Origin of the sequence: Pseudonocardia sp. UM4_GMWB1, from assembly GCF_017312155.1 — a bacterium.
Lineage (GTDB): Bacteria > Actinomycetota > Actinomycetes > Mycobacteriales > Pseudonocardiaceae > Pseudonocardia > Pseudonocardia alni.
Map to the genome: position 1 here is coordinate 5,011,617 of NZ_QJPN01000001.1, position 56,494 is coordinate 5,068,110.

Here is a 56,494-nt window from a genome sequence, read left to right on the forward strand (position 1 = left end):
GGCAGCCTCGCCTCCATCGCCGCACCGGCGATCGGCTACCTCGTCTCGGTCAACATGGTCTCCTACGGGACGACCAGGCTCGGCCTTCCCACCTCGACGATGCTGTGGATCCTCGTCGGCGTCAGCGTGGGCTGGATCCTGATGATGCTCGGCGCAGGCCTGGCGGGCGACCGTTTCGGCCGCAAGGCCACCTTCGCCCTGGGCGCCGGTATCGGAGTCCTCTGGGCGTTCCCGCTGTTCTGGCTCGTCGACACGGCCTCCGTACCGCTGATCGTCCTGGCACTGCTCGTCATCACCGCCGCGAACTCGATCATGGCGGGGCCACAGCCGGCGCTGATCACCGAGATGTTCCCGATCCGCCTGCGCTACAGCGGCGCCTCCATCGCCTACACGATCGCGTCGATCCTCGGGGGTGGGCTCACCCCGCTGGCCGCCACCGCCCTGCTCGCCGAGTTCGACAGCTCGATCGCCGTCTCCGTCCTGCTCGGGGCGGTGTCGCTGATCAGCCTCGTCGCGATCCTGTCCGCGAGCCGGCGCGTGCTGCACGCCGAGGAGCCCGAGCCCGCCTGCCGACTGCCCGACGAGGCCTCCGCCTGAACCGGCCCGGCGATGACGGGCAGCCGGACCGAGGTCGTCGGCAGGCGCGCGCGCTCAGGTCCGCAGCGCGACGATGATCGGCCGCAACTCCTCCACGAAGGACTCGGCGGGCCCCGTCATCGCTCCGCCGCGCCTGCGGAACACCCCGAACCGGCGCGCCCGGGTCCCCCCCGGCACGTGGAGGGACTCGATCGTCCCGGCCCGGCGCTCGGCGGAGAAGAGCGGCCGGGGCATGACGCTGAGGAATCCCGCGTCGGCCACCAGCGCCTTCAGCGCGACCACCGAGCGGGTCGTCACGGTGGTCCGCGGCTCGTCGAGCCCGGCGCGGCGGAAGATCTCGGTGAGGGCGCGGCGGGGCGCCGTCCGCGCCGGTGGCATCGCCCAGCGCTGGTCGAGCAGGTCGGCGAGCTCCACTCCCGGTTCGGCGCGCAGCGGGTGCCCGGTCGCGGCGACCACCGTGACGTGGTCCTGCCAGCGCAGGCTGCCCACGACGGCGATCCGCTCGTCCGCGTCGAGCTCAGCGCCGACGGCGACGTCGATCTCGGCGGCCGCCAGCGCCTCGACCAGCACGTCCTCGACCCCTTCGAGGATGTGGACCTCCAGCCCCGGGTGCCCGACCAGCAGCGCGTCGACGGCCCGCGGAACCAGGTGGGCGATCACCGACCCGACGCTGCCCACCCGCAGCGTGCCCCGGCCCCGGCCCTGCATGGTGTGGATCTCCTCCACTGCACGCTGGGCCTCCTCCTCGATGGCGCGGGCCCGCGGGGCCAGCGCGCGGCCGTACTCGGTCAGGCGCATGCCGGTGCTGTGCCGCTCGAACAGCGGTGCGCCGAGCGCCACCTCCAACCGGCGCAGCGACCGGCTCACCGCGGGCTGGGTCAGGCCGAGGTCGGCGGCCGCCCGCCCGACGCCCCCGTGTTCGGCCACCGCCAGGAAGGCCCGCAGCTGCCCTGCCTCGAAGGTCATGCCCAGAGGTTATGACTCTCGACGGTCCTATGCATTGGTTGCCTGTCCGCGATCCAGGATCCTCGGGCCCGGCCGGCCATCGGACCGGCGCTCTGCACCCGCAACGGAGGGATGGGCATGAGCACGACCGTGCGCGACGTCGTCGTGGCGCAGCTGCGAGCCCGCGGCATGACGACGGTCTTCGGCAACCCGGGCTCGACCGAGCTGCCGATGTTCCGGGACTTCCCCGACGACTTCGACTACGTCCTGGGCCTGCAGGAGTCCGTCGTCGTCGGGATGGCCGACGGCTTCGCCCAGGCCTCGGGCACCGCGGCACTGGTGAACCTGCACTCGGCGGCGGGGGTGGGTCACGCGATGGGCAACCTGTTCACCGCGTGGCGCAACCGCACGCCGCTGGTCGTCACGGCCGGACAGCAGGCGAGGTCGCTGCTGGTCGGCGAGCCGTTCCTGATGAACGAGCGGGCGACCGAGCTGCCGCGCCCCTACGTCAAGTGGAGCTGCGAGCCGGCCCGACCGCAGGACGTCCCCGCGGCGTTCGCCCGCGCCTACCACGTCGCGATGACGCCACCGCGTGGCCCGGTGTTCCTCTCGATCCCGGTCGACGACTGGGAGGTACCCGCCGAGCCCGGGGCGGAGCCCCGGCCGCGCCCCGTCGGCGCGGCGGCGCGACCGGACCCCGACCTCGTGGCGGGACTCGTCACCGCGCTCGACCGGGCGGTCTCCCCCGCGCTGGTCGTGGGCGCCGAGGTCGACCGTGACCACGCCTTCGCCGAGGTGGTCGCGCTGGCCGAACGACACCGGGCCCGCGTGTGGACCGCACCGCTGTCCCCGCGGTGCGGGTTCCCGGAGGACCACCCCCTGTACGCCGGGTTCCTGCCCGCGGCGCGCGAGACGATCCGGGAACGGCTCGCCGGCCACGACCTGGTGGTGGTGCTCGGCGCCCCCGTCTTCACCTTCCACGTGGAGGGGCGCGGTCCCCTGCTGCCGGCCGGCTGCGTCCTCTTCCAGGTCGTCGAGGACCCCGACACCGCGGCGTGGACGCCGGAGGGGACGGCGCTCGTGGGCGGCGTCCGCGCCACGGTCACCGAGGTGCTGGCCGCGAGCGCCCCGCCCGCCCGCTCCGCTCCGCCGGGCAGGCCACGCCCCGCGCGGCTCACCGCGCCCGCGGAGCTCACCGAGGCCTTCCTCCTGCAGACCCTCGCCGACGAGCGACCGGAGTCGGCGATCGTGGTCGAGGAGGCGCCCAGCACCCGCGCGGTGATGCAGGAGCGGCTGCCGTTCACCGGTCCCGAGACCTTCTTCACCTGCGCCAGCGGCGGGCTCGGGCACGGCATGCCCGCCGCGGTCGGTGTCGCGCTCGCCCGGCCCGGACAGCGGGTGATCGCGCTGCTCGGCGACGGGTCGAGCATGTACGCGGTCCAGGCGCTGTGGTCGGCGGCGCACGAGAACACCCCGGTCACCTTCGTCGTGGTGAACAACGGCGGCTACGCCGCCCTCGACGGGTTCGCCGCCCACTTCGGGATCGACAAGCCGGTCGGCACCGCGGTGACCGGCATCGACTACGCCGGACTGGCCCGCGACATGGGGTGCGCCGGCGTGACGGTGCAGCGCCCCGCGGAGCTCGCGGACGCGCTGCGGCGGGCACTGACCTCGTCCGGCCCCGTGCTCCTCGACGTACACGTCCGCTGACCCTGGGAAGGAACGACGACGATGTCCACCTACTCGGAGAACACCGCGGCCGGAGCCGCCGCCGACCCCGCACCGGGAGGCGGGGACGCGAAGGGCTCGCGTCGCATGCTCGCCTCGACGTTCCTCGGCACCACCATCGAGTGGTACGACTTCCTGGTCTACGGCTTCCTGGCCCCCGTCGCGCTCGACGTCCTGTTCTTCCCCCAGTTCAGCCCGCTGGTCGGCACCATCGCCGCCTTCAGCGTGTTCGCGGTCGGTTTCCTCGCCCGTCCGCTCGGCGGCATCGTGTTCGGTCACCTCGGTGACCGGGTGGGCCGTAAACCGATCATGATCTGGACGATGGCCCTGGCCGGCGCCGCGACGACGGCGATGGGGCTGCTGCCGACGTATACGACCATCGGGCTCCTCGCCCCGGTCGTGCTCGTCGTGCTGCGTTTCGTCCAGGGTCTCGCGCTCGGCGGCGAGTCCGCGGCGGGGCCCCTGCTCGCCACCGAGAGCGCCCCGGGTGGCCGCCGCGGGTTGTTCGCCGCGATCGTGCAGAGTGGCGCCGCGGGGGGCACGGTCCTCGGCGCGACCGCGGTGCTGCTCGTGGGACTGATGCCGCGGGAGGACCTGCTCGCGTGGGGCTGGCGCCTGCCCTTCCTGGCCAGCGCGGTGATCTTCTTCGTCGGCCTCTACATGCGGGTGCGGGTGGCGGAGTCGCCACTGTTCACCCGGGCCGTAGGCGCCGCGGGTGCCGAACGGATGCCGCTGCTGGTCGTGCTGCGCAGCCACAAGGCGGCCACGGCCCGGGTGTTGTTCGCCGCGGTGGCCGAGTCCTCGGTCTTCTACTTCACGGCGATCTTCGGCCTGTCCTACGTGACGGGCACCCTCGGGCTGAGCCCGGCACTGCCGTTGCTGGGAATCGTGATCGGCAACGGCCTGGGAATGCTGACCAACCCGCTGTTCGGCTGGCTGAGCGACCGGGTGGGGCGCCGGCCGCTGCTGCTGCTGGCCTACGCGCTCGGCTGCCTCTACGTGGTGGCCGTGTTCTTCCCCCTGCTGCGTACCGCCGATCCCGCCCTCGTCGTGCTCGCGCTCGCGATCCCCGGCGCGGTGCTGCAGCCCATGAGCCTCGCGGTGACCGGCAGCTTCTACCCGGAACAGTTCGACGACGCCCGGGTGCGCCTGTCCGGGATCGCCCTCGGCCGCCAGATCGGCACCGTCCTGGGCGGCGGGCTGCTGCCGGTCGTCTCGGCCGCGCTCGTCGCCGCGACCGGAGGGCTCACCGCCTCCCTCGTCTACTACGCCGCGCTGTGCGCGGCCGGCTTCCTCGCCGTCCTCCTCTCGCGGGAGAGCGCCCGCACCGCGCTCACCTGATCCGCTGTCCGGCCCGATCCCACCCCTCACCGGAGGTACCCCATGACCACGTCCGACGTGGCGGCCCCCGAGGTCACCGCCCTGCTCCACATCGGCGGGCAGGACCTGCCCACCGCGGAGTTCTTCGACGTCCACGACCCGGCCGCCCCGGAGCGCGTCGTCGGGCGCGCCGCGTCCGCCACCCCGCAGGACGCCGAGCACGCCGTCGCCACCGCCCACGCGGCCTTCCCGGCCTGGTCCCGGCGGGACACGGCCGAGCGTGCCGAGATCCTGCTCCGGGCGCTCGCACCGCTCGCCGGGCTGGCCCCGGCCGTCGCGCCCGTGCTGACGGCCGAGAACGGGAAGGTCCTCGGAGAGTCCTTCGCCGACCTGGCCGTGTTCGAGATGCGCTGCAGGCACGCCGCGTCGCTGGCCGCGACCTTCGAACCGTCCCGGACCCTGCCCGCCCCGCCCTTCCACACGGAGGTGTTGCGGCTGCCCGTGGGTGTCGTGACGGTGGTCGTGCCGTTCAACTGGCCGCTCGCCATCCTGGCCGCGAGCCTGCCCTATGCGCTGGTGGCGGGGAACACCGTCGTGGTCAAGCCGCCGCCCACCACCCCGCTGTCGGTGGTGCAGACGGTGCGGGCGCTCGCCGAGGGGCTCCCGCCGGGCGTGCTGAACGTCGTCACCGGCACCAACGACGCCGTCGAGCCGCTGCTCGTCGACCCGCGCGTGCAGCACGTCGTGTTCACCGGCAGCACCGCGGGCGGTCGCGCGGTGATGGCGCTGGCGGCGCGGTCACTGGCCGCGGTGACCCTGGAGCTGGGCGGCAACGACCCGGCCGTCCTGCTCGACGACGTCGAGCTCGACGAACGCACCGTGTCCGCCCTGGTCGGGGCGACGTTCATGACCTCGGGCCAGGTCTGCATGGCCGTCAAGCGGCTCTACGTCCCGCGCCGCCGCCGGGACGAGGTGATCGAGGCCCTGGGCGCGGAGCTGGACCGGCAGCGGACCGGGCCGGGCCTCGACCCGGCCAGCACCTACGGTCCCGTGCACACCGCCGCCGGACGCGACCGTGTGCTCGCCCAGCTCGACGAGGCGCGCGCCCGGGGGGCGGAGGTCCGCGAGTACGGCAGCCTGTCCGACGCGGTGGGTACGGGCCACTTCCTCCGCCCGTCGCTGGTCGTCGACCCCGATCCGGACCTCGCGATCGTCCACGAGGAGCAGTTCGGCCCGACCCTGCCCGTGCTCGCCTACGACGACCTCGAGCCGTTGCTCGCCGGTCTGGACGAGGAGTGGTCCGGGCTGTGCTCCTCGGTCTGGTCCGCCGATCCGGACCGTGCCGCCGCCGTCGCGCGACGGATGCGGACCGGGACCACCTGGGTCAACCAGGCGAACGCCACCGCGGCGGACGACCGCGCCCCGTTCGGAGGGTTCCGGCAGAGCGGGATCGGCCGAGAGCTCGGTCAGGACGGTCTGTACGCCTTCACCGAGCCGCACACGGTCACTCGACCGGCGTCGTGACCCGGGGTCCGTGGGCGGGCGGGCACCGCAGCAGGTGCGGTCCCAGCTCTCCCACGGACGTCACCCCGAGCAGGGCGAGGGCACGCAGGAAGCCCTGCCGGTAGAGGTCGTGGACCCGGCTCACCCCCTGCTCACCCCCGGCCATCAGTCCGTAGAGATAGGGCCGTCCCACCAGGACGGCGTCCGCCCCGTGCGCGAGCGCAGCCGCGAGGTCGGTCCCGGACCGCACCCCGCCGTCCAGGTAGACCTCGGCGTCCGTCCCGACCGCCGCCCGGACCTCGGGCAGCGCCGCGAGCGTCGACGCGGCACGGTCCAGCTGCCTGCCCCCGTGGTTGGAGACCGCGACCGCCTGGACCCCGCAGTCGACGACGGTCCGCGCGTCCCGGGGGTGGAGCACGCCCTTGACCACGATATCGCCGGACCAGTGCTCCCTCATCCACTCGAGGTCCCCGAAGTCCACCCCGGGATCCATGACCCCGTCGACGACCTCCGCGAAGCCGCCCCCCGCCTCCTCCAGAGCGGCGAACCGCAGCGGTTCGTGCGTGACCACGTCGATCCACCACCGCGGCCTGCGGGCGATCCCCGCCAGGGTGCGGAGGGTCAGGGTGGGCGGGATGGTCATGCCGCTGCGCAGGTCGCGGAGCCGTGCTCCGGGGACGGCGACGTCGACCGTCACGACGAGGGTGGTGAAGCCGGCCGCCGCCGCGCGCTCCAGCAGTCGGCGGGACGCGGCACGGTCGCGCCAGACGTAGAGCTGGAACCACCGGTCGGCCCCCGGCGCCGCCGCGGCGAGGTCCTCCGGCGAGATCGTGCCCATGGTCGACAGCGCGTACGGCACGCCCTCCCGCTCGGCCACCCGGGCCACCGCGGCCTCGCCCTCGTGCTGCACCATGCGGGTGAAGCCGGTCGGGGCGAAGACGAACGGCATCGACACGGGGCGGCCCAGGATCGTGGTGCCCGGATCGACCCGGCTCACGTCGCGCAGGACCTGCGGGAGGAACTCGACGTCGTCGAAGGCCGAGGCGTTGCGGCGTCGGGTGCTCTCGGTCTCCGCTCCGCCGTCCACGTAGTCGAACACCGAACGGGGCGTGCGGCGGCGCGCCATCTCCCGCAGGTCCTCGATGTCGTGGGCCCGCGCGAGCCTGCGCCGCACGGGGTCGCGGTCGCGCGGGGCCGAGGCGAGCAGCGGCGCGATCTCGCTCCACCGCGGGAGGCGCCGGGACTCCCGGGGACCCCGCCGGCGGTCACGCGACACGGTGCTCCTCCCAGGTACGGGCGGGCGGACACGCCGCCCACATCTCTCCGCTGCGCTCTGACATCGTTGTCGACTCCCCTCGTTCCGCCGGCGTGGCCACCTACCACGCACCGGCGCTCCCTCGACGAGCTGCCACCGGGTCAGCGGAGCAGGGCGCGCACGCGCAGCTCGACGGCGGCCGCCCGGTCGACGACTTCGGGCACCCGATCGGCGATGCCGACCAGCTCGGTGCGGACCTTCTCGTCCCGGATGCCGCCGAGGTTGATCTCCACGTTGAGCCGGGCCGTGGTGGCGGCGGCCCGGGCCGCCTCGGTGGCCGCGGCGACGTCGGTGACGACGTTGCGGTTCGCCACCGCTAGCAGGGCCTCGGCCAGGGCGACCAGCGCAACGGCGGTGCGGATGACGTCCGCGGGCGGGCCGGCGGCGCCGACCAGCGCGTCGGCGATCGCCTCGCTGCGGCGGGCCTGCTCGTCGTCAGTGCCGCGCGGCAGGGCGTACGCCTCGGTGACCGCGGTGAATGCGTCGGCGTCGGCGTCGGCGAGCGCGAGGGCCACGGCGCGGTCGGCCTCGGCGTCCTCGAGGATCCTGGAGACCAGGTCGGCGTGGTCGGCGTAGGCCGGGCCGCTCGTGTAGCGGGCGACCATGCTGATCAGTGCCGCGGCCTGCGCGGCGTGCAGCGCGGCCGTCGCTCCGCCGCCCGGGGCGGGCGCGCGGGCGGCGAGGGAGTCGAGGAACCCGCCGATCGTGGTGTCTGCCAGGTCCCCGGAGGTCACGAGAACACGACCGTCCTGTTGCCGATCACGGCGATCCGGTTCTCGGTGTGCCACCGCACCGCGCGGGCCAGGGCCCGGCTCTCGGCCTCACGACCGCGGGCGGCGAGCTGGTCGGGGCTCAGCGAGTGGTCGACCCGGATGAGCTCCTGCTCGATGATCGGGCCCTCATCCAGGTCCGCGGTCACGTAGTGCGCGGTGGCGCCGATGAACTTCACGCCGCGGGCGTGCGCCTGGTGGTAGGGCTTGGCGCCCTTGAAGCTCGGCAGCATCGAGTGGTGGATGTTGATGGCCTTGCCGTCGAGCTGCGTGCACAGGTCGTCGGACAGGATCTGCATGTAGCGGGCGAGGACGACGAGATCGACGTCCTCGCTCCGGACGAGCTTGACCAGCTCGGCCTCGGCCTCGGCCTTCGTCTCCCCGGTCACCGGGATGTGGCGGAAGGGCACCCCGAAGCTGTCCGCGATCCGGCCGAGATCGGGGTGGTTGGACACGACCGCGACGACGTCGAGGTTCAGCTCGCCGATGGAGTTGCGGAACAGCAGGTCGTTCAGACAGTGCGCGAACCTGCTGACCATGATGACGACCCGCTGCCGCCGGGCGGCGTCGGCGAGCTGCCAGGTCATGTCGAACCGCTCGGCCAGCGACCCGACGCGGCGGCCCAGGGCGTCGAGGTCCAGCGGGGAGCCGTCGATGCGGGCGAACTCGACCCGCAGGAAGAAGGTGCCGCTCGTCGCGCTGCCGAACTGCGCGCTCTGCACGATGGTGCACCGCTCCTCGGCGAGCAGGCCGGTGACGGCGTGCACGATGCCGGGTGCATCGGGGCAGGACAGCAGCAGAGCGCCGTGCTGGGCGCCCAGGGGCGGGGTCACGATGCCTCCAGGAGTACGCGCGCCGGCGTCGGCAGGGACGGCCGGGCCAGGTCGATCGGCCGGCCCGCGAGCAGGCGGGCCGCGGTGACGGTGTTGCGGAGCAGCCAGACGTCGGTGACCGGGCCGACACCGCCCGGCACCGGGGTGAGGGCGCGGACACGCGGGGCGACGGCGTCGTGGTCCACGTCGCCGACCATGTGCACCCTGCCGTCCGGTCCGGTGGCGGCGTTGATGCCGACGTCGATGACCACGGCGTTCTCGCCGACGTGCTCGGCCCTGATCAGCCCGGCCTTGCCCGCGGCGACGATCAGGACGTCCGCCCACCGGGTGTACCGGCCGATCCCGGTGGTGCGGTCGGCCCACTCGTCGACGGACTGCACGGTGGCCTGGCGCTCGTAGCCGAGCGAGATCGCGGGTTTGCCCACGTTGTTCGAACGGCCCACCACCACGATGTTCGCGCGGTGGTAGAAGTCGGCACGGTCCTCGCCGACGGAGTCGAGCCAGGTGTCGAGCAGGTGGAAGCAGGACGCGGCCGTGGAGGGCACGAACCGTGGGACGCCGAGGGCGAGCAGCCCGGCGTTCTCCGGGTGGACCGCTTCGATGTCCTTCATCGGGTCGATGGCCCGGAAGACGGCGGCCTCGTCGATGTGTGACGGCAGCGGGCGCAGGACCAGGATGCCAGACACCGCGGGGTCGGCGTTGAGCTCGCCGATCCGGGTGAGCAGCGCCTCCTGATCGGTGTCGCCGGGCAGCGTCTGCGGCGAGTAGGTCACGCCCAGCTCGTCCGCCAGCCGGCGCAGGCGCCGCTCGTAGGCGCCGGAGCCGTACTCGTCACCGATCACGACGGTGGCCAGCCCGATACCGAGACCCTCGTGGCGGAGGCGTGCGACGTCCACCTCCAGGCTCTCCTTGAGGGCGCGGGCGCAGGCACGCCCGTCGATCACCTGGGCACTCATCGCTGCAGGACTCCTCGGGTGGCGTGGACGGGTCAGGAGAGCGTGGCCAGCCAGCGCTGCCGCCAGGCCTCGGTGCTGTCCAGGTCGTTGAAGGTGAAGACGTGGAAGCCGGCCAGGTTGTTGTCCGGCCGGGCGAACGCCGGGGTGAGCCGCTCGACGAGCTTGTTCGGGCTGTACCCACCGGGCAGGAAGAACCGCCACAGCATGTTCTGCTGCTTGCTCAGGAACTTGGCGGACTGGCCCAGGCCGAGGCCCGCCGAGACCCGGATCAGCTTCTGCCTGCTGACGGCGCCGGGGATGCCGACGCGGATCGGCAGGCCGATACCGTCGGCGGCGACCGTGCGGGCCCAGTCGACGGTGGTGTCGCCGTCGAAGCACAGCTGGGTGATGACCTGCGTGGCGTGCGGCGCCTTGGCCTTCAGAGCCGCCTCGATCAGCTCGTCGCTGATCTTCCCGTGCCCTTCGGGGTAGCCGCCGATCCCGACGGTGGAGAACGGGTGCCCGATCTCCTTCAGCGCCTGCAACAGGCTCAGCGCGTCGGGGTACTCCCCCGCCTCGGCCGCGTCGCCGCCGATGACGAACACGCTGTCGGTGCCCGCCTCGCGCAGCCGCGCGACGAGGTCCTCGAGGTGCGCCCGGTCCCTGACCTGCCGGGCGGCCAGGTGCGGAGCGGCCCGGTAGCCGGCCTCGCCGAGCCTCACCGCGAGGTCGATCGTCGGGCCGAGCCCCTTGGCCTCGGTGGTGGTGACGGTGAGCGCGACGTCGGTGGGGACGTGGGCGAGCACCTTCTCCTCGGCGCTCCTGAAGGGGAGGATCTCGTAGGTCGCGTCGCGCAGGGCACGGGCGAGGGCCTGTCTGCCCGTCGGACGCCCGGCCGCGGGGGTCCGCTCATTCTGTACCGAGGTCATCACGTGCTCCGGTAGTCGTTGCGTGCGAACCGGACGAACGGCACCGGCGCGACGGTGGCCCGGACCGTCCAGGTCGTGTGCTCCTCGACCTGCGGCTTCGCCGAGTTGGGCTCCTCACCCCAGACGACGGTGACCTCGGTGCCGGGCTCGGCGTGCTCCTTGTCCAGGGTCGCCAGCGAGACCATGGCGCGCTCATTGGCGATGTAGCCGCAGTCCAGCGAGATGCCGACCTGCTTCCCGTCGCGCAGGACCTTGTCCTCCTGGTGCAGCGCGTAGCGGATCTTCGGCAGGTCGAGGTACTTGGCGCCGGGCCCCTTGCCGAGCAGCGAGCCGATCGCGGCGGTGACGTCGTCGTTGTCCCAGACGAGCGTGACCTTGGTGCGCGGCGGGTTCGTCGCCAGCTCCTCGAGGGCTGCGCGACCGACGAACTCGTGGTCGAACTTGACGTTGCGGTCGTAGCCGATGTCGTAGGGCGTCAGGTAGTAGTCGGCGATGTCGTCGGAGTCGACGCTGCCGCCGATGGCACCCACGGCGGACGCAGGCAGCCACTCGCGGTATGCCTGGAGCAGCGGGTCGTCCCCGAAGATCGCCGGGATCGGCGCGGGCACCCAGCCGGACTCCAGGTTGGCCGTCGAGTAGGCCTTCGCCCCGGCCCGGACCAGCGCGTGGTCCTCGCCCGCCTCGAGCAGCGCGGCGAGGACGGCCTCGCCGTCGGCCCACGGTCCGAACAGCTCGAACCCGGGCTGGCCCGCCATGCCGTGACGCAGCCCGCGCACGGCGTGGCCCGCGATGGTGAAGTCGGCCATGTGGAAGAACTTCGTGTCGGGCAGCGCGGCGCCGGTGGCCTGCTCGAGCACCGCCGCCGCCGTGGGGCCCTGCAGCTCGTAGCGGTAGAACCTCGGCGGGCCGTCCGTGCGCACGGCGGAGTTGTCGTCCCGCTCGGCGGTCACCTCGTAGTCACCGCGCTCGAGGTGGAACAGCACCCAGTCGATGACCATCGGGTGGCCGACGAGGTCGAACAACTCCTCCTCCAGGTGGAACAGGATCGCGTCGCCGATCAGCTGCCCGCTCGGGTTCACCGCCACGAACTGCTTGGCCCTGTTCACCCCGAAGTTCGCGAAGGTGTTGACCGCCAGGTCGCTGAGCAGCCGCAGCGCGTCCGGACCCTCGAGGAACAGGTCGGTCATGTGGTGCGACTGGTCGAGCAGCGCGCACGACTCCGCCCAGGCCCGCTGCTCGGAACGCCAGTTGCTGAACTCCGGGGCGACCGGGAACGTGTGCGCGCGGGCCGCGGTGTTGCGCAGCAGCTCGACAGGGTTCCCGACGCGGGCGAGGGCCGCCGCAAGACTCTCGGACGTCATGATCGTGTATGAACCTCTCCTGGGTGGCCTGGTTCGGTGCACCGCCTGCGAGACCACCTCGGGCAGCGCCACCGGTCCGGGTCGTGCGGACCTACTACGACGCTAGGGAACGAGCCCGTCACCAGGGATCACGCGGATGACCGGACCGGGCATCGCCGGCCGTCGCGGATCGACCGGGACAAGTGACGTAGACCCGGCGCGACCACGTCGGATGTCCTGCCCGGGGCGCGACGCACGGCCCGGCGGCGGCCGACCGGGCGCCGATCCCGATGTCCCGTGGGCCGGGCAGGATCGCGGGTGCCCCATCTGGGGAAGGACCCACGATGCCCGAGACACCCGCGCCCCGGGGACGGTTCGACGACCTCGTCGCCGGGACCGGCACCCGGTTCGACGGAGTCCGGCGGGTCGCCCCGGACACCGCCCGGTCAGCGCCGTGAGAGCGTCGCGGACGCGCGGCCGACGACGCGCACCGCATCCGCCGACGCCGCCACGTCGTGGACCCGCACCCCCCAGGCACCCGACCGGGCCGCCAGCACCGTGGTCGCGACCGTCGCGGCGTCCCGGAGCCGCGCCGGGCCCTCGGCGCGCCCACCCGTGAGCACGTCGGCCAGGAAGCGCTTGCGTGAGGAGCCGACCAGGACCGGGAAGCCGAGCTCCTGCAGCTCGTCGAGGCGAGCCAGCAGGGTCCAGTTGTGCTCGGTGAGCTTGGCGAACCCCAGCCCCGGGTCGAGCACGAGCCGGTCCGGGTCGACACCGGCCTCGACGGCGTCGTCGATCCGCATCCGGAGCTCGTCCGCGACCTCGCGCACCACGTCGCGGTAGACCGCCGCCGCGTACATGTCCCGGCTGCCGCCGCGGGAGTGGTTGAGCACCCACGGCACCCCGGCCGCGGCGACGACCCCGGCCATGGCGGGATCGGCGAGGCCTCCGCTGACGTCGTTCACCAGCACCGCCCCCGCGGCCACGGCGGCCTCCGCCACCGCGGCCCGGGTGGTGTCGATGCTGACCGCGACGCCGGCCGCCGCCAGCCGCTCCACGACCGGGACGACCCGACGGAGCTCCTCGGTCACCGGCACACGCTCCGCGCCCGGCCGCGTGGACTCCCCGCCGACGTCGACGTAGTCAGCACCCGACTCCCACATCAGCGAACCGTGGTCGACGGCGGCAGCGGTCCGGTCGTAGCGCCCGCCGTCGGAGAACGAGTCCGGGGTGACGTTGAGGACCCCCATCACCAGGCACCGGTCCGTGCGCGGCAGCGCCGTGCGGGACGCGGGGACACGGTCCGGCAGTTCGATCGACACGGCTCCTCCTGGTGGCCGGCCCCGGACCGGCGGTCAGGCCCGGTTGTCGAACAGCGCCAGTCCCGCGGCGGTGTTCGAGGCCGGGACGTGGTAAGCGGAGTGGACCGTGCGCACCTGCTCGTTCAGCGCGCCGCGCATGACCAGCCACATGATCAGCTCGATGCCCTCCGAACCCGCCTCGCGGATCAGCTCCTCGCGGGTGAGCCGGGCGAGCTTCTCCGGGTCGTTCCCGATCGCCTCGAGGAACATGTGGTCGAACGTCGGGTTGATGAACCCGGCACGCGCGCCCGCCAGCTGGTGGGACATGCCACCGGTGCCGAGGATCCCGACCGTGCCGACGCCGTCGTAGTTCGCGATCGCCCGCCCGAGGGCGCGGCCGAGGGCGTAGCACCGGGCCGCGGTGGGCTGCGGGTAGCGGATCACGTTGACCATGATCGGGATGACCGGGCAGGGCCAGGCGTCACCGGGCTCCGGCGTCCAGACCGACAGCGGCACGGTGAAGCCGTGATCGACGTCCAGCTCCTGGAAGACGGTCATGTCGAAGCCGTCGTCGACCAGGCTCTGCAGGAGATGGAACGACAGGTCCGGATCACCGACGACGTCCGGGACGGCGCGCCTGCCGAAGCCCTCGTCCGCGACCTCGTAGCTCTCGGCGGTACCGATCGCGAAGGTCGGCACGATGTCCAGGTCCACGCCGTTGGCGTGGTCGTTGTAGACGAGGATCGCCACGTCCGGCGTGTGCTGCGCCAGCCACTCGCGGGCGGGCCGGTAGCCCTCGAACAACGGTGCCCACACCGGCTCGCCGGTCATCCCGCGGTCCATCGCCGCGCCGATCGACGGGACGTGCGACGTGGCCAGCCCCCAGATCACCTCAGACATCGGTGCGCCCTCCGGCCAGCATCGCGGCCTCGAACTCGTCCTCGGACATCCCGGTGAACACACCGCCGAGGTACTGCATGGACAGCCCGTCCATCATGGCAAGCTTGTAGACGTAGAAGATGCTGCCGCCCAGGTCGAGCATCGCCTGCCAGTCCCGCTCCAGGACGGCGGTCGTCTGCTCGTCGGACAGCGCGTAGCGCGCGCAGTACGCGGCCTCGTCGGCGACGAACTCGCTGCGGGCGGTCCCGCTCACCAGCGACATGAACAGCTTGTTCATGTGGCGACCGCGACGGCTGGTCGGCCCGTCGAAGACATAGGTCCCCGGCAGCTCCGGCCTGCTCTGGCTCGTCATGTCATGCTCCCTGGCTCGGGCCCGCGCCGCAGTCGCGCCGTACGGTCCCCTCCGACGCTAGGACGGCGACCCGCACAGGCCATCGCCCGCTTGTCGAGACCCGTCCGGGACACATGACGTAGACGCACCGGCCCGTCCCGGCCGTGCGGCTCCCGCCATTCCACGGTGCCGCCGGGCCCTCCGGCCTCCCTAGCGTGGGCGACGATGGCCGTCGACCCCCATGTCCGGCCGTGTGTCAGCGCAGAACACAACCGAGACCAGAACGGGTGGCAGATGAGCGCCAAGAATCTCCAGGAAGTGCTGGACCGGTCCGGGAGCACCGTCGAGCTGCTCCGCAACTCCCAGCTGGGTGCCTACATCTACCCGGTCGTGCCGGCCGAGTTCACCAACTTCCGCCGCGAGGTCACCGCCTGGCAGAACACCGCGGTGCTCTTCGACCAGTCGCACCACATGGTCAACCTCTGGGTCTCCGGACCGGACGCCCTGAAGCTCTTCACCGACACCGGGGTCAACTCCACCGCGACGTTCCCGGTCGACTCCGCCAAGCAGTTCGTGCCGGTCTCCCCCGAAGGCGGCGTGATCGGCGACGGCATCCTGTTCCGCCTCGACGAGGAGGAGTTCGTCTTCGTCGGACGCGCGCCGGTGGCGACCTGGCTGCAGTTCCAGGGCGAGAGCTACGACGTCGAGGTCCGCTACGACGACCGCTCGCCGTCGCGGCCCTACGGCAAGCAGGTCACCCGCGACGTATGGCGCTTCCAGATCCAGGGCCCCCGCGCCTGGGAGGTCATCGAGAAGGTCAACGGCGGTCCCGTCGAGCAGGTCGCGTTCTTCAGGATGGGCTACATGACCATCGCCGGGGAGCGCATCCGCACCCTGCGCCACGGCATGGCGGGCGCGCCCGGCCTGGAGATCTGGGGCCCGTACGGCACCTACGACAAGGTCCGCGACGCGATCCTCGAGGCCGGTCGCGAGTTCGGCATCGAGCCCGCCGGGGCACGCGCCTACTCGTGCAACACCCTCGAGTCCGGATGGATCCCCTCGCCGCTGCCCGCCGTCTACACCAGCGAGGAGCTGCGGCCCTACCGCGAGTGGCTCGGTCCTAACAGCTACGAGGCCATCAACGCCCTCGCGGGCAGCTTCGTCTCCGACCGGATCGAGGACTACTACCTCAACCCCTGGGAGCTCGGCTACGGCGGATTCGTGAAGTTCGACCACGACTTCATCGGCCGCAGCGCGCTGGAGGCCGTCGACCCCGCCACCCAGCGCCGCAAGGTCACCCTCGAGTGGAACACCGAGGACGTCGCGAGGCTCCTCGCCTCACCGGTCACCGAGGGACCCGGCTACCAGTTCTTCGACCTGCCCAACGCCAACTACGGCTCCTCGAACTACGACGCCGTCACCGACGCCGACGGCAACACCGTCGGTCTCTCGCTGTTCACCGGCTACAGCGCCAACGAGCGCAAGGCCCTCTCGCTGGCCACCGTCAACCCGGACGTCCCGCTGGGCGCCGAGGTCTCGGTGATCTGGGGCGAGCCGGACGGCGGCTCGGGCAAGACCACGGTGCAGCCGCACGAACAGCTCGCCGTCCGCGCGATCGTCAGCCCCGCCCCCTACGCGGCCATGGCCCGCGAGACCTACCAGACGGGGTGGCGCACCGCAGCCACGGGCTGATACTGGTCGTGAGGACGCCGGCCCCGGGTCACCCGTGGCCGGCGTCCTCGTGCCCGTCCAGGTGGCCGTCCCGGAACCGGGCATCGGGCGAGGGGGCCGGACCTCCTGCGACGGGCGTCAGGCCTGGGGCGGCAGCAGCCCCTGCCGGACGGCGATCAGCGCAGCCTGGGTCCGCGAGGTCAACTGCAGTTTGCGCAGCACATTGCTCACGTGGGTGCGTGCCGTCCGCTCGCTGATGACCAGCTCGTCGGCGATCGCCTGGTTGGAGTGGCCCTGCGCCACCAGGATGAGCACGTCCCGCTCCCGGCCGGTCAGCGCACTGATGCCGGTCGGCGGCGCGACGATCTCCCGGGTCAACTGCCGCGCGACGGCCGGGTCGAGGAAGACGTCCCCCTTCGCCGCCGCCCGGATCGCGGCGACCACCTCGCCCGGCTCCGCGTCCTTGAGCAGGTAGCCGGACGCACCGTTCGCGAGCGCGGCGTGCACCCGTTCCATCTCGCCGAAGCTGGTCAGCACCACCACGCGCACCCCGGGGAACCGCTCGGTGATCCGCGAGGTCGCGACCACCCCGTCCATCCTGGGCATCAGGAGGTCGATCAGGACCACGTCGGGCAGCTCGGAGTGCGCCGCCATCGACTCCAGACCCTCGAGCGCCTCCTGACCGTCCGCCGCCTCCGCGGCGACCTCGAGGTCGTCGAGGACCTCCAGGTAGGCCCGGATCCCCCGCCGCACCACGGCGTGGTCGTCGACGATGAGGACCCGGACCCGGGTCACCACCTCGGGCCGGTCCGCGGTCGTACCGTCGAGAGCGTTCATGGTCTGGCCTCGTTCCCTCGGTCCACGGGCGTCGCCGGGGCGCCCTCCTCGTCGCTCGGCGTCAGGGGCAGGACGGCGCTCACCGCGGTGCCACCGGCCTTCCGGGGCCGGACGCACACGGTGCCGCCCCAGCGTTCCGCGCGCTCGCGCATACTCGTCAGGCCGTAGCCGCCGCCCAGCTCGTCGCCGCCCAGCTCCTCGCCGCCGGCACGACCCGCCCCGATGCCGCGGCCGTCGTCGGCCACCGTGATCGTCAGCGTGTGGTCGCGCACGCCCATCCGGATCGTCACGCGGCCCGCCTTCGCGTGCTTGACGACGTTGTGGACGGCCTCGGCGAGGATGCGGTAGACGTCCTCGGCCATCTCGGGCGGCACCCTGGCCAGTCCCTGCTGGATCCTGAGGCTGAAGCGCAGCCCGGTCCGGTTGGTGCTGCTCTCCACGAGGGCCCGGACCGCCTCCTCCAACCCCGGCTGCGGCGGGGCCGAGGGCCGCAGCTCGTGCACCATCGCTCGCAGGTCCGCCAGGACCGTGCGGGCGAGCAGGCCCACCTCGTCGGCGATCCGGCGCACGCTGTCCGCGGACACGGTGTCGCCACGTCCGCCGAGGACGGCCATCGACTTGGCCTGCATCCCGATCGAGAACACCTGCTGCACGATGGAGTCGTGCAGGTCGCGCGCCAGCTTCTGGCGTTCCCCGCGCCGGGCCAGCTCCCGCTCGTTCTGCAGCAGCGAGGCGTAGTCCACCGCCACCGCGGCCTGTTCGGCCATCGCCTCGAGGAACTCGACCGCGCGACCGCCGACGACCTGTCCCGGGGCGAAGAAGGCGTTGAGGATGCCCGCCGAGCGACCCCGGACCAGGAGCGGGACGCTGGCGAACCAGTTCCAGTCGAGCTCCCCGAGATACTCGTGCAGGGGCTGCCAGGCCGGGTCCTCCTGGATGGACGCCCAGCGGTCGGCGACGACCACGGGCTCGCGCTGCTCGAACGCGTCCAGCATCCGCAGTCCGGCGCCGCGCTCCCGGCACTGCACGAGGCGTTCGAAGAAGTCCGGCCAGCGCCGGAAGCCGGCCGAGCCCATGATCCGGAGAGCCTCGCCCGACCGGTCCAGGGTCAGGATCTGCACCCCGGCCAGCGCATCGGCCTGGAGCACCTCCCGGGCGAGGGCGTCCAGGGTGGCGGTGATCGACCCCTCGGAGGCGAGCGTCGCCGAGGCGCGGGCGATGGCGGTCACCCGCCGCTGCCGGTGGCGCTCCTCGCCCACGTCCCGGAAGGTCACGACGGTGAGCCCGGAGTGGTCGGGCAGCGGTCGCGTGCGGTAGGCGAACTCCCGACGCACCCCCGCGACCGGAGCCCACAGGCAGACCTGCTCCGTCCCGCCCTCGTCGAGGAGGGCGAGGGGATCGACCTGTGGGTTCCGTGAGAGCTCGAAGGGCGCCGGCATCCCGATCAGATCGTCGAGGGGGCGGGCGCACAGGACGACCGCAGCGTCGTTCAGCTGAAGGAACAGACCGTCCGGGTCCACGACCGCCAGACCGTCCGGGGCGTGGCGCGCCAGCGTGGACCAGGACACGAACGGCCCCGCCTCCACCATCGATGCTCCTCCCGCGCCCACGCCCCTGCCGACAGCATGCCGACCCGGCCGGCGGGCGTCACCCACCCCGGCCCGATCTACGTCATCCGTCGCGGGGGCACCGGGCGGACCGTCCGGCACGTCCGGGGCGGAAGCCTCGCTCCGGCCACCTCACGGTGGTCGACGCCGCGGTCGACCCGCTCGCCGAGTTCTGCACCGCCCACCTGTGGACGCCTGGAGCCCGGCACGCCGTCACCCACCCGCCGGGGCCGGAGGGTGCGCCCGGTCGCCGTCGCCGGACCCTGCGCCGCGAGGCGGGCTAGGGTCGACACCGGTTCGTTAGCTCCGGACAAGGAGATGCCGTGGGAAACGACGTCGTCGTGCCGGCCGGTCCCGCGGGGCGGCGGCACCGGCTGCTGATCCTGGCCGTGCTGTGCACCAGCATCCTGATCGTCTCGATGGACGTCACGATCATCAACGTGGCGCTCCCCGCCCTGGTCACCGACCTGCGCGCCTCGATCACCGAGCTGCAGTGGACCGTCGACGCCTACACCGTGGTGCTGGCCTGCTTCCTGATGCTGGCCGGTGCGACGGCCGACCGGGTCGGGCGCCGCCGCGTCTTCCAGACCGGGCTCGTCCTGTTCGGGGTCGGGTCGCTGCTGTGCAGCCTGGCCCCGACGGTCGGCTGGCTGATCGGGGCACGGGTGGTCCAGGCGCTCGGCGGCGCGATGCTCAACCCGGTCGCCATGTCGATCATCACCAACGTCTTCACCGACGTCCGGGAGCGGGCCCGCGCGATCGGGGTGTGGGGCGCGATGGTCGGCATCTCGCTCGGCGTCGGCCCGGTGCTCGGCGGGCTGCTCGTGGACACCGTCGGCTGGCGGGCGATCTTCTGGGTGAACATCCCCGTCGTGCTGGCGGCCTGGATCCTGACGGCGCGGCTCGTCCCGGAGTCGCGGGCCGCCCGTCCGCGGCGGGCCGACCCGGTGGGGCAGCTGCTCGTGGTGGCGCTGCTCGGGTCGACGGTGGCAGCGGTGATCGAGGGGCCGCGGCTGGGCTGGTCGTCGGCGGGGGTGCTCGGGCTGGCGGTGCTGGCCGTCGTCGCGCTGGTCTCCCTGGTCGTCTGGGAGCGGCGCCACCCCGAACCGCTGGTGGAGCTGCGGTTCTTCCGGAGCGCCCCGTTCGCCTCGGCGACGGTGATCGCGGTCTGCGCGTTCGCGGCGTTCGGCTCGCTGCTGTTCCTGTCCGCGCTCTACCTGCAGGACGTCCGCGGGCTCGGTGCGCTGCAGGCCGGTCTGACCCTGCTGCCGGCCGCCGTCGCCACCACGGTGGTCGCGCCGCTGTCCGGGCGGATGGTCGCCGCCCGCGGGGCACGCCTGCCGCTGGTGCTGGGCGGGAGCGCGATGGTGCTGGTCGCGCTCACCTTCTCCCAGCTCTCCCCGACGACGCCGCTGTGGCTGATCCTGCTCGCGCACGGGGTGTTCGGCTGCGGGTTCGCCCTGCTCAACCCGCCGATCACGAACACCGCGGTGAACGGGATGCCGCCGGAGCGGGCCGGGGTCGCCGCCGCGGTGGCCTCGACGAGCAGGCAGGCCGGGCAGTCGTTCGGCGTCGCGGTCAGCGGGACCGTGGTCGCCACCGCGGCGAGCACCGCCGCCGGGGTCGCAACGGCGTGGGCGGTCGTGACGCCGCTGACGGTGGCGGTCGTGGTGCTCGGAGTGCTGGGGACGACGGCGCGGGCCCGTGCCTCGGCGGCACGGGTCGCGGCGCTGTTCCCCGCGGCCCCGTCCCCCGCCCGCGCGTCCTGAGCGGGAGGAGCCTCCCCGACCTCAGACGGCGAAGAGCTGCCCGAGGTCGGCGAAGGCCTTGAACTCGAGCGCGTTGCCCGCGGGGTCGAGGAAGAACATCGTCCACTGCTCCCCCGGCTCGCCCTCGAACCGCACGTAGGGCTCGATGACGAAGTCGGTGCCCGCGGCGGTGAGCCGCTCGGCCAGCGCCCGGAACTCCGGGACGCTCAGGACCAGGCCGAAGTGCGGGACCGGCACGTCGTGGCCGTCGACGGGGTTGCTCCCGGCCACGCCGGCGCGCGGGGTGTCCGACGGCTCGCCGACCTGGTGGGTGACGACCTGGTGCCCGGCGACGTTCCAGTCCGTCCAGCGCTCGGCGGAGCGGCCGCGGCCGAAGCCGAGCAGCGTGCCGTAGAACTCCCGGGCCGCCTCGATGTCGTCCACCGGGATCGCCAGGTGGAAGGGCGGGCGGACGGACGTGACGGTCGCGGGGGTCGCGGGGGTCTCCGTGGTCGGTGCGGGCACAGCGGTACCTCTCCTTCGGTGTCGGGACACGTACAGCGTGCACGGACGCCCCCGGCGTCGCGCTCGACGGGTGCGGCGCCGGAGGACGCACGATCGTCGCGGCCGCGGCGGGTGACCCGGGTCGCCCCGACATGACCGCGGAGCCCGCGCCCGCCACGATGGACCCCATGGCCCGACCCGACCACGCCGTCTTCCTCAAACGCTCGTTCTCGAAGATGGACCAGCTCGCGACCCCGTTCCTCACCGGACGGCGGCTGTGCCGCCAGCTCGCCGCCGTCGTCCCGCGCGGGACGAACGGCGTCGTCGTCGAACTCGGCGCCGGACCGGGGGTGCTCGCCGAGCCGATCCGCGAGCGGCTCGGGCCGCACGCGCGCTACCTCGCGATCGAGATCGACTCCGAGCTGGTCGCGCACCTGCGCCGGCACAAGCCGTGGCTGGAGGTCGTCCAGGGCGACGTCGCCGACCTGGACCGGATCCTCGACGAGGCCGGCATCACCGAGGTCGACGCGTTCGTCTCGACCCTGCCGTGGGCGGTGTTCCCGCAGACCCTGCGCCTGCAGGTCATGGGCACGATCGCGCGCCGACTGGTCCCGGGCGGGGTGATGAGCATGATCATCACCTGGATGGCGCTGCCGAACCGGGTGCGGGTGCTGCGCGACCTGCTCGACACCCACTTCGACGAGGTCGTGGAGACCGCGACCGAGTGGCGCAACCCGCCGCCCGCCCGCACCTTCCTGTGTCGCCGACCGCTCCCCCAGTTCAACTCTCTCGACGAGCAAGATACTCGTTCAGTGAGCTAACATTGCCGAGTGACCGCGGAACGGACGATCGTCGCGGGCGGTGGCCCCGGCGGCATGCTGCTCGCCTACCTGCTGGCCCGGGCGGGCTTGCCGGTGACGCTGCTCGAACGCCACCGGGACTTCGACCGCGACTTCCGCGGCGACTCCCTGCACCCGTGGACCCTGGAGCTGCTCGACCGCCTCGGGCTGACCGACCGGCTGCTCGCGCTGCCCCACGTGCCGGCCCGTCAGTTCCGGTTCCGCACGCCGAGGGGCGTGGTGACCACCACCGACTACGGCCTGCTCGACACCCCGTACGACTACGTGGCCCTGATGCCGCAGGCCCGCTTCCTGGACTTCCTCGCCGCGGAGGCCGCCGCGCTGCCGGCCTTCGAGCTGCGCACCGGGGCCGCCGTCACCGGACTGCTCGGGGCGGGCACCGCCGACGACCCGGTGCGCGGGGTGCGGCTGCGGTCCGGCGAGGAGCTCGCGGCGGGCCTGGTCGTCGCCGCCGACGGCCGGTTCTCCAGGATCCGGTCGCTGGCCGGGCTGACCGCACGGTCGCAGGGCGCGACGACCGACCTGCTGTGGTTCGCGCTCCCCCACCGCGACGGTGACCCGCCGGACGCCGACGTCGACCTGTTCCTGGGCACCCGCCACTACGTCGGGCTGCTCGGCGGCCCGGGCCGCTGGCAGGTCGGACTGTCGTTGCCCAAGGGCGGCTACCCGGCGCTGCGCGAGGCAGGCGTGGAGTACGTGCGGCGCGAGGTGGCCGAGCGCGTGCCGTGGCTCGCCGACCGGGTCGGGCTGCTCACCGATCTCAACCAGGCGACGCTCCTGTCGGTCGACATCTCGCGCGTCCCGACCTGGCACCGACCGGGGCTGCTGCTGATCGGCGACGCCGCGCACGTCATCTCCCCGGTCGGCGGCAACGGGATCCTGATGGCCCTGCAGGATGCGCTCGCCGCGGCGAACCACCTGGTCCCCGCACTGCGGGCGGGCACGGTCGGCACCGCGACGCTCGCCGCGGTCCAGGCCGAGCGGGAGCCCGCGATCGTGTCCGTGCAGGCCCAGCAGGTCCGCATCGAGCGCGGGGTGGCACGGGCCCGCGAGCGCGGGCGCACCATCACCCCGCCGGCGTTCGTCCGGCTGCTGATGCGGGTGCCCGCGGTGCGCCGGCGCTCCGCCCGCGGCAACGCCTACGGCCCGGTACCGGTCCACCCGTCTCCGGAGCTGGAGCGGGCGCTCGGGCTCGGCCCGGCACCGGTTCCCGCCCGAGGCCGACGGCTGCGCCCACGGTGCGGGACGTAGCGTCGGGCCGGTGAGCACCCCCGGACCCGCCACCGCGCCGACCGTCCTGCCCGTCCTCGCGGCCGCCGTCCCGCTGGCCGTCGTCGAGCGGGACGGCACGGTCGAGTCGGTGCACCTGGGCACCGTCGCGGTGCACCACCGCGACGGCACCGTGACCGGCTCCGGCGACCCGGACGTGGCGTTCCTGCCGCGCTCGGCGCTGAAGCCGGTGCAGGCGGTGGCGATGCTGCGGGCCGGGCTGGACCTCGACGGCGAGCTGCTGGCACTGGCCTGCGCCTCGCATTCCGGCGAGCCCGGCCACGTCGACGGTGTCCGGCGCATCCTCACCGGTGCCGGGCTGGACGAGGCCGACCTGGACAACACCCCGGACCTTCCGCTGGGGCCGGCGGCTGCGGCGGCCGTCCGCGCGGCGGGGGCGGGACCGTCGCCGGTGCTGCAGAACTGCTCGGGCAAGCACGCCGCGATGCTCGCCGCCTGCGTGTCCGCGGGGTGGCCGACGGCCGGCTACCGCGACCCCGCGCACCCGCTGCAGCGGCTGGTCCGGGAGACCGTCGCCGAGCTGACCGGGGTGCCGGTCGGCGTCACCACCGTCGACGGCTGCGGCGCCCCGCTGTTCGGCACCACCCCGGCCGGGCTGGCCAGGGCCTTCGCAACGCTGGCGACGGCCGCCCCGGACACCGCTGAGGGGCGGGTCGCGGCCGCGGTCCGCGCGCACCCGTGGTGGGTCGGCGGCACGGACCGGCCGGTGACCCGGTTGACCGGCGCAGTGCCGGGCCTGGTCGCCAAGGACGGCGCCGAGGGTGTGCTGGCGGCCGCGCTGCCCGACGGGCGGGCGTTCGCCGTCACCGTGCTGGACGGGTCGCCGCGACCACTGCCGGTCGTCGCCCGCGCCGTGCTGGAGTCCCTCGGCGCCGGGTCCGACGCGCTCACCGCCGCGACCCGCACCGACGTGCTCGGCCACGGCTCGCCCGTGGGCGCGGTCCGCGCCCTGCTCTGAGCGGTCCGGTCAGCCGCCGCCGTTCGCGCGCGTGTGGTCCGCGGCCCGCCCGAGGCGGGCGGCGACCGCGTCGAGGTGCTCCACCAGCTCGACCGGCTCGACCACCTCGAAGTCGACGCCGAAGAAGCACAGCCACACCGCCAGCGACTCCAGGGTCCAGGCCCCGGCCGCGAGCTCGCAGCGGTCCCCGCCGAGGTCGGTCACGATCCCCGACGCCGGGGTGACGTGCTCGGCGATCTGCTCCGCCGGGGCGTGGAAAACGATCCGCGCCCGGTGCGGGTAGGCACCCGAGGAGATGCCGCGCTGGGCGAACGCGGCGAGCCCGCCCTCCGGTTCCGGGCGCGGGACGAAGCGCGGCCCGGCGGGCAGCTTGGGCCGCATCCGGTCCACCCGGAAGGTGCGACGGTCGTCGCGGCCGGTGTCCCAGGCGACGAGGTACCAGCGGCGTCCGGTGTGCACGAGACCCTCGGGCTCGGCGACCCGGCGGGTCTCGGTCCCGTCCCCCGCGACGTAGTCGAACCGCAGGACCTCGTGGTCGCGGCAGGCGGCGGCCAGCGCGGACAGCACGTCCGCGTCGACGGTCGGGCCGCGCGCGGCGAGTGTGGACGTCGCGGTGCCCAGCGCGGCGACGCGGCGACGCAGCCGGTTCGGCAGGACCTGCTCCAGCTTGGCCAGGGCCCGGACCGAGGTCTCCTCGATGCCCGAGACCGATCCGCCCGCGGCGGTCCGCAGCCCGACCGCGACGGCGACGGCCTCGTCGTCGTCGAGCAGCAGGGGTGGCAGCGCTGCCCCGGCGCCGAGCCGGTAGCCGCCGGTCACTCCGGGTGTGGAGTGGACCGGGTAGCCGAGGGTGCGGAGCTTGTCGACGTCGCGGCGGACGGTGCGCACGTCGACGTCGAGGCGCTCGGCCAGGGCGGGCCCCGTCCAGTCGCGCGGCACCTGCAGCAGCCCGAGCAGGCGCAGCAGCCGCGCCGATGTCCCCATCACGACGACCAGTGTGCCGCCGATTCCGGTCGGATCCTGTCCTGGATGGCGGCGGACGGAGCGGAGCAGACCGGAACCACGGCATCCGAGGAGATCGTCGGCACCACCTCCGGTGTGGAGGGGCGGCCGCGGCGACGCCGACGAGCCCGCGGGCTGAGCCCGCCCCGGCCCCGGGACGCCGGGAGGGGCCGTCTACGGTCGCCGCCGTGGACACGAGCGAGCGGGTCGGCCGGTACGTGCGGATGGTGGCCCTGGAGGGGCAGGGGACCGAACTGGCGGGCGCGCTGCTCCGCGTCGCCGACGACATGGCCGCCCAGCCCGGCTGCCTCGCCTACGTGGTGAACGCCACCCCCGACGAGCCCGACGTCGTCTGGGTCACCGAGATGTGGTCCGACGCGGCGTCGTCGGAGGCGGCACTGAGCCGCGACATCGGCGAGAGCGGCCTGGGCGACGTGCTGGCGCTGCTCACCGCCCCGCCGGACTACATCGAGGTCACCCCGCTCGGCGGGCCCGGCCTGACCGGCCTGCCCGGCTGAGCGCCGGGCCGGCCGGGCCGGCTCAGTCGCGGTCGGAGCGCTCCTTGCGGGCACGCAGCGACCCGGCGTGGGCGGTCATCGACGGGTCGTTGCGCGTCTTGATCAGGCTCGCGACGGTGACCACGGCGAGGATCCCCAGGATCACGACCAGGCTGGCCATGGTCGGGATCTCCGGGACGGCCGGGTTGATGTCGACGTGGGCCCAGTGCAGCACCAGCTTCACCCCGATGAAGCCCAGGATGACCGCCAGGCCGGTCGAGAGGTAGACCAGGCGGTCAAGCAGGCCCTTGACCAGGAAGAACAGTGCTCGCAGGCCGAGCAGGGCGAAGGCGTTCGCCGTGAAGACGATGAACGCCTCCTGGGTCACGCCGAACACCGCGGGGATCGAGTCGAGCGCGAACAGCAGGTCGATGCCGCCGATCGAGACCAGCACGATGAACATCGGGGTGGCGACCCGGCGGCCGTTGTCCCGGGTGAACAGCTTCCCGCCGTCGTACTCCTCGGTGACCGGGAAGAGCCTGCGCGCGCCCTTCACGACCAGGTTGTCCTCGATGTCGGGGTCCTCGTCCTTGTGCCGGTAGAGCTGCACGGCGGTCCACAGCAGGAGCAGACCGAAGACCAGGAACATGAACGAGAACAGGTTCAGCAGCGTCGCCCCGACCGCGATGAAGATCGCGCGCATGATCAGGGCGAGCACGATGCCGAAGGTCAGCACCTTCTGCTGGTGCTCCTCCGGCACCGCGAACGTCGTCATGATCACGACGAAGACGAACAGGTTGTCGACCGACAGGCTCTTCTCGACGATGTAGCCCGTGAAGTACTGGGTGCCGAAGTCCCAGCCGTGGATCGTCGCGAACACCAGCCCGAACGCGATCGCGACCAGGATGTAGAACACCGACCAGGCGGTGGCCTCCTTGAATCCCACCCGGTGCGGCCGCAGCCAGCCCAGGACGAGGTCGAACGCGAGCAGCGCGATGATCACGCCGATCGTGACGGCCCATTCGAGGCCGCTGATCTCGAGCACCGGGTCCTCCTGCAGGTCACCACACCGACCACGCTGGTCGGTTGCGGAGCGCACCATATCGGGCAGTCAGGACACCGCGCCCGTCCTGAGGCCGGGCGCGGACCGCGATCAGCCCTTCGGACGCGCCGCGAAGACCCCCTCGGCGGGGAACGCCCCGTTCGCCAGGGCCGTCCGGACGAACGCCCCGCCGAGCTCCCCGAGCCGCGTGGCCCCGTCGGCGCCGAGCGCGGACCACGGGGCGGCGCCGAGGCGGTGGGTGTCGTTCTCGATCCGCTTGCGCAGTGCCGTGCCCTCCTCGGTCAGGACCGGTTCGACGGCGTCGTCCCCGGCCGTGTCGGCCGGCTGCAGCAGGCCGCGGTCCGCGAGCCCGGCGACGGCGGCGTTCCACTCGGCGGCCGACCAGCCGCGGCTGCCGCGGGCGAAGGCCACGGTGAACCCGGTGCCCGTCGCGGTCGCGGTGACCAGCGCCTCCAGCCCGGACAGCCCGGCCTCGACCAGCAGCGCGATGTGCCCGTCGCCGCGGTGCTCGCGCAGGATCGACAGTGCGTGCCAGAGGACCAGGTGCGGCTCGGTCGGCCAGGGCACGTCGAGGTGGCCGGCGGCGAGCGGGCGCCCGTCGGGGGTGACGGCCCCGGCCGCGGTCCGGGCCAGCCCGGCGGCCTCGACCATCTCGGGCGAGGCGACGGCGTCGTCGCCCAGGGTGCGGCGCAGCGAGGCGTCGGCGACGGCGAACCGCACGTCGAGCAGGTCCGCTGCGGACACCAGCTCCCAGGCCCGCGGGACCGACTTCGCGACCAGGCGCGGGGAGAAGTTGTAGAACGTCGCGGTGACCACCGAGGCGCCGACCGCGCCCATCGGTGCGGCCCGCGGGGCGAAGTAGCTCATCCGGCCCGGCTCCAGCCCGGCGGCGGTGTAGGCCGGTTCGCCCTCGGGGGCGAAGTAGACCTGGGAGTGCAGCGGTTCCAGCCCACGGGCGAGGCGCCCGGCGGCGACGGCGGCGTCGTTCATGCCCGGACGTTAACCCGTTCAGAGCACTCCGGGCAGCACGAGCAGTGCCCAGGCCAGCAGCGGACCGACCAGCACGACCACGCCGGCGTAGGCGAGCATCTGCCGGTAGAAGCGGTCCCGGTCGACGTCGGCGGGCGCGTTGGCGAGCACCAGCGCCCCGTTCGTGGAGAACGGGCTGACGTCGACGACGGTCGCGGCCACCGCGAGCGCCGCCACCATCCCGACCGCGGACACCTCGCCCTGCTGCAGGAACGGCAGGGCCAGCGGGATCGCGACGCCGAGGATCGCCACCGAGGACGCGAACGCCGAGAGCACGCCGCCGACGTAGCAGAGCAGCAGCGCCGCGAGCAGCGGTGCGCCGATCCCGCTGATCCCCGAGGAGACCAGGTCGACCGCGCCGGCCTCCAGGAGCACGCCTACGTAGGTGACGACACCGCAGATCAGCAGGACGGTGGACCAGGAGATCCTCCCGACGACGTCCGGGCGGCGCGGGGCGACCAGCCGCAGCACGATCGCGACGGCGAGCGCGACGACGCCGACGTCCCAGCCGAACGCGGCGGAGCCGACGGCCATGAGCGCGATGCCGGCCAGCGTGATGCCCTGCTCCAGCCCGACCCGGCCGGCGACCGGGGCCTCGGTCATCGTGCCGGTCGCGGTGCCGGTGCCCCCGGCGGGGGCGGCGTCGGCGTCCGGCGCCTCGACCGGGTCGACCGTGCGCCCGACGAGCGACCGGCCGCCGAGCACCACGAAGATCACGACGGCGATCACGACGTTGACCACGAGCGGGGTCAGGAACAGCGCGATCGGGTCGCTGGGCAGGCCCACGCCCGCCATCGTCGAGTTCACGAACGCGCCGTAGACGGTGATCGGCGAGAACGCCCCGCCGAGCGCGCCGTGCACGACCATCATGCCCATGAGCAGCAGGTTGATGCCGTAGCGCCGGGCGAAGGGCATCGCCAGCGGTGCGACGATCGCGACCGCGAACAACGCCCCGAGCCCCGAGAGCCCGCAGGAGATCGCGAAGAACACGAACGGCGCGAGCACCAGCCGCCCGCGGACGGCCCGCATCGCCCAGTGGACCAGCAGGTCGACGGTGCCGTTGGCCGTCGCCAGCGCGAACAGGTAGGTCAGCCCGACGAGCAGCAGGAACAGGTCTCCGGGGAAGCCCGCGAGGACGTCGTCGAGGCTCAGCCCCAGCACGCCGATCCCGACCGCGGCCGCGCCGAGCAACCCCAGTGCGCCGAGGTTGACCGGCATCGTCGTGGCGATCACGAACATGACCACCAGTACGGCGATCGCGATGATCTCGGGCCCCATCGGCCTCGCTCCTCGGTGTCGACCGGCCCGGACGGCGGTGACCGGGCCGGACGACACCGTGACAGATGACCCACATCGTGAGCAAGCGACCACATCGCGGTGTTCCACAGTCTGGTCAACCGTTGACAGCCGACCGCGGACCGGCGCACGGTGCCCCCGTCGGTCACAGCGGGGTGGTACGGCGACGGCGTGGAGGGGCACCGGATGGGTCTGTTCGAGACGATGCAGCAGCGCTCCACACCGGTCCGGGCCGGCGTGATCGGTGCGGGCACGTTCGCGACGATGTTCCTGCACCAGGCGGCCCGGGTGCCGAACCTGCAGGTCAGCGCCGTCGTCGACCTCTCGGAGGAGCGTGGCCGCGCCGCACTGGACACCGCCGGGCTCACCGGGACCCGGGTCGCGACCTCGGTCGACGCGGTGCTCGGGGCCGACGACGTGGACGTCGTCGTCGAGGCGACCGGCTCCCCCGTCGCGGGCGCCGCGCACGCGCTGGGCGCGATCGAGGCCGGGCAGCACGTCGTGATGGTGACCGTCGAGGCCGACGTGCTCGTCGGTCCGGTGCTCGCGGCCCGCGCGGCCGAGCGGGGCGTGGTCTACACGATGGCCTCGGGCGACCAGCCCAGCCTGATCTGCGAGCTGGTGGACTGGGCGCGGACCAACGGCTTCGCTGTCGTCGCCGCCGGGAAGGGCACCAAGTACCTGCCGGAGTACCACCGCTCCACGCCGGAGACGGTGTGGGGGCACTACGGGTTCACCCCCGAGCACGCGGCGGGGTCCGGGTTGAACCCGGTCATGTTCAACTCCTTCCTCGACGGCACGAAGTCCGCGATCGAGATGGCCGCCGTCGCGAACGCGACCGGCCTGCTCCCGCCGGAGGACGGGCTCGCCTTCCCGCCCGCGGGCACCGACGACCTGCAGCAGGTGTGCATCCCGCGCGAGGCGGGCGGGGTGCTGGACCGGACCGGGACGGTGGAGGTCGTGTCGTCGCTGCACCGCGACGGGAGCCCCGTGGACCGGGACCTGCGGTGGGGCGTCTACGTGACGCTGGAGGCGCCGAGCGACTACGTGGCGGCCTGCTTCGCGAACTACGGGCTGCGCACCGACCCCTCGGGCCGCTACACCGCGATGTACCGGCCGTACCACCTCATCGGGCTGGAGCTGGCCCAGAGCGTGTGCGCCGCGGGGGCCCGCGGCGCGGACTCCGGGCGGCCGCGGGGCTGGGTGGCCGACGTCGTCGCCACCGCCAAGCGCGACCTGGTCCCCGGGGACCGGCTCGACGGCGAGGGCGGCTCGACCGTGCACGGGGTCGTCCGCCCGGCCGCCGCGGCCCGGACCGGCGGGTTCCTGCCGATCGGGCTGGCCGACGGTGTCGTGCTGCGGCGCGCCGTCGCCGCGGGCGCCCCGGTGACCCGCGACGACGTCGAGCCGGTGACCGGGTCCGGTGTCGCCCACCGGCTGCGGGCGGAGCTGGAGGCCGGGTGACCGGCCCGACGCCGGAGGTCGGGGACCTCGCCGCGCATCCCGGCCTCGGCGACGCGGCGGCCGACCGGGTGCGGGGCCTGATCCTGTCCGGCGAGCTGCGCGACGGCGACCGGCTGGTCGAGCGCGAGCTCGCCACGCGGCTGGGGATCAGCCGGGGCCCGGTCCGCGACGCGCTGCGCAGGCTCGACGCCGAGGGGCTGGTCGTGCTGCTCCCCCGCCGCGGCGCCCGGGTCGCGATGCTGACCGCCGACGACGCCGAGGAGATCATCGCGCTGCGCGCCGCGACCGAGCCGCTGGCCGTGCGGGCACTGGCCACGACCGGATCGGCGGGGCACGCCCGGGAACTCGGCCGGATCGTCGACGACCTGCACGCCGCTTGCGCCGCGCGGGACAGCGCCGCCGCGGTGAGCCTGGACTTCGCACTGCACCGCCGGATCCACGAGCTCTGCGGACGACGACGACTGCTGCACATCTGGGAGACGATCTCGGCGCCGCTGCAGCACGTCTTCCGGCTGTCCCGCGACCTCTACGACGACCTGGGCGACATCGCCGACAGCCACCGCACGCTGCTCGACGACATCACCTCCGGCGACCCGGCCCGCGCCGAGGCCGCCGCGCGGGCCCACGTGACCCGCTTCGGACCGGAGCTGCTGCGGCGGATGCCGCGCGAGGAGGGGGACCAGTGACCGAACCGGGCGCATCGACCGGACCGGGTGCGACGAGGGGGCCGGACGCGGAGACCGCCGCTCCGACCATGTCGGCGCAGCGCATCGCCGTCGCCAGCTTCATCGGCACCGCGATCGAGTTCTACGACTTCTACATCTACGGCACCGCCGCGGCCCTGGTCTTCGGCACGCTGTTCTTCCCCGACCTCGACCCCCTGGTCGGCACGCTGGCGGCGTTCGCGACCTTCGGCGTCGGGTTCGTCGCACGCCCGGTCGGCGCGGTCGCCTTCGGGCACTTCGGCGACCGGGTCGGCCGCAAGGCGACCCTGGTGGTCTCGCTGCTGACGATGGGGGTCGGCACCGTCGCGATCGGACTGCTGCCGACGTACTCGACGATCGGGATCGCCGCGCCCGTCCTGCTGGTGCTGTGCCGGTTCCTGCAGGGCTTCGGGCTCGGCGGCGAGTGGGGCGGTGCGGTCCTGATGGCCACCGAGCACGCGCCCGAGGGACGTCGCGGGCTGTATTCGAGCTTCCCGCAGGTCGGCCCGGCGGTCGGGTTCATCATCGCGAGCGGGGCGTTCCTCGCGCTCTCCGCAGCCCTGACCGACGCCCAGTTCGCCGCCTGGGGCTGGCGGGTGCCGTTCCTGGCCAGCGCGGTCCTGGTGGTCGTCGGGCTCTACATCCGGCTGCGGATCGCCGAGACCCCGGTGTTCGAGAAGGCGATGCGCGAGCAGGAGCGTGAGAAGGCGCCGGTCGCCGAGGTGGTGCGCCGCCAGCCCCGGTCCCTGCTCCTCGCGACCGGCGGGATGATCATCACCCACACGATCTTCTACACGGTCACCACGTTCAGCCTGTCCTACGGCACCTCCGAGCTCGGTCTGTCCCGTACGACACTGCTGGTCGCGGCCATGGTCGCGGCCGCGGTGATGGGCGTGGCGACCCCGGTCCTCGCGGTGCTCTCGGACCGGGTCGGACGGCGCCGGGTGTGTCTATGGGCCTGCATCCTGGCGGTGCTGTGGGCGTTCCCGCTGTTCTGGCTGCTCGGGACCGGTGACGGGGTCCTCATCGCCGTCGGCTTCTCGGTCGCGATGATCGCCTTCGCCGGCGTGTTCGCCCCGATGGGCGCGTTCCTGCCGGAACTGTTCGCGACCCGCTACCGCTACACCGGCGCGTCGATCGGCTACAACGCCTCCAGCATCGTCGGCGGCGGCATCACGCCGCTGCTCGCGACGAGCCTGGTCGCCGCGACCGGCGCCTCCTGGCCGGTGTCGCTGCTGATCGCCGGACTGGCCGCCGTGTCGGGCCTGTGCGTGTGGGGCCTGCACGAGACCCGCACCGCCGACCTGACCGACGCCGGGGCGTTCACCCGCTGACCGGGCGCCACGATCGCGAACCGCTCAGCGGAATCTGCAGTGGTGGACCGCCCGGTCTGCTACCGCTTCCCCATGCGGCGCGACACCTCCCACGACACCTCCCACGACACGGCCCACGACATGCTCGGCGGACCCGACCGGGGCTCCTGGGGTATCGCTGTTCCGCGAATTCGCTTACCGGGTAAGCGAATTCGCGGGAACGGGTCGTCGGATCCGGCCGGCGGCTCCGACCCCGACCCCGGCTCCGACCCCGGCTCCGCCCGGCCACGCGGCGAGGACCGGTCGACCGTCGCGTCGGGTGGGGAGGTCCGCGGAACTCGCTTACCCGGTAAGCGAATCCGTTCGGACTCCACTCCGGGGAGCCCGCTCCCCGATGGCCTCGGATCATCGGAGGCCGTCCGAGACGCCGGAGTCACCGGGGCAGCCGGAGACACCGGGGCCGCCGGGGCCGCCGGGGACATCGGGGCCGCCGGGGGCACCGGGCCCGCCGGGGACATCGGGGACATCGGGGCCGTCGGACGGGACACGCGCGCGTGGCGGACGGAGGCGGAGGAGGACCGCCGGATCCGGGCCGAGACCGCGGAGGTGCTCGGACCGCTCCTCGCCAGGGCGGAGCTGCTCGGCTTCTACCGGATCCGGTCCGTCGCCGAGCGGTTCGGGCTGACGGTGCACGAGTACACGGTGCTCGCCGAGCTGCTGCTCGCCCGTCGGGCCATGACCGGCGCCGAGGTCGCGGAGACCGTCGGGCTCGCGACCGGAGGCACCACCCGGCTGCTCGCGCGGCTGGAGGAGCGCGACCTGATCGAACGCGAGCCGGATCCCGAGGACGGTCGCCGGCTGCTCGTCCTGGCGTCCGCCCGGGCCCACGAGATCCTCTGGAAGGACGTGACCGACACCGGCGCCCGGCGGATCGTGACCGGTGTCCCCGGGGAGTGGATCGACTGGTTCGCGCCGGTGACCGGGCGGATCCTCGACGTCGCCGTGCGCCGGTTCCAGGAGATGCGGGACCACCAGTACCGGGACCGGGTCCGACGGCGTCGGCAGCGGGCGGCAGAACGCTGAGGCGTCCGCGGCACGTCCCGCGAGGCTCAGTCCGGGCGCGCCCACCCCGTGCTCCGCTGCACCGCCCGCTTCCAGTTGTCGTGCTCGCGGCGGCGCAGACCCGGGTCCATCCTCGGCTCCCAGGCGGCCGCTCGGTGCCAGTTGCGGCGCAGCACCTCCGGGTCCGGCCAGTAGCCGACGGCCAGGCCGGCCGCGTACGCCGCGCCGAGCGACACCGCCTCCGAACCCAGGGGGCGTTCCACCGTGAGGTCCAGGACGTCGGCGACGCACTGCATGAGCAGGTGGTTCGCGGTCATGCCGCCGTCGACCTTCAGGCGGGTGACGGGAAGGCCGGAGTCGGCGTTCATCGCGTCGAGCACCTCACGGGTCTGCCACGCGGTCGCCTCCAGCACCGCGCGGGCGAGGTGGCCGCGGTGGATGTAGGAGGTCAGGCCGACGATCACCCCGCGGGCGTCGGGGTACCAGTGCGGGGCGTAGAGACCGGAGAAGGCGGGGACGACATAGCAGCCGCCGTTGTCCGGGACGGTCAGTGCGAGCGTCTCGATCCGGGCCGCCGTGGAGATCATGCCCAGCGCGTCGCGGAACCACTGGACCAACGAGCCCGTCATCGCGATGGAGCCCTCGAGCGCGTAGACCGGCCGGTCCCCGAGCAGGTAACCGACGGTCGGGATCAGACCGGCCTCGGACCCGGCGATGCGCGAGCCGGTGTTCTTCAGCAGGAACGCACCCGTCCCGTAGGTGCACTTCGCCTCGCCGGGCGCGAAGCACGTCTGGCCGACCAGCGCGGCCTGCTGGTCGCCGAGCGCCCCGGCCACCGGCACCCCGTCCAGCAGACCGGCACACCGGCCGTACACCCGGGAGTTCGGCACGATCGTCGGCAGCATCGCCCGCGGTACCCGCAACGCCGAGCACAGCGCGTCGGACCACTCCAGCGTGCGCAGGTCCATCAGCATCGTGCGGCTGGCGTTGGTGACGTCGGTGACGTGCACGCCGCCGTCGGGGCCGCCGGTCAGGTTCCAGATCAGCCAGGACTCCATGGTCCCGAACAGGACCTCGCCGCGCTCGGCGCCGTCGCGCGCACCGGGCACGTGGTCGAGCAGCCACTGCAGCCGGGGGCCCGCGAAGTACGTCGCCGGGCCGAGCCCGCTCACCCGGGCCCAGCGGGCGGCGTCGGCGTCGGCGGCGAGCCCGGCGACGATGTCGGTGGTCCGGGTGTCCTGCCAGGTGATCGCCCGCGCGAGCGGGACCCCGGTGCGGCGGTTCCAGACGACCGTCGTCTCGCGCTGGTTCGCGATCCCGAGCGCGACCACGTTCTGCGGCCCCAGGCCGGCGCGGCGCAGCGCGGCGGGCACGACCCGGGTCACCGCACGCCAGATCTCCGAGGCGTCGTGCTCGGCGCGGCCCGGGCTCGGGAAGTGTTGGCGGTGCTCGCGCTGGGCGACGGCGACCATCCGTCCCGAGCGTGTGAACAGCAGGCACCGCGTCGAGGTCGTCCCCTGGTCGATGGCGGCGACCACCCGCTCCCCCGCCGCGACCGTGCTCACGTCAGTCCCTCCAGCCCGTCGGCGATCTCCCCGGCCGCGGCGACCAGCTCGACGACGGGCTCGGGCCGGGCCCGCCCGTCGGCGGCGAACAGCTCCTCCACCGGCGCACCGATCCCGAGCGCCGCGACGGTCAGCCCACCCCCGCTGCGCACCGGTACCGCGAGGCCCCCGACCCCCGGTTCCCAGCCGCCTGCGTCGTCCGCCCAGCCGCGGCGGCGCGTCGTCGTGATCTCCCGGGCCAGTACCGCCGGGTCGGTCACGGTCGCGCGGGTGTAGGTCTCCAGCGGCTCGACCGCCCGCACCGACGCCGGCGCGAAGGCCAGCAGGCACCGCCCCCACGCCGTCGCGTGCAACGGCTGCGTGGTGTTGGTCCGCAGCCGCTGCGGTGTGTCGTCCGGCCGGAACACGTGGTGCACCAGGTCGACCCCGGCCCCGTCGGCGGACGGCACTCCCAGGTACACCGCGCAGCCGGTGCCCGCCGCCAGCGCATCGGCCCAGTTCATCGCCCGGGCGCGCAGGTCGTGCCGGTCCCACGGGGTGCCCAGCCGCCCCAGTCCCTCGCCCAGCAGGTAGCGGCCGGACGACGGCTCCTGCGCCACCAGGCCCTCCTCGCGCAGCGTGCGGAGCAGCCCGTGCGCGGTGGGGCGCGGCAGGTCCAGCGCCGCCGCCAGCTCGGCGAGCGCCAGTGGTCGCCCCGCACCGCCGAGCAGCCGCAGCAGCGCGGCCGCCCGCTCCACCGACTGGATCGCCCGCGCCACGCCGCGATCGTAGGCCGTACGGACGCCACGTGTACTCGATCATGGGGCGATCGACCCGCAACGTTCGGCATCGTCGAACGGATCGCGTTGCCCGGCGCCCGGCGCGCTCCTAGCGTCGCGTCGCACACGGCGGGGCCGCCCGGCCCCGCGAGGGGGACTCACCCAGAAGGGGGTTCGATGACGAGCTCCGAGAACACCGCGGCCGCGCCCGCCACCACCGAGAAGGCGCCCTCGCTGCTCGGCGAGCTGAGCGCCGAGTTCGCGGGCACGATGATCCTCATCCTGTTCGGCGTCGGCGTCGTCGCGCAGGTGACGACCACGCCGGACGGCTCCAACGGCCAGTACGACTCCATCGCCTGGGCCTGGGGCTTCGGCGTCATGCTGGGCGTCTACGTCGCCGGCCGGATCTCCGGCGCGCACCTCAACCCGGCGGTCACGCTGGCCTTCGCCGTGTACGAGGGCTTCCCGTGGCGCAAGGTCGGCCCGTTCGTCCTGGCCCAGACCCTCGGCGCGTTCGTCGCCGCGCTGATCGTGCGGTTCGTCTACGCCGACTTCATCCGGTCGGTCGACCCGAACCTCACCGAGACCCAGGGCATCTTCTCGACCTCGCCGGGCGCGCCGACCACCATCACCACGGCGTTCTTCGACCAGGTCGTCGGCACCGCGATCCTGGTGTTCGTGATCTTCGCGCTGGTCCACCCCCGCAACAAGGGCCCGATGGCCAACATGGCGCCGTTCATGATCGGCATCCTGGTCGTCGGCATCGGCATGGCCTGGGGTGCGAACGCCGGCTACGCCATCAACCCCGCCCGCGACTTCGGGCCGCGGCTGGCCTCCTGGGTCACCGGCTACGACACCGCCTGGGTGACCCGCGACGGCACGCCCTACTGGTGGCTTCCGATCGTCGCTCCGCTGATCGGCGCCCTGATCGGGGGCGGCCTGTTCAAGGCCCTCATCGACCGGTACATCCCCGCGGAGGACGCTCCGCAGGAGGTCGGGCGGGTCTGACCCGGCCGACCCCCGTCCGCCCGCCCCACCCCCCGCCCCGATCCCCGCAAGAAGGAGAGCTCAATGGCCGAGTTCGTCGGCGCCGTCGACCAGGGCACCACCTCCAGCCGCTTCATGATCTTCGACCACAGCGGCAACGAGGTGGGTCGCCACCAGCTGGAGCACGAGCAGATCCTGCCGCAGGCCGGCTGGGTCGAGCACGACCCGATCGAGATCATCGAGCGCACCAACACCTGCCTGCAGCAGGCACTCACCAAGACCGGGCTGTCCGCGTCCGACCTGGTCGCGCTGGGCATCACCAACCAGCGTGAGACCACCGTCGTGTGGAATCGGCGCACCGGGCGCCCGTACTACAACGCGATCGTCTGGCAGGACACCCGCACCGACCGGATCGCGACCGCGCTCGACCGCGACGGCCGCGGCGACGTCATCCGCCGCAAGGCGGGCCTCCCGCCCGCCACGTACTTCTCCGGCGGCAAGATCCAGTGGATCCTGGAGAACGTCGACGGCGTCCGCGAGGCCGCGGAGAACGGCGACGCGGTCTTCGGCAACACCGACACCTGGGTCATCTGGAACCTCACCGGCGGCACCAACGGCGGGCTGCACGTCACCGACGTGACCAACGCCAGCCGCACCATGCTGATGGACCTCGAGACCCTCGACTGGGACGACGAGCTGCTCGGCTTCTTCGGCATCCCGCGCCGGATGCTGCCGGAGATCAAGCCGTCGTCGTCGGCGACCGCGTTCGGGAAGACCCTGGCGAACGGGCCGCTCGGCGGCGAGGTCCCCATCACCGGCGACCTGGGCGACCAGCAGGCCGCGACCGTCGGCCAGGTCTGCTTCGCCCCCGGCGAGGCGAAGAACACCTACGGCACCGGCAACTTCATGCTGCTCAACACCGGCACCGAGCTGGTCCGCTCGGAGTCCGGCCTGCTCACCACGATGTGCTACCAGTTCGAGGGCGAGCGTCCGGTCTACGCGCTGGAGGGCTCCATCGCGGTCACCGGCTCGGCCGTGCAGTGGCTGCGCGACCAGCTCGGCATCATCTCCGGCGCCTCGCAGTCGGAGTCGCTGGCCCGCCAGGTCGAGGACAACGGCGGCGTGTACTTCGTCCCGGCGTTCTCCGGCCTGTTCGCGCCGTACTGGCGTTCCGACGCCCGCGGCGCGATCGTCGGCCTGTCCCGGTTCAACACCAACGCACACCTGGCGCGGGCCACGCTGGAGGCGATCTGCTACCAGTCCCGCGACGTCAGCGACGCCATGACCCAGGACTCCGGGGTCACCCTGGAGACGCTGAAGGTCGACGGCGGCGTCACCCAGAACGAGCTGTGCATGCAGATCCAGGCCGACGTGCTGGGTGTGCCGGTCTCGCGGCCCGTCGTCGCCGAGACCACCGCGCTCGGCGCGGCCTACGCGGCCGGGCTGGCCGTCGGGTTCTGGAAGAACACCGACGAGCTGCGGGAGAACTGGAACGAGGCCCGGCGCTGGGAGCCGACCTGGTCCGAGGAGCAGCGCAACGAGGGTTACGGCCGGTGGAAGAAGGCCGTCGAGCGGACCCTGGACTGGGTCGACGTCCAGTAGGGCCACCCGCCCGGTGTCGCCCTCACCACACGTGAGGGCGACACCGGGCACACCCGCGATCGGACGGGTGTTCAACGGGTAGTCCCCCGGCGGGACAGCACGAGCACGAACCACTCAGGAAGGTCTGATCATGAAATCGGTGGCGCTCTCTCCGGAGGCCCGTACCACGGCGCTGCAGGCGATGGGCGACCGCGAACTGGACGTGCTGGTCGTCGGCGGTGGCGTCGTCGGCGCCGGTGCCGCCCTCGACGCGGCCACACGTGGTCTGTCGACCGGGCTGGTCGAGGCCCGCGACTTCGCGTCCGGCACGTCGAGCCGTTCCTCCAAGCTCATCCACGGCGGTCTGCGCTACCTGGAGATGCTCGACTTCCGCCTGGTGGCCGAGGCGCTGCAGGAGCGGGGGCTGCTGATCCAGACCCTCGCGCCGCACCTCGTCCGCCCGGTGCCGTTCGTCTACCCGCTCAAGCACCATGTGTGGGAGCGCTTCTACGCCGGTGCCGGCGTCGCGCTCTACGACTCTCTCGGGCTGCTGTCCGGCCGGGCCCGCGGCCTGCCGCACCACCGGCACCTCACCCGTCGCGGCGCCCGCAAGGTCGTGCCCTCGCTGCGTCGCGACGCCCTGGTCGGGGCCCTGGAGTACTACGACGCCCAGGTCGACGACGCCCGCCACACCATGGAGATCGCCCGCACCGCGGCCGCCTACGGCGCGCACGTCGCGACCCGCGCCCGCGTCGTCGGACTGCTGAAGGACTCCGGCCGCGTGATCGGCGCGACCGTGCAGGACCTGGAGTCCGGGGACCGGTTCGACGTCCGCGCCAAGGAGGTCATCAACGCCACCGGGGTGTGGACCGACGACACCCAGGGCCTCGCCGGCGAGCGCGGCCAGTTCAAGGTGCGCGCGTCCAAGGGCATCCACCTGGTCGTCCCCCGCGACCGGATCCGCGGCGACGCCGGGCTGATCCTGCGCACCGAGAAGTCGGTGCTGTTCGTCATCCCGTGGGGCCGGCACTGGATCATCGGCACCACCGACACCGACTGGGACCTGGACAAGGCGCACCCGGCGGCGAGCGCGGCCGACATCGAGTACCTGCTCGCGCACGTCAACGAGGTGCTCGAGCAGCCGCTGACCCACGAGGACGTCGAGGGCGTCTACGCCGGTCTGCGCCCGCTGCTGCACGGCGAGTCCGAGGCGACCTCGAAGCTGTCCCGCGAGCACGCCGTCGCCACGCCGGTGCCCGGTCTGGTCGTCGTGGCCGGGGGCAAGTACACGACCTACCGCGTGATGGCCAAGGACGCCGTCGACGCTGCCGTGCACTCGCTCGACGCGAAGGTGCCCGCCTCCTGCACCGAGAAGGTCCCGCTGCTCGGCGCCGAGGGCTTCACGGCGCTGCGCAACTCGACCCACCAGCTCGCCGGGCGCAGCGGGCTGCACCCGGTGCGGATCGAGCACCTGCTCGGCCGGTACGGCTCGCTGATCGACGAGGTCCTCGACCTCCTCATCGCCGACCCGACCCTGGCCGAGCCGCTCACCGGCGCCGAGGACTACCTGCGGGCCGAGGTCGTCTACGGCGCCTCGCACGAGGGCGCGCGGCACCTGGAGGACATCCTCGCCCGCCGCACCCGGATCTCGATCGAGACCTTCGACCGGGGCGTGGGTGCCGCCGAGGAGACCGCGACACTGGTCGCCCCGGTGCTGGGCTGGAACGACGAGCAGATCGCCCGCGAGGTCGACCACTACGTCAAGCGGGTCGAGGCCGAGCGGGAGAGCCAGAAGATGCCCGACGACGCCACCGCCGACGCCGCCCGGCTCGGCGCGCCGGACGTGGTACCGGTCAGCGGCTGAGCACCGCCGCCACCCCGTGAGCGAACCCGAGCGGACCCCGGACGGGCGGTACATCGTCGTCCGGGGCCGCCGGTGGCGCGCCACCGACCCGACGATCCCGGACGACGTGCGGTCCGCGCTGCAGCAGCACCTCGGAAAGGCCCGCGCCGAGGTCGGTGCCGGTAGGCGGACCGGCGACGACGACCGCGTCGCCGCCGCCCGGACGCGGGTGTCCGCGGCCAAGCACGGCCTCGGCGAGCGCGGCACGCCCTGGTGGGACCTGGACGACGACGCCCGCCGGGAGCGCTGGGAGACCGCGCTGCACGACCTCGGCGACCGACCCGCCGGCAGTTCCTGATCGAGGACCGGATCCGTCCGCGATCGGTCCTATCGTCGTTCCCGTCGGACCGGGACGGCCCCGGTCCGCGGACCCCGAGAGGCGGCCCCGGAGATGAACGCCACCGACGAGAAGCAGGCCCTGACCGGCGAGCGTGCCGAGCTGATCGCCACCCTGGAGCGGCACCGCGGCTTCCTGCTGCAGACCGCCGACGGGCTGACCGACGAGCAGGCGCGCACCCGCAGCACGGTGAGTGCACTGACGATCGCCTCGCTGCTCAAGCACGTCGCGGACACCGAGGAGCAGTGGTTCCGCTTCGCCGTCGAGGGCGCCGCCGCGTTCGGTGACGTCGAGGTCTACAACGACTCCGTCGACTGGGACGCCGTCGACGCCGAGGCCGACGCGAACGGCGGTGACTGGTCCGCCTCCGGCGAGGAGTGGGTGGACACCCGGTTCGTCCTGGCCGACCACGAGACCCTGGAGTACCTGCGGGCCCGGGTCGAGCAGGTCGCCGCGCGCACCGAGGAGGTGCTGCGGACCGCGGACCTGGACTCCTCGCACGCCCTGCCGGTCGCGCCGTGGTTCGAGCCGAACACGTCCTGGTCGGTCCGCCGGGTCGCGATCCACATGCTCGCCGAGACCAGCCAGCACGCCGGGCACGCCGACATCATCCGCGAGGCGATCGACGGCGCGCGCACGATGGGCTGAGCCCCGGTAGGCAGGCTCCGGGGGCGGCGTGGCTCCGGCGGCCCCGGACCGCGCGGGCCCGGCGCCGGGGTTACGTTGCGGCGGTGGCGGACCAGGTGAGCATCGCAGACATCGAGACGGCGGCGGAGCGGATCGCCGGGGGCGTGGTGCGTACCCCGACCGTCCCCTCCCCCGGGCTGTCCGCGGCCCTCGGCGCGCCCGTGCTGCTCAAGCTGGAGCACCTGCAGCGGGCCGGGTCGTTCAAGCCGCGCGGGGTGCTGGCCAAGCTCGCGTCGCTGACCGACGCCGAGCGCGCCGCGGGCGTCGTCGCGGTGTCGGGTGGCAACCACGGGCTGGCCGTCGCCGAGGTCGCGGGCGCCGCGGGGGTGGACGCGGTCGTCGTCATGCCGCGCACCGCGCCGGCCCGGTCGGTCGCCGCGGCCCGCGCCGCAGGTGCCGACGTACAGCTCACCTCCGACATCGCGGCCGCGTTCGCGCAGGCCGGGGAGCTGCAGCGGGCAGGACGGACGCTGGTGCACCCGTTCGACGACCCGGTGATCGTCGCCGCGCAGGGCACCGTGGGGCTGGAGCTGGCCCGCGACGCCGTCGCTCTCGGCGAGCCGCCGACCGACGTGCTGGTCTCCATCGGCGGCGGGGCGCTGATCTCCGGGGTCGCCACCGCGGTCCGCGCGCTGCTGCCCGGCACCCGGGTCTGGGGTGTGGAGACCGTCGGCGCCGAGGCGATGTCCGCCGCCCTGGCCGCGGGCGGCCCGACGCCCGTCACGATCTCGTCGGCGATCACCACGCTGTCCGCGCCGTCGGCGTCGCAGCTGACCTACGACCACGTCCGTGCGCTGGTGCACGAGGTCCTCGTCGTCGACGACGCCGAGGCCCACCGCGGCACCCTCACCCTCGCCGAGCACGCCGGGATCTGGGCCGAGCCGGCCGCGGGCTGCCTGGTCCCGGCCGCCCGCCGGATCGTGGAGCGGCACCCGGACGCCCGGCTCGCCCTGGTGGTCTGCGGCGGCAACGCCGACGTCGCCGACGTGGTCCGCGACGCGGCGCGGCCGTGATCACCGGTCGTGGAGCGCAGCGTCCGCGAGGCGGGCGTGATGCTCCGCAACCGGTGATCACCGCGGGATGACCGTGTGCGGCCGGGGCGTTGGCCCGGGTGTGGAGCGGACCGGGGTCGTGGTGATCGGCGCGGGCCAGGCGGGCCTGTCGGCGGCGGCCGGGCTGCGGCGCGGCGGGCTGGAGCCGGGCCCCGGGTTCGTCGTGCTGGACGGCGAGGACGGCCCCGGCGGCGCGTGGCGGCACCGCTGGCCGACGCTGCGGATGCGCACGGTGAACGGCATCCACGACGTCGCCGGGGTCCGCTCCGGATTCGACGACCCCGGCGCCGACCCGGACCTCCCCGCGCGCGACGCCGTCCCCGCCTACTTCGGCCGCATCGAACGCGAGCTGGACCTGCGGGTCGTCCGCCCGGTGCACGTCACCCGGGTGTCCGACGCCGGCGGGTCCCCGGTCGTCGACACCGGCGGGCCGCCGGCCGTCGACACCGGCGGGTCACTGGCTGTCGACACCGACCGCGGCACCTGGGTCGCCGACCACCTGGTCAACGCCACCGGCACCTGGACCCGCCCGTTCGTCCCCGCCTACCCGGGCCTCGCGACCTTCCGCGGTACGAGCCTGCACGCCCGCTCCTACCCCGGCCCGCAGGCCATGGCCGGGAAGCGGGTCGTCGTGGTCGGCGGCGGGATCACCGCGGTGCAGCTGCTCCTGGAGATCGCCCCGTACGCCGCCGCGACGACGTGGGTCACCCGCCGGGAGCCCGAGTGGCACAGCACGCCGTTCGGGCCCGAGCAGGGACGCGCCGCCGTCGCCCGGGTCGAGGAACGGGTCCGGGCCGGGCTGCCGCCGCGCAGCGTCGTCGGCGTGACCGGGCTGGGGCTCACGCCCGGGGTGCAGGCCGGGATCGCGAGCGGGGTGCTGGCGCGCAGGCCGATGTTCACCCGGGTCGCGCCGGACGGGGTGGAGTGGTCCGACGGCACCCGGGAGCCCGCGGACGTGCTGCTGTGGGCGACCGGCTGGCGGCCCGCGCTGGGCCACCTCGCCCCGCTGCGGCTGCGCGGACCGGGCGGCGGGATCGTCATGGGCGGGCCGCGCGACACCGGCGTCGTCGCCGACCCGCGGGTGCACCTGGTCGGCTACGGCCCGTCGGCGAGCACGATCGGCGCCGACCGGGCCGGTCGCGCCGCGGCGCGCGCGGTCCTGGAGCGGCTACCGGTCGCGGCCGGCGCCTGAGTCGGCGGCCTCCCGGCCGAGCAGCCGGTACTCCCGGATCACCATCACGATGATCGCGATGTCGAGCGCGGCGAGGAACGGCAGCACGACGGAGTGCGTGTGCCAGGCGTGGACCAGCTCGTACACGACGAACATCGCCAGGATCACCACCGCGGGCGGGTAGGCGGGGCGCCAGCGGGTCAGCAGCGCCGCGACCAGGCCGAGCTTGAGCACGCCGTGCAGCCCGAGGTAGACGATGACGAAGGTGCGGTCCCCGCCGGCGAAGCGGTCGACGCCCTCGGTCAGGTGCCGGGCCAGGGTGCCGTCCGGCGGACCGATCAGGTCGCGGGCGAGGATCTGCGCGACGACCCGGTGCAGCCAGTCCCCCGACACCAGTACCAGCGCGACGGCGCCCAGCAGCTCCGCCGCCCCGTCGATGCCCTTCACGACCAGGGCGACGCGGAACAGCTGCTCGGTCCGGCGGGCCGAGGTCGTCGTCGCCGTCGGTCCGGCGGTCACCGGGTGATCCCGGTGTGGCCGAGGGGGTAGCGGCCGGGCTGCGGCCACATGCACAGCCCGCGCGGGCCGTCACCGACCGGGATCCGCCGGATCGGATGGCCGTCGTCGGCGGAGAGCACGTACACCTCCCGGTCGTAGCGCCCGGACGGCCACAGGGTCCGGCCGTCGGCCGAGACGTTACCCATGTCGGGACCCACCTTCCCGGGGATCCGCCGGAGCGCCTCCGTCACCGCGAGCAGGGCTGCGGCGGCCGCCGCGCGCAGCACCTCGCGCCCGGGACGTCCCGGCGGACGGCTCCACCCCTCGCGACCCCACGCCGCGGACTGTAGACCCTGCCCGACCTGCGAATTCGGTGACCCGAGGGAGGATCGGGACGGACCGGACGAGCCGGGCGAGACCGTGGCGCGAACACGCGCCGGGGCGCTACAGTTATTAGCGATGCTCAACAAATCGGGACCGGCCGACCGGTACAAGTGGGTCGCACTGTCGAACACCACGATGGGCGTGCTGATCGTGACGATCAACATGTCGATCCTGCTGATCGCGCTGCCGGACATCTTCCGCGGCATCGGGATCGACCCGCTGGCGCCGGACAACATCGACTACCTGCTGTGGCTGATCATGGGGTACCTCGTCGTCACGGCGGTGCTGGTGGTCAGCTTCGGCCGGCTCGGCGACATGTACGGCCGTACCCGCATGTACAACCTGGGCTTCGCCGTCTTCACGGTGTTCTCGGTGCTGCTGGCCGCCACCTGGATGCAGGGCGACGCCGGCGCGGTCTGGCTGATCACGATGCGGGTGCTGCAGGGTGTCGGCGGGGCGCTGCTGCTCGCCAACTCGACCGCGATCCTCACCGACGCGTTCGGAGTCCACCAGCGCGGGCTCGCGCTCGGGATCAACTCCGTCGCGGCGATCGCCGGCTCGTTCCTCGGACTGGTCGTCGGCGGGGTGCTCGCCCCGGTGAACTGGCACCTGGTGTTCCTGGTGTCGGTCCCGGTCGGGGTGTTCGGCACGATCTGGGCCTACGCCCGGCTCCGCGACACCGGCGCCCGCCGCGCGGCGCGGATCGACTGGTGGGGCAACCTGACGTTCGCGGTCGGGCTCGTCGCCGTCCTGATGGGCATCACCTACGGCATCCAGCCCTACGGCGACGACGTCATGAGCTGGACCAGCCCGCTCGTCCTCGGCCTGATCCTCGGCGGGATCGCGGTGCTGGCGCTGTTCACCTGGATCGAGCGCCGGGTGCCCGAGCCGATGTTCCACGTCTCGCTGTTCTCGATCCGTGCGTTCACCGCGGGCAACATCGCGAGCCTGCTGGCCGCGCTCGGCCGCGGCGGGCTGCAGTTCATCCTGATCATCTGGCTGCAGGGCATCTGGCTGCCCGAGCACGGCTTCCCGTTCGAGACGACGCCACTGTGGGCGGGCATCTACATGGTCCCGCTGACGATCGGGTTCCTCGTCGCCGGACCGGTGTCGGGCATCCTGTCCGACCGCTACGGCGCCCGCGCCTTCGCCACGGTCGGGATGCTCGGTGCGGCCGCGACGTTCCTCGCGCTGCTGGCGCTGCCGGTGGACTTCGACTACCGGGCGTTCGCGCTGCTGCTGGCACTCAACGGCCTGGCGATGGGTCTGTTCAGCTCCCCGAACCGGGCGGCGATCATGAACTCGCTGCCCGCGCACCAGCGTGGCGCCGGGGCCGGCATGACCTCGACGTTCCAGAACGCGGCGACGGTGCTGTCGATCGGGGTGTTCTTCTCGCTGCTCATCGCGGGCCTGTCGACGACGCTGCCCACGTCGCTGCACGACGGGCTCGTGGCACAGGGTGTGCCGGAGCTCGCGGCGGACCGGGTCGCGGCGCTGCCGCCGGTCGGGATCCTGTTCGCGGCGCTGCTGGGCTACAACCCGATCGCGACGCTGCTCGGCCCGCAGGTCCTCGGCACGCTGGCGCCCGCACAGTCGGCGTACCTGACCGGGCGGGAGTTCTTCCCGCAGCTGATCTCCGGCCCGTTCGCCGACGGGCTGACCTTCGCGCTCGGGTTCGCCGCCGTCGCCTGCCTGGTCGCCGCGGTGGCGAGCGCACTGCGCGGCGGGAAGTACCACCACGTCGACGGGCCCGTGGTGACCGACGGCGACGCGACCGGCGCGGCGCGGCCGGCGGCGACCCGCGGCTGAGGCCCGCCCGGCACACCGCGACCCCGGCCCGGCGGTGCCGGGGCCGGGGTGTCACGGCGCGGGGGTCAGTCCGCGGCGACCTCGCTGCCGTCCTGGCTCCAGCGGGTGTGGAACTTGCCGTCGGCGTCGGTGCGCGCGTAGGTGTGCGCGCCGAAGTAGTCGCGCAGCCCCTGGATGAGGTTGGCCGGGCCGCGCTCGCGACGGTAGCCGTCGTAGTAGGACAGGCTGGAGGAGAACGCGGGGATCGCCACGCCCTGCTCGGTCGCGGTCACCACGACCCGGCGCCACGCGTCCTGTGCGTTCGCAACGGCCTCGGTGAAGTACGGGACCATCAGCAGGTTGTCCAGGTCCGGGTGGGACTCGTAGGCCTCGGTGATCCGGTTGAGGAACTGGGCGCGGATGATGCAGCCGCCGCGCCAGATCCGGGCCATCGCGCCGAGGTCGAGGCCCCAGTCGTTGGCCTGCGAGGCGGCGCGCATCTGCGCGAAGCCCTGGGCGTAGGCGACGACCTTGGACGCGTAGAGCGCCTGGCGGATGTCCTCGACGAGCTCGTCGCGGTTCTTCCCCGAGCCCGGGGTCGGGCCGCCCAGAGTCGTCGAGGCCTCCCGGCGCTCGTCGCGCAGGTTGGACAGCGTGCGGGCGAACACGGCCTCGGTGATGCCGGTCAACGGGACGCCGAGGTCGAGCGCGTCGATGGCCGTCCAGCGGCCGGTGCCCTTCTGCTCGGCCTGGTCGACGATCACGTCGACGAGCGGCTTCCCGGTCTTCTCATCGGTCTTGGCCAGCACGATGCCGGTGATCTCGATGAGGAAGGACTCGAGGTCGCCCGAGTTCCACTCCTCGAAGATCTTCCCGATCTCCGGCGCGGACAGCCCGGCGACGTGCGTGAGCAGGTCGTAGGCCTCGGCGATGAGCTGGATGTCGGCGTACTCGATGCCGTTGTGCACCATCTTCACGTAGTGCCCGGCGCCGCCGGGGCCGACGTGGGTGCAGCACGGGGTGCCGTCGACGTTCGCGGCGATCGCGGTGAGGATCTCCTCGACCTCGCCGTAGGCCTCCTGCGGGCCGCCGGGCATGATGCTCGGCCCGTTGAGGGCGCCCTCCTCGCCGCCGGACACGCCGATGCCCATGAAGCGCAGCCCGCGCTCGGAGCAGTACGCGGCACGGCGGTCGGTGTCGGGGAAGTGCGAGTTGCCGGCGTCGATGATGATGTCGCCGCTGTCGAGCAGCGGGGCCAGCTCGTCGATGACGGCGTCGACCGGCTTGCCCGCCTTCACCATGACGACGATCTTGCGCGGGGTCTCCAGCGCGTCGACGAACTCCTGCAGCGACTCGGTGCCGGTGAAGGCACCCTCGTCGCCGTAGTCCTTCATGAACTCGGTCGTCTTCGAGGTGGTGCGGTTGTGCACCGCCACCGGGAAGCCACGGCGGGCCATGTTGCGGGCGAGGTTCGCCCCCATCACCGCCAGCCCGGTGACCCCGATCCGGCTCTTCTCCGCCATCAGTGCTTCCTCCGTGTCGTTCGGACGCCGCTGTACCCGACCCATCCTGGCCCGCGGCCCCCGGCGGCGCAGCGAGGAGCGCGTGTCCCCTCGGTCACCCCGCGAGGAAGTCGGCGAGCAGGGCGCTCGCGGTCTCCGGCGCCTCCTCCGGGATCCAGTGCCCGCAGCCCTCGACGCGCTCGAAGCGGAAGTCGTCGACGTACGCCGAGGAGCCCCGCATCTGCCCCTCGGTGAGCGCGAGGTCGCCGTCGCTCCACACCCCCATCGTCGGCACCGTGATCCGCGGGGGCTGCGGGATCGTGGTGGGCACGAACGTCGCCGGGTCGATGTTGGCGCGGTACCAGTTCAGCGACGCCGTCAGGGCGCCCGGCCGGGACAGGTCGGCGAGCTGGCGGGCGGCCATCGGGTGCCCCTCGGGCAGCGTCGCGTGCAGCCAGCCGCGCAGGAACTGCCAGTCGTCGGCCGGCATCACCTGCTCGGCGACGCCGGGGAACTGGAACCAGAGCATGTACCAGGACATCGCCTTCTGCCGGAACCCCGCGGTGGCGAACGCGGCGGGATGCCCGACGGAGAACGCGGCGTAGCGGGTCACCCGCGGCGAGGCGAGGGTGAGGGCCCAGCCGAGGGAGGCGCCCCAGTCGTGCCCGGCGAGGGCGAACCGGTCGATGCCGAGCGCGTCCGCGACGCCGAGGACGTCGGCGGCCAGGGCCCGCATCCGGTAGTGCTCGACCTCGGCCGGCCGGTCGGAGTCCCCGAAGCCGCGCAGGTCCGGGACGACGACCCGGTACCCGGCCCCGGCGAGCGCGGCGGCCTGGTGGGTCCACAGGGCGGCCCGGTCCGGCCAGCCGTGCAGCAGCAGGACGGGGCTGCCGTCGCCGCCGGTGTCGTGCACGGACAGGGTGATCTCGGGCAGGGTCGTGCCGGGGACGGTGATCCGCTGCGGGGCCGGGAGCGTCATGGGCCGACCGTATCCCCGGTTCCCGCCCGCTGGGACGCCGCGCACGGCGGGACCGCCGGTGGGGTGACACTGGCCCGATGGTCCGCCTCTCCCCCGACACGGACCGGGACGGCCGGGCCGTGCCGGTGGGCGTGATCGGCCTGGTCGGCGGCGTCGTCGGCGGGCTGATCGGCGGCGGCAGCGGAGTGCTGTTCGTGCCCGCGCTCGACCGGTTCACCGCGATGTCGCGGACCCGGATCCACGGCTCGTCGACGATCGCGAACATCGGGGTCTGCGTCGCCGGTGCGGCCGCCTACGCGCTCGGCGGCGGGTCGCTGGACCTGCGGACCGGCGCCGGGCTGATCGTCGGTGGCACGGTCGGCGGGTGGATCGGCCCGAAGCTGCTGGCGCGCGCGTCGGAGACGCTGCTGCGGGTCCTGCTGGTGGCCGTGCTGGTGCTGACGGCGGCGAAGCTGCTCGTCGACGCGCTGGGCGTGCCGCTGCTCGGCGGGGCGGTGGTGCCGGCGTCGCTGGTCGCCGATCCCTGGTTCCTGTATCCGACGGCGACGGTGGTCGGCCTGGTCATCGGCGCCTGGGCGGGTGCGATGGGACTCGGCGGCGGGCTGCTCGCGGTGCCGGCGATGGTGCTGCTGTTCGGCACGGACCTGCACGTCGCGGCCGGGACCTCGCTGCTGATGTTCATCCCGAACTCGATCGTCGGGACGGTCGTGCACCTGCGTCAGGGCACCGCGTCCGGGAGGTGGGGCACGGTACTGGCGGTGACCGCCGCGCCGGGCACGGTGGCGGGCGCGGTCCTCGGCCTGGCGCTCGACGCGGTCGTGCTGGGGCTGGTGTTCGGCACGTTCGCGACCGCGATGGCGGCGCGCGAGACCGTCGGACTGGTCCGCCGACGACGGGAATGAGTGCGCAGACGACCCGGAACGCGCTACCCTTCAGGGTGCGCTCAGAACACGAGAACGTGGACCAGCACCCAAAGTATAACACGGATGGCAAGACCCCGGCGACCTCCGCTTCCGCCTACGAGGCGGAGCTGACCCGCGAGACCCGGCACCTCCGCGGGCTGCACGCCCTGCTCGACGACGAGCTCGCCGCCGCGGGCGCGCAGGCCCGGGGCGCCGCCGCCGAGCGTGCCGGGGAGCAGCTCAGCGCCCGCTGGGAACGCGACGTGTCGGTGCACCGCGCCTCGGAGCGGGTGCGCACGCTCACCGCGGCCCGCGCGGGACTGTGCTTCGGGCGTCTCGACCACGTCGACGGGGCCGCCCCGACCCGGGTCGGCCGGATCGGGCTGACCGACCCGGCCGACGGCGAGAGCGCGCTGGTCGACTGGCGGGCGCCGGCCGCGCAGCCCTTCTACTGCGCCACCCCGGTCACCCCGCTCGGTGTGACCCGGCGCCGGCACTACACCGTCGCCGGCACCGCGCCGCACGAGCGGGTCGCCGGCTTCCACGACGACCTCCTCGACGGCGACGGGCCCGGCACCGGGACCGTGTCGGCGTCGGACCCCGCGCTCCTCGCCGCCCTCACCGCGCCGCGCGGGACCCGCATGCGCGACATCGTCACCACCATCCAGTCCGAGCAGGACGAGATCATCCGTCTGCCGCTGTCGGGCACCGTCGTGATCGAGGGCGGCCCCGGGACGGGCAAGACCGCCGTCGCGCTGCACCGGATCGCGTACCTGCTCTACACCCACCGCGACCGGCTCGCCCGCAGCGGCGTGCTCGTCGTCGGGCCGAGTGCGGGGTTCGTGCACTACGTCGGCGGGGTACTGCCCGCGCTCGGCGAGTCCGCGGTCGTGTTCACCACCCCCGGACGCCTCGCGCACGGCGTCGTGGCGGAGGCGACCGACCCGCCGGGGACGGCCCGGCTCAAGGGCGACCTCGCGATGGTCGACGTGCTGCGCCGCGCCGTCGACGACCGCCAGGAGCTGCCCGAGGCACCGGTCGCGATCGAGATGGACGACGTCACCGTCGAGATCAGCACGGCGCCGGCCGCCGAGGCGCGCCGCCGGGCCCGTGCCACCGGGCAGCCGCACAACATCGCCCGCGCCACGTTCCGCGACACCCTCGGGCGGCTGCTCGTCGACCAGGGTCTGGAGCGGCTCGAGGTCGGTCTGGAGGACCCGCCGGAGCTCGCGGAGCTGCTGGCGGAGCTGGACATCCCGGAGATCGAGCCCGCCGGGGCGGCCGAGGTGTCGGCCGAGATGCGGGCCGAGCTGCGCGACGCGTTGCGCACCGACCCCCGGTTCCACGCGGCCGTCGAGCAGCTGTGGCCGGTGCTGACCCCGCAGCGGGCCCTGGCCGAGCTGTACGCCGACCCGGACCGGCTGGCCGCCGCGGGTGCTCCGGAGTCGCTGCGGCGGGAACCGGGCACGCCGTGGACCGTGGCCGACGCGCCCCTGCTCGACGAGCTCGCCGAGCTACTCGGCCCGGTCCCCGACGGGACACCCGCCACGGCACCGGAGCCGGACGGCGCCTACGCCGCCGAGGTGCTGACCGTGCTGGAGTCCGCGGACCGGTCGCTCGCCGGGGAGGACCCGGACGAGCTGCGGCCCACCGACTTCGTGACCGCGGACATGCTCGCGCAGCGGCACGTCGCCGGGGTGCCGCTGACCGTGGCCGAGCGCGCGGCGTCGGACCGGGACTGGCGCTACGGGCACCTCGTCGTCGACGAGGCGCAGGAGCTGTCCGCGATGGACTGGCACGTGCTGCTGCGGCGCTGCCCGGCGCGGTCGATCACCGCGGTCGGCGACCTCGCCCAGCGCAGCGCCCCGGCCGGCGCCCGGGCCTGGGCCGACGTGCTCGCCCCGCACCTGGCCGGACGCTGGACGCACCGCACGCTGACGGTGAACTACCGGACGCCGTCGGAGATCATGGACGCCGCCGCGCGGGTGCTGGCGACCTACGCCCCGGACCGTCGCCCGCCGGAGTCGGTGCGCAGCACCGGTGAGCAGCCGTGGACGCGCACGGTCCCGGCCGGGGAGCTCGGCGCCGCGGTCCGCGCCGCCGTCGACGACGAGCGGGCCCGCACCGCCGACGGGACGGTCACCGTCATCGCCCCGCCCGGCACCGACCTGGGGGCCCCCGGCGTGCCGGTGCACACCCCGGTGTCGTCGAAGGGCCTGGAGTTCGACGCCGTCGTGATCGTCGACCCGGAGCGGATCCGGGCGGCCGACCCGGCGGACCTCTACGTCGCGATGACCCGCGCGACGCAGCGGCTCGGGCTCCTGGAGGTGACCGGCTAGAACGCCGGCCAGGGGATGGCCGGGCCGTAGCCGTCCGGGCCGGGGAAGCGCGGCTCGGCGAGCAGGTGGTCGATCCGGGAGCGCAGCGCCGCGACCTCGCGGCGGGTGACGTGCTCGCCGAGGACGTCGGCGAACTCACCGGCCAGCCGGGCGCGCAGCTCCTTGAGGACGGCCGTGTGCTCCTCGCCGAGCTCGTCCCCGACCCAGCCCCACAGGACGGTGCGCAGCTTCGGCTCGGTGTGCAGGGTCAGGCCGTGGTCCACGCCGTAGACGTCGCCGTCCCCGGCGAGGATCACGTGCCCGCCCTTGCGGTCGGCGTTGTTGACGACGACGTCGAACAGCGCCATGTCCCGCAGCTGAGGGTGGTCGGCGTGGACCAGCACCACCGGGTCCCCCGCGCCGTCCCGGGCACGGAGCACCGGCAGCCAGCCGCCGGGGATCTCGTGCGGCTCGCACAGCTCGACCAGCGACTCGGTGGCGAGCTGGACGGTCTCCTCGGTGATGTCGCCGTCCAGCTCGTCGCCCGCGTCGTCGGCGGGCGGCTCGGACAGGGCGCTCTCGTCCCCCGAGGAGACCCAGGCCTGCACCATGCCGGTCCCGAACGGGGCCTGGTCGCGCAGCACCGTGGGCGGGACGACGTCGAGCCCGGAGATCTGGGAGACGAGGAAGGCGCCGACCTCGCGCCCGGCGAGGGTGCCGTCCGGGAAGTCCCACAGCGGGCGCTCCCCGCGCACCGGCTTGTACACGCAGCGCAGCTCGACGCCGTCGAGGGAGACGGTGCCGAACAGGGTGGCGTTGGAGGCGTCGACCATCCGGCCGGTGATGTCCATGCGGCCGGTGCGCAGGACCTCGAACACGGCGGGGTCGCGCAGGTCGAGCGTCACTCCGTCCCGGCCACGGGGTTGCGGTCGTGGTAGCCGTTGAGGCGCACGCAGACGTGGCCCTCGGGGTCGAGCGGCTCGGCGCAGAGCGGGCACGGGGCACGGCCCGCGTCGACGACCTTCTCGGCGCGCTCGGCGAAGGCCTTGGCCGCCGTCGGGGACAGGAACACGCGCAGCGCGTCCGGGCCCTCCTCGGTGTCGTCGAGGACGACCGACTCGTCGATCTCCTCCTCGGTGACCGCGAGCAGCTCGACGACGATCGAGCTCGAGTCGGCGTCCCAGCCCAGGCCCATGGTCCCGACCCGGAACTCCTCCTCCAGCGGGACCGCGAGCGGGTCGCTGTCCGAGGACCCCGTGGCCACGGTCGCGCCGAGCAGGTTGTCCTCGCCGAAGCGCTTCGACACCTCGCCCAGCAGCGCCGTGATGCGTTCGGCCAGCACCGAGACCTGCTGTTTCTCCAGCAGCACACTGATCGTGCGGCTGCTCTCGATCGCCTGCAGGTAGAAGGCGCGATCGCCGGGCTCGCCGACGGTCCCGGCCACGAAGCGGTCGGGTCGGCGGAAGACGTGGATGACGCGTGCCATGACCCTTCCCAGGGTAGGCGTATCCGGCTGCGGGGGCATCCCCGCGGTCACCTGTGGGTGCGTCCACCAGGGACGATGCGAGGTGGATCACCCCGCCTCACGCGTTCGTGGAACCCCCGACCACGGCGTCGGAGGCGTTCACCGGCTGTTCCTCGCCCTCGGCGGGCTTCGGCTTGGGGACCAGGCTCGCGACGTCGCCGGACTGCTCGTTCATCCGCGCGACGAACGGCCGCAGCTCGGTGTAGGTGACGACGCTCACCGAGCAGGTGTCGACGACGATCCGCTGGAAGTTGTCGAGGTGGCTGGCCAGCGCGTCGGCGAGGATCGCCTTGATCACGTCCCCGTGGCTGCAGGCCAGGACGATCGCGTCCTCGCCGTGCTCGGCCCGGACCCGGGCGACGTGGCGACGCACCGCCGCGACCGAGCGGGCCTGCATCCCGGCCAGGGACTCGCCGTCCGGGAAGGTCGCGGCCGACGGGTGCGCCTGGACGACCTTCCACAGGTCCTCCTTGAGCAGGTCGGTGATCTTCCGCCCGGTCCACGCGCCGTAGTCGACCTCGGCCAGGTCGTCCTCGACGACCGGCTCCAGCCCGCGGGCCGCCGCGAGCGGCGCGACGGTCTGGCGGCACCGCTCCAGCGGGGAGGTCACGACCGAGGCGATCGGCAGGGCCGCGAGCCGGTCGACGACGGCCGCCGCCTGCTCCCGGCCGCGGTCGTCGAGCTCCACACCCGGGGTACGCCCGGCCAGCACGCCCGCGGTGTTCGCGGTGGACCGGCCGTGCCGCAGCAGGATCAAGGTCGTCACGCCGACCGAGGCTACGGGAGTGACGGCGGTCAGTACGCGCTGACCGCGCCGAGCGACAGGGCGGCGAGCAGGGCGACACCGAGCGCGATCCGGTAGGCGACGAACACGTAGACGGTGTTGTTCTGCACGAACCGGAGCAGCCAGGCGATCACCGCGTAGCCGACGACGAACGCGACCACCACCGCCACGAGCATCTGCGCCCCGGACGGGCCGTCGCCGGCGAACACGTCGGGCAGCGTGAACAGGCCGGCCCCGAACACCGACGGGATCGCCAGCAGGAACGAGTACCGCACGATCGCGGGCCGGGTCAGCCCCAGGAACAGGCCGGCGGTGATCGTGCCACCGGACCGCGAGACGCCCGGGATCAGCGCCATGGCCTGGGCGAAGCCGAGCAGGATGCCGTCCTTGACGGTGATCCGTTCGACCGGTTTGACCTGCTTGCCGAAGCGCTCGGCCAGGCCGAGCAGGACACCGAACACGATCAGCGTGGTCGCGACCAGCCAGAGGTTCCGGGCGACGCCCTCGATCTGGTCCTTGAACAGCACCCCGAGCACCGCGATCGGGACCGACCCGATGATGACCAGCCAGGCCAGCCGGTAGTCGTCGGTGGCGCGGACCTCGGCGTCGCGGAACCCGCGCACCCAGGTGAGGAACAGGTGCCAGATGTCCTTGGCGAAGTAGACGATCACCGCGGCCTCGGTGCCGAGCTGGGAGACGGCGGTGAACGCCGCCCCCGGGTCCCCGCCGAAACCGACCGCCGAGACGATCCGCAGGTGCGCCGAGGAGGACACCGGGAGGAACTCGGTGAGCCCCTGGACGATCCCGAGGACGACGACCTCGAGCCAGCTCACGACCGGCTCCCGTCGCGGCCGCGGGCCGGGGCGCCCCGGTCCGGCGTCGTCCGGTCCTGGCGGCTCGGCTCCTGGATGATCACGGGCCGTCACCGTACTCGCCGAGACGGGGGTCACTCTGCGCGCCCTCACCGGTCCCGCGGGCCCGCGCGCCTAGGCTCGGCGACCGTGCAACGCAGACCGGTGGGCAGCAGCGGCCTCGAGGTGTCGCGGGTCGGCCTGGGCACCATGACCTGGGGCGAGGACACCTCCCCCGCCGATGCCGCGGACCAGCTGCGCGCGTTCGTCGACGTCGGCGGGACCCTCGTCGAGACCGCCGAGGACTACGGCGGCGGCGCCGCCCAGCAGGTGCTCGGCGGGCTGCTGCGGGGCACCGTGCGTCGCGACGACGTCGTCCTCGCCGGACGCGGCACGGCCGCCCCCGACGCGGGTGAACGGGCCTCGCGGACCGCGCTGCTGCGCTCACTGGACCGCACGCTGCGCCGGCTGGGCACCGGGCACCTGGACCTGTGGCAGTTCCCCGGCTGGGACCCCCGGGTGCCGCTGGACGAGACGCTGTCCGCGGTGCAGGTCGCCGTCTACTCCGGACGGGTGCGCTACGCCGGGCTGGTCGCCCCGGCCGGCTGGCAGCTGGCGACCGTCGCGGGTGGCGCCACCGCCGGGCCCGACCCGGCCGTCTGCCGTCCGGTGTCGGCGCAGGTGGAGTACTCGCTGCTCGCCCGGGAGCCGGAGGCCGAGCTCCTGCCCGCCGCCCGGTACCACGGCCTCGGGCTGCTGGCCTGGGCCCCGCTGGGCCGGGGGGTGCTCACGGGCAAGTACACCGACGGCACCCCGGCGGACTCGCGGGGCGCGAGCGCGCTGCTGGCCTCGTACGTGGAGGCGCGCCGCACCGAGCACTCGGCACGGATCGTCCAGTCGGTCCTCACCGCCGCCGACGGGCTCGGCACCTCACCGCTGTCGGTGGCGCTGACCTGGGTGCGGGACCGCCCGGGGGTGGCCTCGGCCGTCGTCGGGGCGCGGGACGCGGCCCAGCTGCGGGCCTCGCTCGCAGCCGAGGACCTCGTGCTGCCCGCCGAGATCCGCACCGCGCTCGACGACGTGAGCGACCCCGTCTGAGCCTCCCCCGCCGGCCCGGGTGCCCTTTACAGTGGGAATGCCCGACGCGACACCCACCGTTCACCCGGTGGGCACCGACGAGCACGGCACGACCGGGAGGCACGCATGACCGAGGGCGCTGGGAACGGGTCGGAGGACTCCGCCGCCGGGAATCGGGTGGCCGGGACTCGGG

Annotated in this window: 54 protein-coding genes (2 of these 54 only partly in view); 27 read left to right on the forward strand and 27 right to left on the reverse strand. The window is 73.7% G+C overall.

What is annotated here, in order from left to right:
* Positions 1 to 597, forward strand: the 3' portion of a protein-coding gene (locus tag DMP15_RS23415) for an MFS transporter (protein ID WP_073575420.1). The gene continues 750 nt to the left of window position 1, outside the view; only the last 597 of its 1,347 coding nucleotides appear in the window; the start codon falls outside the window, past its left edge; its stop codon occupies positions 595 to 597.
* Positions 598 to 651: 54 nt separating this feature from the next.
* Here DMP15_RS23415 and DMP15_RS23420 read toward each other — a convergent pair whose 3' ends face one another.
* Positions 652 to 1,563: a LysR family transcriptional regulator gene (locus tag DMP15_RS23420; protein WP_073575421.1), complete on the reverse strand. Its 912-nt coding sequence runs from the start codon at positions 1,561 to 1,563 to the stop codon at positions 652 to 654.
* Between the two features lie 117 nt (positions 1,564 to 1,680).
* On the opposite strand from DMP15_RS23420, the gene mdlC reads away from it, so the two are divergent.
* The 3 genes from mdlC to DMP15_RS23435 are packed head-to-tail and all read left to right on the forward strand — an operon-like array spanning position 1,681 to position 6,114.
* Positions 1,681 to 3,252 (forward strand): benzoylformate decarboxylase, encoded by a 1,572-nt coding sequence (gene mdlC / locus DMP15_RS23425; RefSeq protein WP_202417742.1) that lies wholly within the window; start codon positions 1,681 to 1,683, stop codon positions 3,250 to 3,252.
* 21 nt (positions 3,253 to 3,273) lie between these two features.
* Positions 3,274 to 4,611 carry an MFS transporter gene (locus DMP15_RS23430; protein WP_073575423.1) on the forward strand — a complete coding sequence of 446 codons (1,338 nt, stop codon included), beginning with the start codon at positions 3,274 to 3,276 and terminating at the stop codon, positions 4,609 to 4,611.
* Between the two features lie 42 nt (positions 4,612 to 4,653).
* Positions 4,654 to 6,114 carry an aldehyde dehydrogenase family protein gene (locus tag DMP15_RS23435; RefSeq protein WP_179760822.1) on the forward strand — a complete coding sequence of 487 codons (1,461 nt, stop codon included), beginning with the start codon at positions 4,654 to 4,656 and terminating at the stop codon, positions 6,112 to 6,114.
* Here the strand turns inward: DMP15_RS23435 and DMP15_RS23440 are convergent.
* The 9 genes from DMP15_RS23440 to DMP15_RS23480 form a co-directional block, all read right to left on the reverse strand.
* Complete coding sequence (locus tag DMP15_RS23440; protein WP_073575425.1) at positions 6,095 to 7,369, reverse strand: alpha-hydroxy acid oxidase; 1,275 nt, start codon at positions 7,367 to 7,369, stop codon at positions 6,095 to 6,097. The genes DMP15_RS23435 and DMP15_RS23440 overlap by 20 nt on opposite strands.
* Positions 7,370 to 7,509: 140 nt before the next feature.
* The gene (locus DMP15_RS23445) at positions 7,510 to 8,142 is read right to left on the reverse strand and encodes a cyclodeaminase/cyclohydrolase family protein (RefSeq protein WP_337826451.1); all 633 of its coding nucleotides are present in this window, start codon (positions 8,140 to 8,142) and stop codon (positions 7,510 to 7,512) included.
* Complete coding sequence (gene purU / locus DMP15_RS23450; RefSeq protein WP_337826452.1) at positions 8,139 to 9,011, reverse strand: formyltetrahydrofolate deformylase; 873 nt, start codon at positions 9,009 to 9,011, stop codon at positions 8,139 to 8,141. The genes DMP15_RS23445 and purU overlap by 4 nt, the downstream gene beginning before the upstream one ends.
* Positions 9,008 to 9,967, reverse strand: a complete 960-nt coding sequence (locus tag DMP15_RS23455; protein ID WP_337826453.1) for a bifunctional 5,10-methylenetetrahydrofolate dehydrogenase/5,10-methenyltetrahydrofolate cyclohydrolase — start codon at positions 9,965 to 9,967, stop codon at positions 9,008 to 9,010. Before DMP15_RS23455 ends, purU begins: the two co-directional genes overlap by 4 nt.
* A gap of 32 nt (positions 9,968 to 9,999) precedes the next feature.
* A complete protein-coding gene (locus tag DMP15_RS23460) occupies positions 10,000 to 10,875 on the reverse strand; it encodes a methylenetetrahydrofolate reductase (protein ID WP_337826454.1) in 876 nt (291 codons plus the stop codon).
* Positions 10,875 to 12,236: an aminomethyltransferase family protein gene (locus DMP15_RS23465; protein ID WP_073575429.1), complete on the reverse strand. Its 1,362-nt coding sequence runs from the start codon at positions 12,234 to 12,236 to the stop codon at positions 10,875 to 10,877. The genes DMP15_RS23460 and DMP15_RS23465 overlap by 1 nt, the downstream gene beginning before the upstream one ends.
* 425 nt (positions 12,237 to 12,661) lie before the next feature.
* Positions 12,662 to 13,465 carry a dihydropteroate synthase gene (gene folP, locus DMP15_RS23470; RefSeq protein WP_073575516.1) on the reverse strand — a complete coding sequence of 268 codons (804 nt, stop codon included), beginning with the start codon at positions 13,463 to 13,465 and terminating at the stop codon, positions 12,662 to 12,664.
* A gap of 105 nt (positions 13,466 to 13,570) precedes the next feature.
* Positions 13,571 to 14,416, reverse strand: a complete 846-nt coding sequence (locus DMP15_RS23475; protein ID WP_073575430.1) for a class III extradiol dioxygenase subunit beta — start codon at positions 14,414 to 14,416, stop codon at positions 13,571 to 13,573.
* On the reverse strand, positions 14,409 to 14,768 hold the full coding sequence (locus DMP15_RS23480; protein WP_337826455.1) for a protocatechuate 3,4-dioxygenase: 360 nt from the start codon (positions 14,766 to 14,768) through the stop codon (positions 14,409 to 14,411). Before DMP15_RS23480 ends, DMP15_RS23475 begins: the two co-directional genes overlap by 8 nt.
* Positions 14,769 to 15,041: 273 nt before the next feature.
* Between DMP15_RS23480 and ligM the strand changes: the two genes are divergently transcribed.
* Positions 15,042 to 16,439 (forward strand): vanillate/3-O-methylgallate O-demethylase, encoded by a 1,398-nt coding sequence (gene ligM, locus DMP15_RS23485; RefSeq protein ID WP_161151696.1) that lies wholly within the window; start codon positions 15,042 to 15,044, stop codon positions 16,437 to 16,439.
* Positions 16,440 to 16,556: 117 nt separating this feature from the next.
* On the opposite strand, the gene DMP15_RS23490 is transcribed toward ligM, so the two are convergent.
* Both DMP15_RS23490 and DMP15_RS23495 read right to left on the reverse strand, forming a co-directional pair.
* Positions 16,557 to 17,255, reverse strand: a complete 699-nt coding sequence (locus DMP15_RS23490; RefSeq protein WP_073575433.1) for a response regulator — start codon at positions 17,253 to 17,255, stop codon at positions 16,557 to 16,559.
* Complete coding sequence (locus tag DMP15_RS23495) at positions 17,252 to 18,844, reverse strand: sensor histidine kinase (RefSeq protein ID WP_337826456.1); 1,593 nt, start codon at positions 18,842 to 18,844, stop codon at positions 17,252 to 17,254. Before DMP15_RS23495 ends, DMP15_RS23490 begins: the two co-directional genes overlap by 4 nt.
* A 155-nt stretch (positions 18,845 to 18,999) precedes the next feature.
* Between DMP15_RS23495 and DMP15_RS23500 the strand changes: the two genes are divergently transcribed.
* Positions 19,000 to 19,146, forward strand: a complete 147-nt coding sequence (locus tag DMP15_RS23500; protein WP_161151698.1) for a hypothetical protein — start codon at positions 19,000 to 19,002, stop codon at positions 19,144 to 19,146.
* A 39-nt stretch (positions 19,147 to 19,185) separates the two neighbouring features.
* Positions 19,186 to 20,631: an MFS transporter gene (locus DMP15_RS23505; RefSeq protein WP_304580104.1), complete on the forward strand. Its 1,446-nt coding sequence runs from the start codon at positions 19,186 to 19,188 to the stop codon at positions 20,629 to 20,631.
* A 21-nt stretch (positions 20,632 to 20,652) separates the two neighbouring features.
* Here DMP15_RS23505 and DMP15_RS23510 read toward each other — a convergent pair whose 3' ends face one another.
* Positions 20,653 to 21,135 carry a VOC family protein gene (locus DMP15_RS23510; RefSeq protein ID WP_100879905.1) on the reverse strand — a complete coding sequence of 161 codons (483 nt, stop codon included), beginning with the start codon at positions 21,133 to 21,135 and terminating at the stop codon, positions 20,653 to 20,655.
* Between the two features lie 167 nt (positions 21,136 to 21,302).
* Here DMP15_RS23510 and DMP15_RS23515 point away from each other — a divergent pair, with 167 nt between their 5' ends.
* Genes DMP15_RS23515 through DMP15_RS23525 form a run of 3 tightly spaced genes read left to right on the forward strand, consistent with a single transcriptional unit; the run spans position 21,303 to position 24,222 of the window.
* The gene (locus tag DMP15_RS23515; protein WP_337826457.1) at positions 21,303 to 21,935 is read left to right on the forward strand and encodes a class I SAM-dependent methyltransferase; all 633 of its coding nucleotides are present in this window, start codon (positions 21,303 to 21,305) and stop codon (positions 21,933 to 21,935) included.
* 54 nt (positions 21,936 to 21,989) lie between these two features.
* Positions 21,990 to 23,225 (forward strand): FAD-dependent oxidoreductase, encoded by a 1,236-nt coding sequence (locus DMP15_RS23520; protein WP_073575519.1) that lies wholly within the window; start codon positions 21,990 to 21,992, stop codon positions 23,223 to 23,225.
* 10 nt (positions 23,226 to 23,235) lie between these two features.
* Positions 23,236 to 24,222, forward strand: a complete 987-nt coding sequence (locus DMP15_RS23525; RefSeq protein ID WP_083658548.1) for an asparaginase — start codon at positions 23,236 to 23,238, stop codon at positions 24,220 to 24,222.
* Positions 24,223 to 24,231: 9 nt separating this feature from the next.
* Here the strand turns inward: DMP15_RS23525 and DMP15_RS23530 are convergent, their stop codons facing one another.
* Entirely contained in the window at positions 24,232 to 25,209 is a 978-nt protein-coding gene (locus tag DMP15_RS23530) for a WYL domain-containing protein (RefSeq protein WP_073575436.1), read from the reverse strand.
* A 203-nt stretch (positions 25,210 to 25,412) separates the two neighbouring features.
* Between DMP15_RS23530 and DMP15_RS23535 the strand changes: the two genes are divergently transcribed.
* Positions 25,413 to 25,742, forward strand: coding sequence for a putative quinol monooxygenase (locus DMP15_RS23535; RefSeq protein ID WP_100879901.1), 330 nt, complete (start codon positions 25,413 to 25,415; stop codon positions 25,740 to 25,742).
* Positions 25,743 to 25,764: 22 nt separating this feature from the next.
* Here DMP15_RS23535 and DMP15_RS23540 read toward each other — a convergent pair whose 3' ends face one another.
* The 3 genes from DMP15_RS23540 to DMP15_RS23550 form a co-directional block, all read right to left on the reverse strand.
* Positions 25,765 to 26,766, reverse strand: coding sequence for a TerC family protein (locus DMP15_RS23540; protein WP_073575521.1), 1,002 nt, complete (start codon positions 26,764 to 26,766; stop codon positions 25,765 to 25,767).
* Between the two features lie 108 nt (positions 26,767 to 26,874).
* Positions 26,875 to 27,774 carry an SCO6745 family protein gene (locus DMP15_RS23545; RefSeq protein WP_073575438.1) on the reverse strand — a complete coding sequence of 300 codons (900 nt, stop codon included), beginning with the start codon at positions 27,772 to 27,774 and terminating at the stop codon, positions 26,875 to 26,877.
* Positions 27,775 to 27,792: 18 nt separating this feature from the next.
* Positions 27,793 to 29,091, reverse strand: a complete 1,299-nt coding sequence (locus DMP15_RS23550; protein ID WP_337826458.1) for an SLC13 family permease — start codon at positions 29,089 to 29,091, stop codon at positions 27,793 to 27,795.
* Positions 29,092 to 29,295: 204 nt separating this feature from the next.
* Between DMP15_RS23550 and DMP15_RS23555 the strand changes: the two genes are divergently transcribed.
* From DMP15_RS23555 to DMP15_RS23570, 4 genes are all read left to right on the forward strand, one after another.
* A complete protein-coding gene (locus DMP15_RS23555; RefSeq protein WP_100880884.1) occupies positions 29,296 to 30,573 on the forward strand; it encodes an NAD(P)H-dependent oxidoreductase in 1,278 nt (425 codons plus the stop codon).
* Positions 30,570 to 31,259: a GntR family transcriptional regulator gene (locus DMP15_RS23560; RefSeq protein ID WP_100879899.1), complete on the forward strand. Its 690-nt coding sequence runs from the start codon at positions 30,570 to 30,572 to the stop codon at positions 31,257 to 31,259. The genes DMP15_RS23555 and DMP15_RS23560 overlap by 4 nt, the downstream gene beginning before the upstream one ends.
* 68 nt (positions 31,260 to 31,327) lie before the next feature.
* The gene (locus DMP15_RS23565) at positions 31,328 to 32,611 is read left to right on the forward strand and encodes an MFS transporter (protein ID WP_073575522.1); all 1,284 of its coding nucleotides are present in this window, start codon (positions 31,328 to 31,330) and stop codon (positions 32,609 to 32,611) included.
* Between the two features lie 585 nt (positions 32,612 to 33,196).
* Positions 33,197 to 33,673: a MarR family winged helix-turn-helix transcriptional regulator gene (locus DMP15_RS23570; RefSeq protein WP_179760835.1), complete on the forward strand. Its 477-nt coding sequence runs from the start codon at positions 33,197 to 33,199 to the stop codon at positions 33,671 to 33,673.
* Positions 33,674 to 33,699: 26 nt separating this feature from the next.
* On the opposite strand, the gene glpK (DMP15_RS23575) is transcribed toward DMP15_RS23570, so the two are convergent.
* Entirely contained in the window at positions 33,700 to 35,217 is a 1,518-nt protein-coding gene (gene glpK, locus DMP15_RS23575) for a glycerol kinase GlpK (protein WP_100879897.1), read from the reverse strand.
* On the reverse strand, positions 35,214 to 35,975 hold the full coding sequence (locus tag DMP15_RS23580) for an IclR family transcriptional regulator (RefSeq protein ID WP_073575444.1): 762 nt from the start codon (positions 35,973 to 35,975) through the stop codon (positions 35,214 to 35,216). Before DMP15_RS23580 ends, glpK (DMP15_RS23575) begins: the two co-directional genes overlap by 4 nt.
* Before the next feature lie 177 nt (positions 35,976 to 36,152).
* On the opposite strand from DMP15_RS23580, the gene DMP15_RS23585 reads away from it, so the two are divergent.
* From DMP15_RS23585 to DMP15_RS23615, 7 genes are all read left to right on the forward strand, one after another.
* Positions 36,153 to 36,983 carry an MIP/aquaporin family protein gene (locus tag DMP15_RS23585; RefSeq protein ID WP_337826459.1) on the forward strand — a complete coding sequence of 277 codons (831 nt, stop codon included), beginning with the start codon at positions 36,153 to 36,155 and terminating at the stop codon, positions 36,981 to 36,983.
* A 63-nt stretch (positions 36,984 to 37,046) separates the two neighbouring features.
* Positions 37,047 to 38,564 carry a glycerol kinase GlpK gene (gene glpK / locus DMP15_RS23590; protein ID WP_073575446.1) on the forward strand — a complete coding sequence of 506 codons (1,518 nt, stop codon included), beginning with the start codon at positions 37,047 to 37,049 and terminating at the stop codon, positions 38,562 to 38,564.
* 130 nt (positions 38,565 to 38,694) lie between these two features.
* Positions 38,695 to 40,407, forward strand: a complete 1,713-nt coding sequence (locus DMP15_RS23595; protein WP_073575447.1) for a glycerol-3-phosphate dehydrogenase/oxidase — start codon at positions 38,695 to 38,697, stop codon at positions 40,405 to 40,407.
* Positions 40,408 to 40,423: 16 nt separating this feature from the next.
* Complete coding sequence (locus DMP15_RS23600) at positions 40,424 to 40,744, forward strand: hypothetical protein (protein WP_073575448.1); 321 nt, start codon at positions 40,424 to 40,426, stop codon at positions 40,742 to 40,744.
* A gap of 93 nt (positions 40,745 to 40,837) precedes the next feature.
* The gene (locus tag DMP15_RS23605) at positions 40,838 to 41,431 is read left to right on the forward strand and encodes a DinB family protein (protein WP_073575449.1); all 594 of its coding nucleotides are present in this window, start codon (positions 40,838 to 40,840) and stop codon (positions 41,429 to 41,431) included.
* A gap of 95 nt (positions 41,432 to 41,526) precedes the next feature.
* Positions 41,527 to 42,483, forward strand: coding sequence for a pyridoxal-phosphate dependent enzyme (locus DMP15_RS23610; protein ID WP_337826460.1), 957 nt, complete (start codon positions 41,527 to 41,529; stop codon positions 42,481 to 42,483).
* Positions 42,484 to 42,583: 100 nt separating this feature from the next.
* Positions 42,584 to 43,714: a flavin-containing monooxygenase gene (locus tag DMP15_RS23615; protein WP_337826461.1), complete on the forward strand. Its 1,131-nt coding sequence runs from the start codon at positions 42,584 to 42,586 to the stop codon at positions 43,712 to 43,714.
* Here the strand turns inward: DMP15_RS23615 and DMP15_RS23620 are convergent.
* Positions 43,691 to 44,212, reverse strand: coding sequence for a DUF2127 domain-containing protein (locus DMP15_RS23620; RefSeq protein WP_073575451.1), 522 nt, complete (start codon positions 44,210 to 44,212; stop codon positions 43,691 to 43,693). The two genes, DMP15_RS23615 and DMP15_RS23620, sit on opposite strands and share 24 nt — an antisense overlap.
* Positions 44,209 to 44,397 carry a YncE family protein gene (locus DMP15_RS23625; RefSeq protein ID WP_237453875.1) on the reverse strand — a complete coding sequence of 63 codons (189 nt, stop codon included), beginning with the start codon at positions 44,395 to 44,397 and terminating at the stop codon, positions 44,209 to 44,211. The genes DMP15_RS23620 and DMP15_RS23625 overlap by 4 nt, the downstream gene beginning before the upstream one ends.
* 253 nt (positions 44,398 to 44,650) lie before the next feature.
* Between DMP15_RS23625 and DMP15_RS23630 the strand changes: the two genes are divergently transcribed.
* Positions 44,651 to 46,384 carry an MFS transporter gene (locus tag DMP15_RS23630; RefSeq protein ID WP_139282794.1) on the forward strand — a complete coding sequence of 578 codons (1,734 nt, stop codon included), beginning with the start codon at positions 44,651 to 44,653 and terminating at the stop codon, positions 46,382 to 46,384.
* 65 nt (positions 46,385 to 46,449) lie between these two features.
* Here DMP15_RS23630 and gndA read toward each other — a convergent pair whose 3' ends face one another.
* Together gndA and DMP15_RS23640 are read right to left on the reverse strand one after the other, a co-directional pair.
* Positions 46,450 to 47,886, reverse strand: coding sequence for an NADP-dependent phosphogluconate dehydrogenase (gene gndA, locus DMP15_RS23635; protein WP_161152111.1), 1,437 nt, complete (start codon positions 47,884 to 47,886; stop codon positions 46,450 to 46,452).
* A 94-nt stretch (positions 47,887 to 47,980) separates the two neighbouring features.
* Entirely contained in the window at positions 47,981 to 48,844 is an 864-nt protein-coding gene (locus DMP15_RS23640; RefSeq protein WP_073575454.1) for an alpha/beta fold hydrolase, read from the reverse strand.
* A 77-nt stretch (positions 48,845 to 48,921) separates the two neighbouring features.
* Here DMP15_RS23640 and DMP15_RS23645 point away from each other — a divergent pair, with 77 nt between their 5' ends.
* Both DMP15_RS23645 and DMP15_RS23650 read left to right on the forward strand, forming a co-directional pair.
* Entirely contained in the window at positions 48,922 to 49,746 is an 825-nt protein-coding gene (locus tag DMP15_RS23645; RefSeq protein WP_161152113.1) for a sulfite exporter TauE/SafE family protein, read from the forward strand.
* A 56-nt stretch (positions 49,747 to 49,802) separates the two neighbouring features.
* Positions 49,803 to 52,085, forward strand: a complete 2,283-nt coding sequence (locus DMP15_RS23650) for a UvrD-helicase domain-containing protein (protein ID WP_337826462.1) — start codon at positions 49,803 to 49,805, stop codon at positions 52,083 to 52,085.
* On the opposite strand, the gene DMP15_RS23655 is transcribed toward DMP15_RS23650, so the two are convergent.
* From DMP15_RS23655 to DMP15_RS23670, 4 genes are all read right to left on the reverse strand, one after another.
* Positions 52,082 to 52,915 (reverse strand): SCO1664 family protein, encoded by an 834-nt coding sequence (locus DMP15_RS23655; RefSeq protein ID WP_073575524.1) that lies wholly within the window; start codon positions 52,913 to 52,915, stop codon positions 52,082 to 52,084. The two genes, DMP15_RS23650 and DMP15_RS23655, sit on opposite strands and share 4 nt — an antisense overlap.
* A 50-nt stretch (positions 52,916 to 52,965) precedes the next feature.
* A complete protein-coding gene (locus tag DMP15_RS23660) occupies positions 52,966 to 53,550 on the reverse strand; it encodes a DUF3090 domain-containing protein (protein WP_073575457.1) in 585 nt (194 codons plus the stop codon).
* Between the two features lie 97 nt (positions 53,551 to 53,647).
* Positions 53,648 to 54,355 carry a histidine phosphatase family protein gene (locus DMP15_RS23665; RefSeq protein ID WP_073575458.1) on the reverse strand — a complete coding sequence of 236 codons (708 nt, stop codon included), beginning with the start codon at positions 54,353 to 54,355 and terminating at the stop codon, positions 53,648 to 53,650.
* A 29-nt stretch (positions 54,356 to 54,384) separates the two neighbouring features.
* Positions 54,385 to 55,206 (reverse strand): undecaprenyl-diphosphate phosphatase, encoded by an 822-nt coding sequence (locus DMP15_RS23670; RefSeq protein ID WP_100879887.1) that lies wholly within the window; start codon positions 55,204 to 55,206, stop codon positions 54,385 to 54,387.
* Between the two features lie 168 nt (positions 55,207 to 55,374).
* Between DMP15_RS23670 and DMP15_RS23675 the strand changes: the two genes are divergently transcribed.
* A complete protein-coding gene (locus DMP15_RS23675) occupies positions 55,375 to 56,322 on the forward strand; it encodes an aldo/keto reductase (protein WP_073575460.1) in 948 nt (315 codons plus the stop codon).
* Positions 56,323 to 56,427: 105 nt separating this feature from the next.
* On the forward strand, positions 56,428 to 56,494 hold the 5' portion of the coding sequence (locus DMP15_RS23680) for a DUF5703 family protein (RefSeq protein WP_062400830.1). Its footprint extends 218 nt past the window's final position; the window shows 67 of its 285 coding nt (coding positions 1-67); its start codon is at positions 56,428 to 56,430; the stop codon falls past the right edge of the window.

Bases quoted from the DNA above. Each gene is read 5' to 3' on its own strand.
- DMP15_RS23420 (WP_073575421.1), bottom strand. From the start codon at position 1,563: ATGACCTTCGAGGCAGGGCAGCTGCGGGCCTTCCTGGCGGTGGCCGAA.
- mdlC (WP_202417742.1), top strand. From the start codon at position 1,681: ATGAGCACGACCGTGCGCGACGTCGTCGTGGCGCAGCTGCGAGCCCGC.
- DMP15_RS23430 (WP_073575423.1), top strand. From the start codon at position 3,274: ATGTCCACCTACTCGGAGAACACCGCGGCCGGAGCCGCCGCCGACCCC.
- DMP15_RS23435 (WP_179760822.1), top strand. From the start codon at position 4,654: ATGACCACGTCCGACGTGGCGGCCCCCGAGGTCACCGCCCTGCTCCAC.
- DMP15_RS23455 (WP_337826453.1), bottom strand. From the start codon at position 9,967: ATGAGTGCCCAGGTGATCGACGGGCGTGCCTGCGCCCGCGCCCTCAAG.
- DMP15_RS23460 (WP_337826454.1), bottom strand. From the start codon at position 10,875: ATGACCTCGGTACAGAATGAGCGGACCCCCGCGGCCGGGCGTCCGACG.
- DMP15_RS23465 (WP_073575429.1), bottom strand. From the start codon at position 12,236: ATGACGTCCGAGAGTCTTGCGGCGGCCCTCGCCCGCGTCGGGAACCCT.
- folP (WP_073575516.1), bottom strand. From the start codon at position 13,465: ATGGGGGTCCTCAACGTCACCCCGGACTCGTTCTCCGACGGCGGGCGC.
- DMP15_RS23475 (WP_073575430.1), bottom strand. From the start codon at position 14,416: ATGTCTGAGGTGATCTGGGGGCTGGCCACGTCGCACGTCCCGTCGATC.
- DMP15_RS23480 (WP_337826455.1), bottom strand. From the start codon at position 14,768: ATGACGAGCCAGAGCAGGCCGGAGCTGCCGGGGACCTATGTCTTCGAC.
- ligM (WP_161151696.1), top strand. From the start codon at position 15,042: ATGAGCGCCAAGAATCTCCAGGAAGTGCTGGACCGGTCCGGGAGCACC.
- DMP15_RS23490 (WP_073575433.1), bottom strand. From the start codon at position 17,255: ATGAACGCTCTCGACGGTACGACCGCGGACCGGCCCGAGGTGGTGACC.
- DMP15_RS23495 (WP_337826456.1), bottom strand. From the start codon at position 18,844: ATGGTGGAGGCGGGGCCGTTCGTGTCCTGGTCCACGCTGGCGCGCCAC.
- DMP15_RS23515 (WP_337826457.1), top strand. From the start codon at position 21,303: ATGGCCCGACCCGACCACGCCGTCTTCCTCAAACGCTCGTTCTCGAAG.
- DMP15_RS23520 (WP_073575519.1), top strand. From the start codon at position 21,990: ATGCTGCTCGCCTACCTGCTGGCCCGGGCGGGCTTGCCGGTGACGCTG.
- DMP15_RS23545 (WP_073575438.1), bottom strand. From the start codon at position 27,774: ATGAACGACGCCGCCGTCGCCGCCGGGCGCCTCGCCCGTGGGCTGGAA.
- DMP15_RS23550 (WP_337826458.1), bottom strand. From the start codon at position 29,091: ATGGGGCCCGAGATCATCGCGATCGCCGTACTGGTGGTCATGTTCGTG.
- DMP15_RS23555 (WP_100880884.1), top strand. From the start codon at position 29,296: ATGGGTCTGTTCGAGACGATGCAGCAGCGCTCCACACCGGTCCGGGCC.
- DMP15_RS23565 (WP_073575522.1), top strand. From the start codon at position 31,328: ATGTCGGCGCAGCGCATCGCCGTCGCCAGCTTCATCGGCACCGCGATC.
- DMP15_RS23585 (WP_337826459.1), top strand. From the start codon at position 36,153: ATGACGAGCTCCGAGAACACCGCGGCCGCGCCCGCCACCACCGAGAAG.
- glpK (WP_073575446.1), top strand. From the start codon at position 37,047: ATGGCCGAGTTCGTCGGCGCCGTCGACCAGGGCACCACCTCCAGCCGC.
- DMP15_RS23595 (WP_073575447.1), top strand. From the start codon at position 38,695: ATGAAATCGGTGGCGCTCTCTCCGGAGGCCCGTACCACGGCGCTGCAG.
- DMP15_RS23605 (WP_073575449.1), top strand. From the start codon at position 40,838: ATGAACGCCACCGACGAGAAGCAGGCCCTGACCGGCGAGCGTGCCGAG.
- DMP15_RS23625 (WP_237453875.1), bottom strand. From the start codon at position 44,397: ATGGGTAACGTCTCGGCCGACGGCCGGACCCTGTGGCCGTCCGGGCGC.
- DMP15_RS23630 (WP_139282794.1), top strand. From the start codon at position 44,651: ATGCTCAACAAATCGGGACCGGCCGACCGGTACAAGTGGGTCGCACTG.
- gndA (WP_161152111.1), bottom strand. From the start codon at position 47,886: ATGGCGGAGAAGAGCCGGATCGGGGTCACCGGGCTGGCGGTGATGGGG.
- DMP15_RS23640 (WP_073575454.1), bottom strand. From the start codon at position 48,844: ATGACGCTCCCGGCCCCGCAGCGGATCACCGTCCCCGGCACGACCCTG.
- DMP15_RS23645 (WP_161152113.1), top strand. From the start codon at position 48,922: ATGGTCCGCCTCTCCCCCGACACGGACCGGGACGGCCGGGCCGTGCCG.
- DMP15_RS23655 (WP_073575524.1), bottom strand. From the start codon at position 52,915: ATGGACATCACCGGCCGGATGGTCGACGCCTCCAACGCCACCCTGTTC.
- DMP15_RS23660 (WP_073575457.1), bottom strand. From the start codon at position 53,550: ATGGCACGCGTCATCCACGTCTTCCGCCGACCCGACCGCTTCGTGGCC.